General features: G+C 57.4%; 42 protein-coding genes and 1 pseudogene. 13 read left to right on the top strand and 30 right to left on the bottom strand.

Annotated features, from left to right (window positions below):
* The first annotated feature begins 17 nt into the window (after positions 1 to 17).
* The 4 genes from HPT29_RS25830 to HPT29_RS25845 all read left to right on the top strand — a co-directional run bounded on the left by HPT29_RS25830 (position 18) and on the right by HPT29_RS25845 (position 5217).
* Positions 18 to 817, top strand: a protein-coding gene (locus HPT29_RS25830) for an IS5 family transposase (RefSeq protein ID WP_259061044.1) whose coding sequence is annotated in 2 segments (ribosomal slippage) — positions 18 to 351 and positions 351 to 817 — 801 coding nt in all. Because the reading frame shifts where the segments join, the coding sequence is not laid out codon by codon here.
* A 479-nt stretch (positions 818 to 1296) separates the two neighbouring features.
* The gene (locus HPT29_RS25835) at positions 1297 to 2022 is read left to right on the top strand and encodes an alpha/beta hydrolase (protein WP_173945144.1); all 726 of its coding nucleotides are present in this window, start codon (positions 1297 to 1299) and stop codon (positions 2020 to 2022) included.
* Positions 2023 to 2306: 284 nt separating this feature from the next.
* A complete protein-coding gene (locus HPT29_RS25840) occupies positions 2307 to 3431 on the top strand; it encodes a branched-chain amino acid ABC transporter substrate-binding protein (RefSeq protein WP_173945143.1) in 1125 nt (374 codons plus the stop codon).
* A gap of 478 nt (positions 3432 to 3909) precedes the next feature.
* On the top strand, positions 3910 to 5217 hold the full coding sequence (locus HPT29_RS25845; protein WP_173945142.1) for an adenylate/guanylate cyclase domain-containing protein: 1308 nt from the start codon (positions 3910 to 3912) through the stop codon (positions 5215 to 5217).
* A 657-nt stretch (positions 5218 to 5874) separates the two neighbouring features.
* On the opposite strand, the gene HPT29_RS25850 is transcribed toward HPT29_RS25845, so the two are convergent.
* The 13 genes and pseudogenes from HPT29_RS25850 to HPT29_RS25915 form a co-directional block, all read right to left on the bottom strand.
* On the bottom strand, positions 5875 to 6249 hold the full coding sequence (locus HPT29_RS25850; protein WP_259061047.1) for a hypothetical protein: 375 nt from the start codon (positions 6247 to 6249) through the stop codon (positions 5875 to 5877).
* 794 nt (positions 6250 to 7043) lie between these two features.
* Complete coding sequence (locus HPT29_RS25860) at positions 7044 to 8468, bottom strand: multicopper oxidase family protein (protein ID WP_173945140.1); 1425 nt, start codon at positions 8466 to 8468, stop codon at positions 7044 to 7046.
* Positions 8469 to 9224: 756 nt separating this feature from the next.
* Positions 9225 to 10232, bottom strand: a complete 1008-nt coding sequence (gene cydB / locus HPT29_RS25865; protein ID WP_173945139.1) for a cytochrome d ubiquinol oxidase subunit II — start codon at positions 10230 to 10232, stop codon at positions 9225 to 9227.
* A gap of 3 nt (positions 10233 to 10235) precedes the next feature.
* Entirely contained in the window at positions 10236 to 11660 is a 1425-nt protein-coding gene (locus HPT29_RS25870) for a cytochrome ubiquinol oxidase subunit I (RefSeq protein ID WP_173945138.1), read from the bottom strand.
* A 971-nt stretch (positions 11661 to 12631) separates the two neighbouring features.
* Entirely contained in the window at positions 12632 to 13696 is a 1065-nt protein-coding gene (locus HPT29_RS25875) for a GlxA family transcriptional regulator (protein ID WP_259061049.1), read from the bottom strand.
* A 707-nt stretch (positions 13697 to 14403) separates the two neighbouring features.
* The gene (locus HPT29_RS25880; RefSeq protein ID WP_173944987.1) at positions 14404 to 14733 is read right to left on the bottom strand and encodes a hypothetical protein; all 330 of its coding nucleotides are present in this window, start codon (positions 14731 to 14733) and stop codon (positions 14404 to 14406) included.
* 298 nt (positions 14734 to 15031) lie between these two features.
* Positions 15032 to 15747 (bottom strand): annotated as a pseudogene (locus HPT29_RS25885) (IS5 family transposase); the annotation flags it as partial.
* A gap of 175 nt (positions 15748 to 15922) precedes the next feature.
* Positions 15923 to 16516 (bottom strand): response regulator, encoded by a 594-nt coding sequence (locus tag HPT29_RS25890; RefSeq protein ID WP_432807332.1) that lies wholly within the window; start codon positions 16514 to 16516, stop codon positions 15923 to 15925.
* Positions 16431 to 18098, bottom strand: coding sequence for a sensor histidine kinase (locus HPT29_RS25895; protein WP_173945114.1), 1668 nt, complete (start codon positions 18096 to 18098; stop codon positions 16431 to 16433). The genes HPT29_RS25890 and HPT29_RS25895 overlap by 86 nt, the downstream gene beginning before the upstream one ends.
* Before the next feature lie 1014 nt (positions 18099 to 19112).
* The gene (locus HPT29_RS25900) at positions 19113 to 19559 is read right to left on the bottom strand and encodes a CBS domain-containing protein (RefSeq protein ID WP_173945113.1); all 447 of its coding nucleotides are present in this window, start codon (positions 19557 to 19559) and stop codon (positions 19113 to 19115) included.
* Between the two features lie 770 nt (positions 19560 to 20329).
* Positions 20330 to 21517 carry an MFS transporter gene (locus tag HPT29_RS25905; RefSeq protein WP_173945111.1) on the bottom strand — a complete coding sequence of 396 codons (1188 nt, stop codon included), beginning with the start codon at positions 21515 to 21517 and terminating at the stop codon, positions 20330 to 20332.
* 139 nt (positions 21518 to 21656) lie between these two features.
* The gene (locus HPT29_RS25910; RefSeq protein WP_173945110.1) at positions 21657 to 22313 is read right to left on the bottom strand and encodes an HD domain-containing protein; all 657 of its coding nucleotides are present in this window, start codon (positions 22311 to 22313) and stop codon (positions 21657 to 21659) included.
* Between the two features lie 1730 nt (positions 22314 to 24043).
* Positions 24044 to 24277 carry a hypothetical protein gene (locus tag HPT29_RS25915; RefSeq protein ID WP_173945107.1) on the bottom strand — a complete coding sequence of 78 codons (234 nt, stop codon included), beginning with the start codon at positions 24275 to 24277 and terminating at the stop codon, positions 24044 to 24046.
* On the opposite strand from HPT29_RS25915, the gene HPT29_RS28995 reads away from it, so the two are divergent.
* Positions 24242 to 24427 carry a transglutaminase-like cysteine peptidase gene (locus HPT29_RS28995; protein ID WP_432807337.1) on the top strand — a complete coding sequence of 62 codons (186 nt, stop codon included), beginning with the start codon at positions 24242 to 24244 and terminating at the stop codon, positions 24425 to 24427. The genes HPT29_RS25915 and HPT29_RS28995 overlap by 36 nt on opposite strands.
* A 480-nt stretch (positions 24428 to 24907) precedes the next feature.
* Here the strand turns inward: HPT29_RS28995 and HPT29_RS25920 are convergent, their stop codons facing one another.
* From HPT29_RS25920 to HPT29_RS25945, 7 genes are all read right to left on the bottom strand, one after another.
* Entirely contained in the window at positions 24908 to 25327 is a 420-nt protein-coding gene (locus tag HPT29_RS25920) for a serine/threonine-protein kinase (RefSeq protein ID WP_173945108.1), read from the bottom strand.
* 569 nt (positions 25328 to 25896) lie between these two features.
* Positions 25897 to 26361, bottom strand: a complete 465-nt coding sequence (locus tag HPT29_RS25925; protein ID WP_259061055.1) for a cupin domain-containing protein — start codon at positions 26359 to 26361, stop codon at positions 25897 to 25899.
* A gap of 220 nt (positions 26362 to 26581) precedes the next feature.
* Positions 26582 to 27223, bottom strand: a complete 642-nt coding sequence (locus HPT29_RS25930; protein WP_173945049.1) for an HD domain-containing protein — start codon at positions 27221 to 27223, stop codon at positions 26582 to 26584.
* Positions 27224 to 27467: 244 nt separating this feature from the next.
* The gene (locus HPT29_RS25935; protein WP_173945051.1) at positions 27468 to 28034 is read right to left on the bottom strand and encodes a hypothetical protein; all 567 of its coding nucleotides are present in this window, start codon (positions 28032 to 28034) and stop codon (positions 27468 to 27470) included.
* Positions 28035 to 28157: 123 nt separating this feature from the next.
* Positions 28158 to 28457 (bottom strand): helix-turn-helix domain-containing protein, encoded by a 300-nt coding sequence (locus HPT29_RS29000; RefSeq protein WP_432807333.1) that lies wholly within the window; start codon positions 28455 to 28457, stop codon positions 28158 to 28160.
* Positions 28458 to 29033: 576 nt separating this feature from the next.
* Positions 29034 to 29189 (bottom strand): DUF1127 domain-containing protein, encoded by a 156-nt coding sequence (locus HPT29_RS25940; RefSeq protein ID WP_173945047.1) that lies wholly within the window; start codon positions 29187 to 29189, stop codon positions 29034 to 29036.
* 333 nt (positions 29190 to 29522) lie between these two features.
* On the bottom strand, positions 29523 to 30551 hold the full coding sequence (locus tag HPT29_RS25945) for a ketopantoate reductase family protein (RefSeq protein WP_173945046.1): 1029 nt from the start codon (positions 30549 to 30551) through the stop codon (positions 29523 to 29525).
* A gap of 311 nt (positions 30552 to 30862) precedes the next feature.
* On the opposite strand from HPT29_RS25945, the gene HPT29_RS25950 reads away from it, so the two are divergent.
* The gene (locus HPT29_RS25950) at positions 30863 to 31117 is read left to right on the top strand and encodes a type 1 glutamine amidotransferase family protein (RefSeq protein ID WP_349774734.1); all 255 of its coding nucleotides are present in this window, start codon (positions 30863 to 30865) and stop codon (positions 31115 to 31117) included.
* Positions 31118 to 31679: 562 nt separating this feature from the next.
* On the opposite strand, the gene trpC is transcribed toward HPT29_RS25950, so the two are convergent.
* Positions 31680 to 32489 (bottom strand): indole-3-glycerol phosphate synthase TrpC, encoded by an 810-nt coding sequence (trpC, locus tag HPT29_RS25955; protein ID WP_173945024.1) that lies wholly within the window; start codon positions 32487 to 32489, stop codon positions 31680 to 31682.
* A gap of 551 nt (positions 32490 to 33040) precedes the next feature.
* Here trpC and HPT29_RS25960 point away from each other — a divergent pair.
* The 4 genes from HPT29_RS25960 to moaA all read left to right on the top strand — a co-directional run bounded on the left by HPT29_RS25960 (position 33041) and on the right by moaA (position 36873).
* Positions 33041 to 34123 carry a type III polyketide synthase gene (locus tag HPT29_RS25960; protein WP_173945023.1) on the top strand — a complete coding sequence of 361 codons (1083 nt, stop codon included), beginning with the start codon at positions 33041 to 33043 and terminating at the stop codon, positions 34121 to 34123.
* 8 nt (positions 34124 to 34131) lie between these two features.
* Positions 34132 to 34845 (top strand): methyltransferase domain-containing protein, encoded by a 714-nt coding sequence (locus HPT29_RS25965; protein WP_173945022.1) that lies wholly within the window; start codon positions 34132 to 34134, stop codon positions 34843 to 34845.
* On the top strand, positions 34842 to 35531 hold the full coding sequence (locus tag HPT29_RS25970; protein WP_259061060.1) for an NAD(P)/FAD-dependent oxidoreductase: 690 nt from the start codon (positions 34842 to 34844) through the stop codon (positions 35529 to 35531). Before HPT29_RS25965 ends, HPT29_RS25970 begins: the two co-directional genes overlap by 4 nt.
* 307 nt (positions 35532 to 35838) lie before the next feature.
* Positions 35839 to 36873 carry a GTP 3',8-cyclase MoaA gene (moaA, locus tag HPT29_RS25975; RefSeq protein WP_259061061.1) on the top strand — a complete coding sequence of 345 codons (1035 nt, stop codon included), beginning with the start codon at positions 35839 to 35841 and terminating at the stop codon, positions 36871 to 36873.
* Between the two features lie 120 nt (positions 36874 to 36993).
* Here moaA and HPT29_RS25980 read toward each other — a convergent pair.
* Positions 36994 to 38129, bottom strand: a protein-coding gene (locus HPT29_RS25980; RefSeq protein ID WP_173944985.1) for an IS3 family transposase whose coding sequence is annotated in 2 segments (ribosomal slippage) — positions 36994 to 37865 and positions 37865 to 38129 — 1137 coding nt in all. Because the reading frame shifts where the segments join, the coding sequence is not laid out codon by codon here.
* Positions 38130 to 40162: 2033 nt separating this feature from the next.
* Between HPT29_RS25980 and HPT29_RS29005 the strand changes: the two genes are divergently transcribed.
* Positions 40163 to 40612 carry a helix-turn-helix transcriptional regulator gene (locus HPT29_RS29005; RefSeq protein WP_432807338.1) on the top strand — a complete coding sequence of 150 codons (450 nt, stop codon included), beginning with the start codon at positions 40163 to 40165 and terminating at the stop codon, positions 40610 to 40612.
* A gap of 395 nt (positions 40613 to 41007) precedes the next feature.
* Here HPT29_RS29005 and HPT29_RS25985 read toward each other — a convergent pair whose 3' ends face one another.
* Positions 41008 to 42036 carry a molybdopterin-binding protein gene (locus HPT29_RS25985; RefSeq protein WP_173945436.1) on the bottom strand — a complete coding sequence of 343 codons (1029 nt, stop codon included), beginning with the start codon at positions 42034 to 42036 and terminating at the stop codon, positions 41008 to 41010.
* A gap of 2729 nt (positions 42037 to 44765) precedes the next feature.
* Here HPT29_RS25985 and HPT29_RS25990 point away from each other — a divergent pair.
* Both HPT29_RS25990 and HPT29_RS25995 read left to right on the top strand, forming a co-directional pair.
* Positions 44766 to 45578: a response regulator gene (locus tag HPT29_RS25990; RefSeq protein ID WP_173945435.1), complete on the top strand. Its 813-nt coding sequence runs from the start codon at positions 44766 to 44768 to the stop codon at positions 45576 to 45578.
* Between the two features lie 507 nt (positions 45579 to 46085).
* Positions 46086 to 47696, top strand: a complete 1611-nt coding sequence (locus HPT29_RS25995; protein ID WP_173945434.1) for a Na+/H+ antiporter — start codon at positions 46086 to 46088, stop codon at positions 47694 to 47696.
* A gap of 355 nt (positions 47697 to 48051) precedes the next feature.
* Here the strand turns inward: HPT29_RS25995 and HPT29_RS26000 are convergent, their stop codons facing one another.
* From HPT29_RS26000 to HPT29_RS26030, 7 genes are all read right to left on the bottom strand, one after another.
* Positions 48052 to 48519, bottom strand: coding sequence for a nuclear transport factor 2 family protein (locus HPT29_RS26000; protein ID WP_173945433.1), 468 nt, complete (start codon positions 48517 to 48519; stop codon positions 48052 to 48054).
* 333 nt (positions 48520 to 48852) lie between these two features.
* On the bottom strand, positions 48853 to 49332 hold the full coding sequence (locus tag HPT29_RS26005; protein WP_173945432.1) for a hypothetical protein: 480 nt from the start codon (positions 49330 to 49332) through the stop codon (positions 48853 to 48855).
* A 605-nt stretch (positions 49333 to 49937) separates the two neighbouring features.
* A complete protein-coding gene (locus tag HPT29_RS26010; RefSeq protein WP_173945431.1) occupies positions 49938 to 51701 on the bottom strand; it encodes a GMC family oxidoreductase in 1764 nt (587 codons plus the stop codon).
* Between the two features lie 13 nt (positions 51702 to 51714).
* A complete protein-coding gene (locus tag HPT29_RS26015; protein ID WP_173945430.1) occupies positions 51715 to 52473 on the bottom strand; it encodes a gluconate 2-dehydrogenase subunit 3 family protein in 759 nt (252 codons plus the stop codon).
* Positions 52470 to 53594: a PRC-barrel domain-containing protein gene (locus tag HPT29_RS26020; protein WP_173945429.1), complete on the bottom strand. Its 1125-nt coding sequence runs from the start codon at positions 53592 to 53594 to the stop codon at positions 52470 to 52472. The genes HPT29_RS26015 and HPT29_RS26020 overlap by 4 nt, the downstream gene beginning before the upstream one ends.
* A 2681-nt stretch (positions 53595 to 56275) precedes the next feature.
* Positions 56276 to 56425 carry a hypothetical protein gene (locus tag HPT29_RS26025; protein WP_210271913.1) on the bottom strand — a complete coding sequence of 50 codons (150 nt, stop codon included), beginning with the start codon at positions 56423 to 56425 and terminating at the stop codon, positions 56276 to 56278.
* A 524-nt stretch (positions 56426 to 56949) separates the two neighbouring features.
* A complete protein-coding gene (locus tag HPT29_RS26030) occupies positions 56950 to 57585 on the bottom strand; it encodes a GlcG/HbpS family heme-binding protein (RefSeq protein ID WP_259060835.1) in 636 nt (211 codons plus the stop codon).
* Positions 57586 to 57671: the final 86 nt, after the last annotated feature.

The following is a 57671-nucleotide window of genomic DNA, read 5'->3' on the forward strand; positions in this document are numbered from 1 at the left end:
GAGTGCGTTGGTTTAGCATGGCCAAACCTCTTGTCTCAAAAGCCCTGTGGGCGGCCATTGAGCCGCTCCTGCCGCCGGAGCCAGCCAAGCCCAGAGGTGGAAGACCACGGGTCGATAACCGAGCGGCCCTGGCTGGCATCCTCTTTGTCCTGCGCTCCGGCATCCCGTGGGAGATGCTGCCTTCTGAGATCGGCTGCTCGGGCATGACGTGCTGGCGCCGATTGCGTGACTGGCATGCTGCCGGCGTGTGGATGCGCCTGCATCGCACCCTGCTCGAGCGCCTAGCCGATGCCGATAAGCTCGACTGGAGCAGGGCCGCGCTCGACTCCTCGTCCATCGCAGCTAAAAAGGGGGCGCTGCCACCGGCCCGAACCCGACGGATCGCGGCAAACCGGGCACGAAGCGCCATGTTGTGGTCGACCGGGAGGGCACGCCACTCGGCCTGAGCCTGAGTGGGGCTAACCGGCACGACAGCCTGATGCTCGCCCCCACGCTTGATGCCGTGCCGCCGGTGCGCCATGGGCGTGGTCGTCCCAGGTGCAGGCCTGACAAACTGCATGCCGACAAAGCCTATGATCATCGCCGCTGCCGCTCCGAGTGCCGCCAGCGCTCCATCACGCCTCGGATTGCCCGCCGCGGTGTGGACGTCAGCGAACGATTGGGACGCTACCGGTGGGTAGTGGAGCGCACATTGGCGTGGCTCAACCGCTTCTGGCGGCTTACCATTCGCTATGAGCGTCGCGAGGACATCCATCTCGCCTTCACCACGCTTGGATGTGCTCTCATCTGCTTCAACCAATGCAGACGGTTTTGTTAGGCGCTCTTAGTCCAGCGTCGGGTCACATCCCTTGCGAGACGCCAGCTAAGATGATGGGCTCAGCCCATGTTGTCACGAATCGACGTTCCGTTGTCCTGAATGACACCTTCTCCGGCATTGCCAGATCAAGCCGATGACGTCAGAAAGGCTTCAAGTTTCGAGGCGGATGACCTTCTGCTCGCTTATTGCCGGCTTGGCTGAACGCCCTCCGTTCCCAAACGAAGTCCTGAGGCGCAGTCTGCGACGTGACAGCTAGAGTCCGAGAGCAGCAGGAAGGGAGCGATTATCATAGGACCGCCATACGGTCTCGGCACGCGTATCCCCAAACAGCTGGCGGTGGAACGACGTTAATGAGTTCACCTACCAGGCGATGGGAGTAAGAGTAACATTGATCTCTGACCCTTCATTTTTACCGCCTGGATCGCAATTGGACTAATTTGGCGGGCAACAACCATCAATCATGAACAAAGGTGAAGTGCATGGCAAACTACGTGCTTGTACACGGGGCTTGGCACGCAGGTGCTGACCTCCAAGGTGTGGCCTCTCATATTCAGGCTATCGGACATGATGTCCACACCCCTACAGTCAAAGGCAATGGTCCTCATGACTCTAAAATGGTTGGCTTGTCTGAAGCGATAGAGTCGATTGTCCAGTACCTTGAGGAGACTGCCAGTGAGGACATAATACTCGTTGGGCACAGCTCCGGCGGAATGATAATTACGGGAGTGGCTGATCGTTCACCGCATCGAATAAGGCGTCTTGCTTATTGGAACGCTTACGTTCCCAATGATGGCGAGTCCATCCAGGATATGACTTCGCCACAGGTAGTCGCCGCCATCGAGGCTTTGGCGGCGGAACGGGTTGATGGATCCGTCATGCTGCCGTTTCCACTCTTTCGTGAAGCCTTCATTAACGATGGCGACCTTGAGACAGCGCAGAAGGCCTACAAAATGCTCAATCCGCAGCCGATGCAGACCTTTAGAGACAAGATCCGGCTATCGACGAATCCGGCCGATATGAATGTTGGGAAGTCCTATATTAACTGCACAGAGGATACTGTAGCCTCACATAGCTACCCATGGCATCCGAGGCTCTCCGAAAAGCTCGGGCTTTTTCGCCTCGTCCAGATACCAGGTTCGCATGAAATAGGCTTCACACATCCGGACAGGATTGCCAGAGCAATTATCGAGGCTGGACGCGACTAGACTAGACGTCTGTGTCGGCATTCAACTAGATACTTCAGGAAAGGTTGGACGATGGCCAAGCTGTGACATCTTGGCGAGCCCCGCACACGAGCGGAGGAACTCCGGAGTGGCGAGCAAAGCCCATGCAAGGCCTTCGATAGGTCGCTTGAGTACTAGCTGTTGTTGGATGGGGTGTGCTGCCCCCGCGATCTATGCGTCATCCGATTGAGGTCACACAGCAGACCTCCGAATTTCCTCGGATTGAGCGCCAGATTACCTCGTTACTGCATATAAAAGGAAATCAAATGCAAATGCTTATCAAGGCGGGAATACTCGCGTTTGGGCTTCTGATGCCTGCACTTGCTCAGGCCCAGGTCAAACTCGGCGTCGCGGTTCCAATCACCGGATCAAGCGCCTCCTTCGGTACCCAAATCCGCAATGGTGCCGAACTAGCCATTGAGGATATTAATTCCTCCGGTGGTATAAACGGACAGAAGCTGGAGTTGATCGCTGCGGATGATGGATCAGATCCGAAGCAAGGTGTCTCTGTTGCTAACAAGCTTGTCACAGAAGGTGTCAAAGCCGTCATCGGTCATTTTAACTCAGGCGTGTCAATCCCCGCTTCCACGATATACGAGGAGGCGGAAGTACTGCAGATTACACCGGGATCCACGAATCCCCAATTCACAGAAAGGAAGCTTTGGAACACATTCCGGACCTGCGGACGTGATGACCAGCAGGGTTCTGTTGCAGGGAAGTATCTGGCCTATCGCTACAGTCACAGGCGTGTCGCTGTTGTGCACGACAAATCACCGTACGGCAAAGGCATTGCAGATGAGACGAAAAAGGCGATGAACTCGAACGGTCTCACTGAAGTCCTCTATGAGGGGATCAATCCTGGCGAGAAGGACTACTCGGCCTTGGTATCAAAATTAAAGCAGGCCTCGATTGATGTTATATACTTTGGAGGTCTTTACACGGAGGCTGGTCTCATCATACGGCAGATGCGCGATCAGGTTCTTAACGCGCGGCTGATGGGCGGAGACGGCATCATCTCAGCTGAGTTTGTGTCCATTGCAGGCCCAGGGGCAGAGGGTACGCTGATGACGTTCTCGCCAGATCCGAGGCGGTACCCGTCGGCGGCAGAGGTAGTGCGCCGGTTTAAGGCGCGTCAGTTCGAGCCAGAAGCGTACACCTTGTATGCATACGCTGCGGTTCAGGTCTATGCAGCGGCTGCAAGACGGGCCGCAACGTTTGAGGGAAAGAGGGTCGCAGATGTTATGCGATCCGGAGAATCGTTCCCCACCGTTATAGGTGATCTGTCTTTTGACAGGAAAGGCGACATCACTCGCCCGGACTACATCGTTTATGAGTGGAAGAAGGGCTCAGACGGGCGCGTGGACTACACCGGTAACGAGATCACCTTCTGATACGGTGTATACTCAGTACCTCGAAAGCTGGTCGGCGAGCTCCACATGCTGAGGTTACAGGTGTCGTACCTGCGGTATAGATGCTTCGGTGCGCTCCTGTCGTCATAAGAGTGAGTGGACCAGTTCTGGGCCCGCTGCCCAGCCTATGTACGTTACGAGATCCGTTATCAAGCAGGCTGAGCCGCATTTGGTAACCTGCGGCTCAGGCAGCACAATGGGTTGGGCTTGCTCATTCCGTTAACGCTCGTAGCAGTGTGTCAAAACGATTGTCGGTTGAGGGCCGTGGTCTAAGCCTTGTGGCTCTCAGCCTGCCGATGAGCTGCTTCATGTAACCCTGGGCGTCCTTGCGCATCGCATACTGGTCCGCTCTAGCGGAGTCTCTGCATATATGAAACGGCTCCTTCCAACGTGTTGGCTTCGTTGCCTATCACGGATCACACTGCCTCCCGGCCGTGCCGCGCAGGGCCCATCCATACACATGCACACGAGCGACGATGCTGCGGATCGATTGATCTACCAAGCGGAGATCCGCGCTGAGTGGGCCATTGCCGCGCTTCGGCTCACCGTCGCTGTCATGCTCCTGCTTCTGATCGTCATTAGCAGCACGATAGTTCCTATTCGGCTAGCAGATCCGGGTGGCCGCCCCCACGTGACCTCCTTCATTGCTATTAGCGGGTTCACCTTCACGTCGGTAAGCGCGCTGCTCCTTATTAGATTCAATCTTTATTGGCCGCCGCTCGGTTGGTTGTTCGCGCTCCTCGATCTGAGCGTGGTGGTTGCGTCCCTCGTGGAGGGCGTTCACAGAAGCGAACTTCCTGGGAACTATCTGTTCCTTGTCACATCAGCCTGGGCGGGCCCACTCATACTTGCATTTAACGCATTGCGCTATCGTGCGTCGATTGTTGCGACGGCTTCGATTCTGTATGTCACTGGAGGGCTGGCAGTCGCGTTTTGGGCTGGCACAGCGGTCTACGCACCACCACCCCTACCCGAGGTTGGGCGGCTTGCAGACATGGAGCCCAACCTAGTCCGCCTCGGTTTCATTACCTTGGTTGGCTTCTGCTTGGCCCTGGTCGTCTTCCGGGGGCGACGCTTGCTGGTGCGGGCTCTCAAGGAACAACGCGAGCGGATGATGCTGACGCGCTTCCTGCCGGCTCAGATCGTAGCGGAGCTGACCCGCCCAGAGTCACGCCTGCGCCAAGGCACTACCTGCGATTGCTCAGTGCTCTTCGTAGATCTGCGTGACTCAACGGGCATCACCGAGCGTATGTCCCCGGATGGGATAGGAGATTTCCTTACACGCTTCCGCACGCGGATTACCCGAGCGGTCGAGCAATATGGTGGACTGATTGAGAAGTTCGCCGGCGACGGCGCTTTGGTCGTCTTCGGGGTGCCCGACCCGAGACCAGACGACGGCCAGAGAGCGCTAGCTTGCGCGAAACGCCTCGTGCGGTCGATAGACGAGTGGAACCATGACGGGGATGCTCCGTCTCCGCTGTCTGTGGTTGTTGGTGTCCACGCAGGCAGATGTTTCAGCGGTGTGGTCGGGGATGAGTCTCGCCTAGAGTTCACGGTCGTGGGCGACGCGGTCAACGTGGCCGCCCGTTTAGAGGCTCTTGCGAAGCAGCACGACGAATCGCTGATAGCGTCTCACGAAGCATTAGAGCGTGCGGGCGAGGAAATGGCGGTTGAGTGGCATGCGCTTGGCGCCAAGCGCCTGCGAGGGCGTGACGCCCTTGTTGGGGTCTTCGCCTACCGTGGGCGAGCAGAGTTGGGACACACGTAGAGGCCACTTGCCACAAACGAAATTAGGCGTGTCCAACCCTGTGGGCCGCGTGACGAACCGTGGCCTCCGCGTGCTTGAGATTCTGTTCGATGGTTCCGCCGAGCAGGGACGCATGTGAGAAACGTTTTGTATCAAAGTGGCGGAGATGATTGCCAATGCTCTTCGAAGTTGGCTAGCTCAGCTTTCGGTCAGGACAGTCTGTATGGCTGGAAATTATATAATACCTTAAAGGGGATCGGCTCGTTGTGGCACACAGCGACAGGTCTCCAGCTGGTGTTCTTGGGCGCTTTCACCTCAGTAGGAGTATGAGCTAATGCCTACATTGGCGGTATGCAGCTATCCTAGGGCTTTCGGAAGATCCGCTGGACGACAGCTGCATGGCGAGCACGGTCCTCCCGAGGAGAATTAAGATCAAGGTGATTTTTATGAACGGCGCGATTTTCGATTTAATAGCCTGGATACTGCTCTCTTCTAAACTTTCCTTCAACGCCACGACACTGCCTGATAGCAGGACCGAGAGTCGCCAGGATACCAGAACGGGCTTCATAGATCCTCGGTTCAAGCGGTGATGAGCATCGAGAGCGACGATCAGGATTGGATCGCGATCGTTCCTACTCTGAATCCGAGCAACCTCTACGGCAAATGGAGTGTCTTGTATCACTTGTCCATTCGGGGCTCTGCAGCTTTCCTATTGGTTGCGCCTGTTGATTGGGATGACGTCGTGTTTGGGATGTCGCCTTTTGAGTTTACGTGCGATGCCCAATTTGCCATCTCGCTACACTCGAACAGATCCACGTAACTCGGATTGCCGCCATTCGTAGCTTCTTCCGTGCAACGTTCGCGAATTTCGCGCGAGTAGCTATTCCAATTCTTGACGAGCTGATCTCGCGTTTTTAGCTCATCTTGCATGCAGCTGTCGTAGTTCTCGCCATCGCTCAACTGGAGGTTAGAAGCAGCATGGCACGTCGAGGAGATATCGAGCTTCGGCACGCCCAGCTCCCTTCGGTTGCGGCCTGCTACAGGTATGATCATGGTCCGTTCCCTGCCATCGCCTAACCCAGAGTGGCGCCTAACGTCCTGAGCGGTAACTGGTGGTATGGGCCGCGGCGAGACGCCACTTGCCGCTGTAATAGTTGGGACAACGACCGAGGATACGATCACAACAGACACCGATGCAATGAATGTACTGTGCACGGCCATGAGACCTCTCCGTGAACAGAGGGTTGTCTCAGCGCAGAGAGCCACCCCTCGTGGTTCAATACGTGTCAAAGATAATTGCGTTGCGAGGACTTGCGCCACCTGTGACAAATCACAGGTCCTGATCGAAGGCGTACCCTTTCCCAAGCAAGCTCGCAGTAAATAACTCTGTTTTGAGCTATCAAGGTGGCGAGGGCCTCGTACGCGTAGGATTTGAAGAGGGTGCCGTCGCGAGGACGGCGCAGGTCAGGTCTTAGAGATGGTTAGTCACTGTGCGCCGGGATGGGTTGGAAGCGAGGACGCTCGCGAAATGAGCATGCCGGGAGCGACGGGCAGCACACCGCACTGGACGGCAACAGGAGACCGACGGACAAGCGCCAGACGGAGCCTAGTCCCGCATGTGAGGCTGACCCAGACTCGGGTTTTGCGACGCCCGCAAGCCCGTCTGCCCGGACTGGAGTTACAACAACCACAATGTCGTCGAGCGGCTCTGGGCCGGGCGCAAGGAGTGGAGAACCGTTGCTACCCGTTACGAAAGGACCTTCCAATGCTTCCTCGGCGTGCTTTGCCCCGCCGCTACTTTCGACTGCATTAAGCGCTAACAGGCCGTAGTCCTGTCCAGCATCCCTTCATAGATACGTAATCAATCCGGCAAAACCCTCGTCCATATGGTCCTGGTGATGGCAATGGAAGAATGTTGGACCGGGATTATCGGCGATAAAATCGATTTCTGCTTGAGAGAAGCGTGGCATGCTGATCGTATCCTTCATCAGACCTGACACGGCTGCGCCGCCAACCTTCGTCACCTCGAATGTGTGCCTGTGCAAATGCACCGGATGTTCGTCGCCGCTGTAATTGTCTAGGACGAGACGGTAGCGTTGATCCTCTTTGACGGTGAACAGCGGATCGGTGTAAGGCCATGACTTGCCATTGATCAACCAACGGTTGTAGCCACCGCGTCCGCCGGGAATCTTCTCGAACCTCAAGCTAATCGTTTCGTTCGGAGACGGTGCTGTGTCATCGCGCGCGAAAGCGGCGTAGTTCCACGCTGCGTTTTGAGGGCTGATCCATTGCGGCTCGCCACGTCGATCTGCGTACTCGACAATGATTCCCATTCCCATGTTGCGGTCGTCATCATGGGTTGATCCGAGCACCCAAACGCCGGGATTGTTCATCACAACGACGGCGTCGGCCCGCTCGCCAACGTCGAGTTTGAGCACTTCGACAGAAGCTCGTGTTGGCACCGGATTTCCATCAAGTGCAATGACTTGGAAGCGGTGGCCGGGCAGCGCGAGTGATAAGCTCATGCTGGCATTTGCATTAAGAATGCGAAAGAGGACACGCTCGCCCTGCCTTACACGGACAGGCTCGCCGTGTCCGAGCATCCGCTCACCGAGCGTCGCGGCGTGGTACATCACCTCTAGGCCGTTGTCCGGCGGCGGACCATAGTGCATGTCCTGAATGCTGACCCACTCACCTGACCATGTGTGAGAAGCCAGCATGACCTCTAGATCGTAGCGGCCGGGGTCGCCTGCGGCAGGATCCACGATCAGGAAGCCGTACTCACCGGAATAGGTGCTCTTGGACAGGTCCGTCATGGCCATGGCATGACTGTGATACCATCGGGTACCCGCAGGCTTAGGCGTGAAGGCATAGGTCAGCGACTTCCCAGGTTGGATGATCGGTGATCCTTCCTCAGCCGTGCCGTCTTGCTCAGGCGGCAGGTGAAGCCCATGCCAGTGGATTAGGTTGGGATAGCCGGACTCGTTGACGACTTTAATCCTCGCCGGCTGGCCCTCCTGCAGCCTAAGCACCGCACCGGGCACGGACCCGTTATAGGCCGTCGTCCTTATGACCTTCCCAGGCGCAATCTCATGCGAAATGGGCGCAATCCGGATGGTATGTTCCGCCTCTTGCGGTATTTTCGTCCTTGCATTTGCGCGACTCGCGGGACCGAGGGCCGCAGGAGTCATAGCGCCTCCCGCTAAGGCGAGCCCTGCCTTACCTGCCGATTCAAGGAACCTCCGTCTACCAGGAATGAAGTCGTGCACCATGGTTCCCGTCTTTCCATTCGATCGCGCGCCTTGCAGACGTACCGTCGGGGTGGAGGCAAGGATAACTTGACGGCTCTCCTGATAATCCCGCTGGGACTAGGGACCGTCCTATATCTCGATGGTATCCCATGAGCCCTGCGCACGCCGCTGCCAAATTTCACAGAGTTGGGGTTGTCTGGTCTGCTGGTTCGAAGCACCTTGATCACCACTCCCTCACGACGCTCAGAGTCACGAACCGTCATGGCTGTGCTCGTCACAAGAAAAGCGGCGGGAGCGCACCGGCTGCGACAGCTCGGTTCGTGTGTTGGCATACGCGACCAACCACAGTGCCAAACGGAGGGCCGCGGCCTCAAACGCAGTTGGCCCGCTGGAGATCACCTTGTGGCCAAACCCTCAGACCAAGCCTGAGGCGGGGAAGCTGGTGTACGCTTGCATTATCGACAGGCACGCTCAGCACCCACCTGTTCTGCACTCACGCTATGGCTTTACAGTCTCATCGGCTAGACTAATCCCTTAATCAGCGCCCGTGCCAACTAGCTATGGGATCTGTGGAGATTATACAGCCTCTATGAAGCGTGTGGACCTTCCGAGCAGCGCAATGTGCCGCCTCACAAGATTGGAGCCGATCCGAGTGTCAGGTCAGCCAGACCTTGATGGCGAGGCTGACAGCTCCCGTCGTGCCAACGCCTGTGGCCCAGAGCCCGACTAACCACAGCCACCGCCTAAGGACTGAATCGTGTTCGAGTTCGTTGGTCATCAGTGATATCCCTCGTGTCCTGTCTTGCCGCGGAACACCCAGTATGCATATCCGCTATAGGCGAGAATGATCGGGATCAGCACACTTGCGCCGACCAGCATGAACAGAAGGCTGGCATGAGGGGCCGCGGCCTCGTGGATGGTGACGGCATTTGGCACCACGTGCGGAAACATGCTGATACCTAACCCGACAAGGCAGAGGGCGAAGAGCCCTAACGTCAGCAGGAACGGCCAGTATTCCCAGCGGCGTACCAAACTCACCAGCAGCGCTCCGGCGCAGAGGCCGACGAGCAGCGGCACCTGGGCGGTGACCAGGACCTGCGGCCAAGCGAACCAGCGTTCGTAGTAGGCCCCGCTCAGGAACGGCGTTGCCGCGCTGACGAGCCCGATGCACGCGATCAGCCCGATGGCGAGCTTGCCGGCGAGGCGGTAGCTGTGGATCTGGACCATGCCCTCGGTCTTCATGATGAGCCAGGTCGCGCCGAGCAGGGCATAGCCGATGACGAGGCTGACGCCGACCAACAGGCTGAACGGCGTGAGCCAGTCCCACCAGCCGCCGGCATAGGAGCGTCCCTCAACCGCGATTCCTTGGAGCAGGGCACCGAGCGTGATGCCCTGCGCCAGCGTCGCCACGACCGAGCCCGTGGTGAAGGCGAAGTCCCAGTAGCGGCGGTGGCCGGGATCGCGCCATCGGAACTCGAAGGCGACGCCGCGGAAGATCAGCGCCAGCACCATGGCAATGATCGGGGCATAAAGGGCCGGCAGGATGATGGCGTAGGCCAGCGGGAAGGCCGCCATCAGGCCGCCGCCGCCGAGCACGAGCCAGGTCTCGTTGCCGTCCCAGACCGGCGCGACCGAATTCATGGCGCTGTCCCGCTCCGGCCCGGGGGCGAAGAACGGGAAGAGAATGCCGATGCCGAGATCGAAGCCGTCCATCACCACATAGGCGAAGACCGCGAATGCGATGACGAAGGCCCAGAGGGTGGGGAGATCGAGGACGGGAAGCATGGCTCAGGCCTCCACGCCGAGGGTGCGGGCGGGGTCGACTGCCGGAGCCGGGGTGATGCCGGCGGTGCGGATGGGATGGTCCGGGCCGGCCTCGGGTCCGGTCTCGCCCGGATGCGGGGGCTTGCCCATAAGCTTGAGGATGTAGCCGGTGCCCGCCCCGAACACGATGAAGTAGACGATGATGAAGGTCAGCAGCGAGGCGGCCACGGCAGGGGCCTCCAGCGGCGAAGCCGACGCCGCCGTCTTGAGCAGGCCGTAGACGGTGAAGGGCTGCCGACCCACTTCCGTCGTCACCCAGCCGGCGATCACGGCGACGAAGCCCGCGGGACCCATGGCCAACGCCATCCCGTGCAGCGGGCGCCACTCGTAGAGCTTGCCGCGCCACCGGGCCAGGAGGCTGAGCAATCCAAGAGCGAGCATCGCGAAGCCGAGACCCACCATGATGCGGAACGACCAGAACACCACGGGCACATAGGGCCAGTTGGCGCGGTCGACCGTGTCGAGGCCATTCAGAGGCGCGTTCAGGTCGTGCTTGAGGATCAGCGACGAGGCCTTCGGGATCTGGATGGCGTTGCGGACCGTGCCGGCCTCCTGGTCGGGAATGCCGAACAGGATCAGGGGAGCGCCGTCCGGGTGGCTCTCGAAGTGACCTTCCATCGCCATGACCTTGGCGGGCTGATGCTCGAGGGTGTTGAGGCCATGCATGTCGCCCACGAGGATCTGAAGCGGAGCGACCAACGCCACCATGCCCATCGCCATCGAGAACATCACCCGGGCGCCCTTGTTGGTGCGCTCGCGCAAGAGATGCCAGGCGCCGACGGCGCCGACCACGAGGGCCGTCGTGAGGTAGGCGGCGAGCACCGTGTGAACGAGGCGGTAGGGAAAGGATGGGTTGAAGACGATCGCCCACCAATCCTGCGGCACGAACTGGCCGGCCTCGTTGATGCCGTAGCCGACGGGCGTCTGCATCCAGGAATTGGCGGAGAGAATCCAGAACGCGGAGATAAACGTGCCGATGGCGACCGCAAGTGTCGCAGCGAAATGCAGCTTTCGGCCAACGCGACCCATGCCGAACAGCATGATGCCGAGGAAGCCCGCCTCCAGGAAGAAGGCGGTCATGACCTCATAGGCCATGAGCGGACCGATGACAGGCCCGGCCTTGTCGGAGAACACCGACCAGTTGGTGCCGAACTGATAGGACATGACGATGCCCGACACCACGCCCATGGCAAAGGCGAGGGCGAAGATCTTGAGCCAGTACTTGAACAGATTGAGGTAGACCTCGCGCCCGGTCCACAGCCACAGCCCCTCCAGCACGGCGAGGTAGCTCGCCAGCCCGATGGAGAAGGAGGGAAAAATGAAGTGGAAGGAGACTGTGAAGGCAAACTGGAAGCGCGCCAGCAGCAGCGCGTCGAACGGGTCGAACATTTTCACTTGTCCTTGCGGGCTTCGCGGCGGTCCTACTTTCAATCAGTGAAAGAACACCACCCAGCTCACCACCCCAAGCGGAGCGATGATCCCAAGAATGAAAGCGATCGCCTTTACCGTCATGATAGCTCTCTCTGGCAGGCCGCTTTAGGGAGGGCAGCAAACATCCAGCTGTGGATAAGTGTCTGACCATCACGTTCAGCGGCACTCGTTCCATACCGATAAACCGCAGAGCCTCGCTGCTCAGAAACTCCATGGGATCAGGAAGACAACAATTTACAAGTTCATTCATTGTGCTTGTTGTGAAGGTAACAGTCTGTGCAAAACGTGCTCCGGATTGAACAATCGTGCGGTGCTCTTTGAACGAGTTAGAGTGGGGATGGCTGGGCGTCTGCATCTCACGGCAGATAAATCCCATCTCGTCCACAAGGCAGATTGCGGTCCCTTTGAGAGCCGTCCGGTCCAGCGTAGTGCTTCACACTGTGCGCCCTATCCTGATGTTTGTGAGGGACCACCCTCACGCTATCATCAGCTCGAAGCTCTGCCTTCACACCATTGTCGTTGCAGATAGGTTTTATGCTGAATAACCTACCTAAATTTCAAGCTTGGGTAACGCCCCGGCGCCAAGTGGCTTCGAGATTCCCATCTGCCATGGCTGCCCTGCTAATGATCTTCACCGAAGTGGAGTAACATAAGGTGGTGTTGATCATCGCGGTTTCTTTAGGGGCCCAAGTCTATCTGTCACGGGGCTCCCGTGAAGAACATTACGACGCCTTGCCGGGGCGCCACCGCTCTCCCATATCGGTCTCGCTGCTATAATGCGCGATTCCTCCGCAGAATCGATGGAAACCGCGCCTGTGAGTTCTCGCAGGCTGACATTGCGACGAAGCGGCTGCATTATTCGCACGGATCATTCCTCCCATTCCCCCAGGAGATGATCCATGCTTGTGAAGGGATCCTCCGCAAAGATCTCATCCCGATCGCAGGCGAGGCCCCGGACGTCGCGCTGACTCCGGGGCCTCCACGTCCTCGATAGGTCCTTTGTACCTTGACGCTGCGGTGCCATTCGCGTCGGAGTGGCGGAAGCTGGCGCGGTACTGGGCCGGCGACACGCCCAGCCGCTGCTGGAAAACGAGCCGCATCCGGTCGGCCGTACCGAAGCCGCAGTCATGCGCCACTGCCTTGAGCGGGCGGTCACTGCCCTCGAGCAGCATCCGGGCGGCATCGATCCGGGCGCGCTCGACGAACTCGTGCGGTGTAACCCCGGTTTCCTGCACAAAGTGACGGGCCAGGTTGCGGGCGCTCATCCCGACAACAGCCGCCAAGGACGCAAGCGAGTGACGGCTGCCGATGTGCGTCATCACATAATCCTGGATCCGGGCAATCGGCGAGGCCGGGTCAGCCGGCGCCGTGAGATACGGGCTGAACTGTGACTGCCCGCCCTGGCGCTGCGCCACCACCACCAGCCGTTTGGCGACCGCCACGGCCACACCCGGCCCGTGCTGCTGGCTGACCAGCGCAAGAGCCAGGTCAATCCCCGCAGTGACGCCGGCCGACGTGACAAGCCGACCGTCACGGACATAAATGAGGTCCGGCTCGACGATCGCAGCTGGGAACTGCGCGGCGAGCTTTTGGGCCACCTGCCAATGGGTGGTCACCCGGTGCCCATCGAGCAGCCCGGCATGGCCGAGCGCGAAGGCTCCCGTACAGATCGAGCCATAGAGACCTGCCTGCTCCGGGGCTTGACGCAGCCAGGCGACCAGCTGTGGATCCGGCGCTACATAGGGCAGTGCGTGGCTTCCGGCGACCAGCAGAACATCAAAGGGTCCGGTGGCCTCCTCAAGGCCCACATCGGCAACGATCTGAATGTTGTTGGACGCCCGCAGCGGTGCACGACGCGGGCCGATCAGAACGGTCTCGTAGCGATCGGCGGCCGGGATATAGGCGTTGGTCTCGGCAAACACGTCGACCGGGCCGGCCACGTCCAGCGCCTGAACGCCCTCCTGGATCACGATTCCAAGTCTCTGAACCGACATTGATGCTCTCAACGGTTGTTGTCACTAAATGCTGGGGTGTTGTCCTGATGAGCCGGCTCGGCGGTGTTGCTCGCACAACCGGCAATCGCCATAAAGAAGACCCGACTCACTTTGCCCCTGCAAGCCTAACCTCCTTCCTTAGGTTCCGACAAAGTGGCGGAATACACCAACGGATCAAAGTGATTCAATAGCGGAAGCATATCCGCGCAAATGACATAGTCATGAACACACCATTGCTTGAGATGCTACGATGCAGGCCAGGCGATTCAAAGCTCGCAGCGGTCTGTTTTGTTGGAAGGAGCTGACACCTCTACTTTGCCACTGGACGAGCTCAAAAGCACTCGACCGGAGATCGCAGGTCCGCCGCGGATTGATCCTTTCAACTCATTATGAGGCTAAGCAGTCAAAAGGCCAAAAGTACGGATCGCGCAGGCTCAAAGACTTATAACGATCACATTCAAGGGCACTAGCGGTACATGGAATAAGCATGATTACTGATAAGGCTACCGTCGGTCACAGCCCAGTTGGCACAAGGCTGGATGTGGCACAGCAATCGCCGAAGTACGGATTCGCGTCATGGAAAATAAGAGCGATCCGCGCTACCTGCCTAATCCTTTGGAGGTCCCATGTGTCAGGTGGACGGAGCACCTCACGCCGAGCATGTCGGGCAGGGAGACCGCATCCTGTGTGCATGATGGATAGTCCGTTCAAAAATCACTCTCGGCATACCGCTGCGCGTCGCTGATCATTTCAACTGCTGCAGCGAGTTCCTTCTCACCAAGGACAAAGCATCCATAACTGTCAATAGGACCTCCATCGTAACACGAAAAGACTTCGAGCCACAAAGGTGGTACCGACGGAGTTCTGCGGTTGCGAGGTAAATCCATGAGTCGGACCTCAATCCTACCAAATTGCCCTACTGCTACGGCCCGACAGTCGTTGTCATCCGGTGCCATGAGCTCCAGCTTCATATATGCCCGGATGAGTTCGCGCTCGATCCATTCGTTATCGTTCTTAGCGCGATGCCAGCGATCCACGGTTTTCCTACCATATTGGGACATTCGCCTTACCTACCTACTACGACGGTGCTCTCAAACTGTTGATCGACTAGATATCCGCGGAGATGGTTCTTACTCAGTCGTATGTCAGCCTGTAAGATCTGACAGCCAAGTATATGCGTATCGAAATGGCAACAACTGGCAACAATTTCACGTCTCTCAGAAGACGTCTCCGGCGAAGGACTTAGAGCGCCTAACAAAACCGTCTGCATTGGTTGAAGCAGATGAGAGCACATCCAAGCGTGGTGAAGGCGAGATGGATGTCCTCGCGACGCTCATAGCGAATGGTAAGCCGCCAGAAGCGGTTGAGCCACGCCAGTGTGCGCTCCACTACCCACCGGTAGCGTCCCAATCGTTCGCTGACGTCCACACCGCGGCGGGCAATCCGAGGCGTGATGGAGCGCTGGCGGCACTCGGAGCGGCAGCGGCGATGATCATAGGCTTTGTCGGCATGCAGTTTGTCAGGCCTGCACCTGGGACGACCACGCCCATGGCGCACCGGCGGCACGGCATCAAGCGTGGGGGCGAGCATCAGGCTGTCGTGCCGGTTAGCCCCACTCAGGCTCAAGCCGAGTGGCGTGCCCTCCCGGTCGACCACAACATGGCGCTTCGTGCCCGGTTTGCCGCGATCCGTCGGGTTCGGGCCGGTGGCAGCGCCCCCTTTTTAGCTGCGATGGACGAGGAGTCGAGCGCGGCCCTGCTCCAGTCGAGCTTATCGGCATCGGCTAGGCGCTCGAGCAGGGTGCGATGCAGGCGCGTCCACACGCCGGCAGCATGCCAGTCACGCAATCGGCGCCAGCACGTCATGCCCGAGCAGCCGATCTCAGAAGGCAGCATCTCCCACGGGATGCCGGAGCGCAGGACAAAGAGGATGCCAGCCAGGGCCGCTCGGTTATCGACCCGTGGTCTTCCACCTCTGGGCTTGGCTGGCTCCGGCGGCAGGAGCGGCTCAATGGCCGCCCACAGGGCTTTTGAGACAAGAGGTTTGGCCATGCTAAACCAACGCACTCACGCCAGTTTTGTTAGGCGCTCTTAGTGTCCTTGCCGAAAAGCAATGCCAAGTCTGCTTCGCATTCACGCAATCGTATGCGTGCCCGTAATCTCGCGGATGATCGGGATCGCCTCAGCGGACGACAAAGCGTGCCCGGTGGGCGTATACAGTCCTTGCTCATAAAGTGATCAGGTTACGGTCAACAGCCTTGGCAACAGCCTGCGTCCGGTTCATGACGTTGAGCCGCTTAATGGCTTGGTCGCAATGAAAATTGACCGTTCTCTCGCGGATCCCAAGGATGATCGCGATCTCCGACGAGGTTTTGCCGCGTCCAACCCAGGCCAAGATCTCCCGCTCGCGATCAGTTAGATGAATGTCGGAGGCTAGCCCGAAGCGATCATGTCGACGCCGAAGCCTGTTGTCGATTACAGCGCCGAGAATCTCGAAGTCGACGGGTTTGGTTAGGTAGTCGTCCGCGCCGAGTTTGCGCCCGATCAACTCACTGTCCCGGTCCCCAAGAGCGGACAGGAAAACAAATGGGATCTCGGCGAAGGTAGATCCAGCTGCCGCTACCCGCTCCAACACCTCAAATCCATTCATGCGCGGCATGCGTACATCACAAACCACCAAGTCCGGCCGTGTTGATAAAATTGCGGAAAGACCCTGCTCGCCATCCTGCGCACGATCAACCGTGTAGCCGAGTTCGCTCAGTGCTTCCGCCAGGAGGTTCGCAGTCTCGTCGTCGTCCTCTATACACAAGATCCTGCTCACTTGCATCCTCCAAAGTTAATGCGCCGGCACAGTCAATCGGCAGAGACACCGTCATTCGGGTCCCCTTCCCGATCTGACTCTCGATCCGAAGGCTGCCTCCGTGTTGGCGGATAATGATATCAACTAGGTACAACCCTACTCCCGTGCCCGGACGAGAGCCGACATTGCTGCCGCGGAAGAAGCGCTCACGCACTCGGTCAATCTCCTCCGGTGGTATGCCCAAACCCTGATCCTCGATCGTAACTTCAACGCACGCCCCAACGACTTTTACCTCTAGTTTAACAATGCTGCTGTCCCGGGAGTACTTGAATGCGTTTGAGACCAAGTTGCTGAACGCGTAATAGAGAAGCTCGGGGTCGCCGGTGACTGTGCCAGGAATATCGCCAATCCCCTCTTCGCGGATGTCGCCCATCCCAATCTCGCGGTAGTATCCTTGGAGATCGCGCAACATACGTTGGAGGTCGAAAGGGCGTACGCGAGGGTGCATCTGTCCGTCAGCCATCTCCATTGCACCGGTGAAGCTGGCTACGAGACTTATAATCTGGAAAACCGCTGCTCTAATCCTGTGTGCGCGCTCGGCAATCTGGCTTGGGTTAGCTTGAGCCTTCGTGGCAAGCAGTCGCTGTGCGTTACCATCAATGCTAGTCAGCGGAGTACGGAGTTCGTGCGATACCGTTCTGATGAAATTTCGCTGCTCGGCCGCCAGTGCTCTCTCTCTTTCAAGCGAATCCGCCAGAACATTGGCCTGGTTGACGAGACTCTTGCGGGACTCCAGAAGCTCGATGGTGTTTCGACGGAAGATTTCGAGTGATCGGGCGACATCTCCAATTTCATCTCGTCGGCCTCCAAATAGAATTGAGAATCCTGTATCGTTGGACGCAAGGAGGCGCATAGACTGCGCAAGGCTGAAAAGCGGTCGCGAGAAGGAATACCAAAGATAGCTTGTTAGAGCGATAAACATGGTGAGCATAGAGAGGATTAGATCGGATACAAAGCGTTGCGCTCTTCGCATCGCTTCACCTGCGGCGATACGAGCTGCGTTGGACTTCGTCTCGGTAAGATCGACCAGGCTGCGGAGAGCATCTTCTGCTGCTTGAAAGCTTGCCTTTGCGTCCGTCTCAAAGACGGTAGTGGCTTCGTCTCTCTGTCCACTCTGAACCAATGCTATAATGGCTTTGACGCTTCGAACATGATCAGACCAGATCTTTGAGAAACGATCAAACGTGCGTGCTTCGTCGCTATCGTGCGGTATCGTCCGATATAGATCGATGTCCGAGGCGATTGTACTAAGGGTGCGTTGCAGATTGCTGATGCTGGTCAGGACTGCGGGCGAGTCTCTTTGGAGCAGCGTCTCCGCTTCCTCTGCCCGGGCGGTAGTAATTCCTTGACTGACCCTACCAATAGTCCGGATCGACCCCGACCAGTGGCTTTGAACCGCACCCGATACTGCGTGAATATACGATAGCCGATCAAGGCTTAAGCTACGCACCGCAATGATAGCGAGCAAAAATAGGACCGCTATAAAGGCAAGCTTGCAGGGTAGAGAGCTGCATAGCAGGAACAAGGTGCGCGTCTGATGCATGATCCGCTTTGCGTGGGTCCTTACATCATGGGACAACCTCATTAAGCCATTCTAGCCGGATGGCCGCTCAGTTACATCCTGTCAGATCTTACAGTCTTACTTCGCGACTTGTGAATTCACATTCCGCTTAAGGTTCTGGCGCAAGATATGGCGTCGGCAAAGGATGATTGCTCGGCAGAACGGGATGTTAGTCTCTCCACTGCATCCCGTGGTAGCCGGGACTAGGGTTGGCGGCGTTCGGGCTCGCTCGAATCTTGACGCATGCTGGAGCGCCCGCGTCTGCGTTCGCGCAGCACGCAGTTCCGGCAATTCTTACCCATGTGGCAGTTGCTCACTTGACGCACTGTGCCTTCGATGCAGTCTTGTGAACCAGGCCAAGAAAGGTTGCATCTGCACCAATCCCCTTGTCTGGGATGCTAATCCCTACTGATAGAGTACAGTATTCATCGCCACAACAAAGCGTCGAGACCTCCAGGCTATTTCTATCTTCTGGAGTTCTGCATTTGTCAAAATAATGATAGCTGAAACGCTTTCGGCACTCTCGTTGCCGACAAGCGGCAGGATCAACGTAGCCGATATTCTTTCCCACATGCCGAGCGCAGTCTTATCATCATGCTGAGCCTTGCCTGTATCGCCCTAGCATTAGCGAACAGTGCGCCAATTGTCTGAACCTGGGTGTTAGCGGAGTGAGTTAGCCGTAAGTCCGATCATTTTTGAGCGACTGCATTATAGCCCGGCAGGATCGCAGTTGCGCTCCGCCTAGCGCTGGTGAAGCTGTGCGTGATCCAGCTTACGTCGATGACGCATTCGCTTAAAAGCGCCGTGATGCAGCATGCCGGCACTGAGTGTAGTTGCGCCGATCCGTTTTCCGGGCTGGTTCCAATACGAGATAACACCATCTCACAACAATAGTGGGGCATGGATGTGCGGGTGAAATAACTGCGCAATGGGAGGTCGCCCGATCAATAACTCGGCCTACCAAGGAGCATTAATTCTGGTAGATCTCGTTGATCCTCAGTGATAACCATATCCTGCTACATAGTCTATGATCATCTGTTCCTCAAGTTCGAATTCAGACATGAGCAACTCCAACGCGTCTCGAGCATCCAGTAAGCCAAGCGGATGGTGGGAAGCATCAACGATCGGTACGTTGTTGAGGCCAAGCTCTTTCATCGTCTCCCAGACACTCGAAACAGGATCGGAAGGGTAGCAGAATACGACGTCAGCAGTCATCGCTGTCGCACATGTAGCAGCGTCGGGGCGCTCGAAGCTCAACCTAAACTGGCGCACTATGTCTGTTCGCGTTACCACACCGACCATCCTCCCACTTTCGTCACATATGACAATCATGCGCTTCCCGAGGCCGGATAGGAGGTCAGCCGCTTCAACAAGACGCGCACGCTGGCCAATAGTGTTCAATCGCGCGGTTGATTTGGGTAGCAACTCTTCAACAAATCGCATGCCTCTTACCCTCCGGCGCGGCGCTGCATTGACGATTTCCGGAAAGGCCAGCTACCGGGTCGCTTAGGCTTTGGAACTGACCCGCAACTAGCTTAGATCTTTGTCTGCCTGACCCAAATAGGCGAAATGGGGTCGCTTGCAGGGAACGTCTCCTCGATCGCTTCATCGAGCACTGCTTCTTGGTGTGCCCTGAGTGCTAGCTGCTCTGTCACATCAGGTAGCACAGGTAATCGCTCCTCGGCTTCAGCGGGATGCGGATTTGTGGGTGTGTGATCCTGCCGCTTCGACGAACGAGAGTTGTTCTTGTCTGCCGACATCATGTGATCCTTCCTCGCGGAGGAAGCCAGTGATGGCCGAATAGCAACGGGCCTCATACCTTCTGAGCTACTAGCAACGACATCGTTGCTGCTGGTCTAAACCGCGAAATTCGGGCCTGACAGCTGCTCTGACATCGCTCAGGAGAAAGCACCGCTTACAAAGATGGGCGTGCCTCATCGGCGCGTCACGCTGTGAGATCTGACAGCTGCTTCGATGTGTTGAAAGTGGGCTGGCAGGCAACGCCTTATATGAGTGCTTGCCACCTCTGACCACACTTTGACCAGGGTGCGTATAAGGAAACTCCATAGTAATTGATCATCAAAGTTTTTTATCTATTAAGGAGGCGGTTTTTATTTGCATTATTAAGGTACGCCCCTAACCGTTTATCGTGGTTACTGAGCGAAATTGAGTTCCTGTGAGGAGACGGGCCGCGTACTCCCGTGGCTCCCGCCTCAGTATTCTGAAGCAAGCTTAGCGGCTGGGCCGTCTTTGTGGCTCTTGCGCATAATGCGGGAGTGCGCAGCCTCGGCAAGGATCAGAGCGAATGCAATCAATCCGGCGCCGGCTAAACTGAGATAGTGGGGATCGATGATGAGGATTGCGACACCGCCGAGAACTCCTGAGCAGGCAAGTCCGAAGTACGTGGCGGTGTTGTTGAGGGCAAGTAACAATGGAGCAACATGAGGTGCAATATGAACCAATCGGTGCTGCTGGGGGACAATCAGGCCCCAGCCGCACAGTCCCCAGGTCACCAGTGCGATTGCGGCGGTCACCGTATGGGCTGACACCCACGGCAGTATACAAAAATTTATGAGACCCACGACTAGGCCGATATTGATGATTCTGCGGCTCTCATAACGATCCACGAGGTACCCAGCCACAATGTTGCCGACAATGCCGGCCACTCCCCAGAAGAGCAACATTCCCGCTAGCAACCTTTGATCGCCGTCCGTGACGCGATCGAGAACGAGGCCTGCATATGTATAAACCATCAGGAACCCGCCGAAGGCGAATAGCGTAGTGAGTAAGGTCAGTGCAACTCGCGCGTCACGGAGGGGAGCGAGCCTTTCACGTATTGTGACGGGCGCCGGTTGAGGGGGCGACTGAAGCATCGTCCATACACCGACCATTGAGGCGAACCCTAAGAACGCAACGAACCAGAGAGTACTTCTCCAAGTTCCGAATCCACCAATAAACGTCCCTACTGGTGCTCCCAACGCAGTCGCTCCGGCGAGACCAGCCGTTACCGTGGACAGCGCACGTCCCCTCTTTTGAGGGTCGGAGATCGACGTAGCGACCCCGAGTGCCGTTGGAGCGAACATGGCTGCACCGAGACCAGCGAGCGCGCGACTGACAAGTACCGTATTCAGATTCAATGCAAGTGCACTGATCACGTTGCCAGTGACGAAAATCCCAAGTGCCGATACTAAGAGAAGCTTCCTTGGCAATCTAGCCGCTATGGCTGCCATCACTGGCGCCATAACGGCAAACGAGAATGCATAGACGGTAACCATCTGGCCGGCGAGACTGATGGATGTGTGCAATGACTCAGCAACGCTACGTAGGATTCCGGCAACGACAAAGTTGTCGGTCCCCATCGCAAACATTCCTAGTGCGAGCACCAATAAGCGACGGTCCATATGGCGGCCTTTTGGAGGTTCGACAGATGCAGCGAAATTCTAGGGCCCTTCCAACTCGGAAGAGTTCGATGATCTCGCGTGACTGAAGGTCAGAAGCCGGCGGCGCAAGTACAGGCGTAGAGCCGTCCAACGCCTGTTCTCAACTGTCTTGATGATCTCTGTGCATGCAAAGTGAGGCAGAGATCATGCTGCAGAAGTTCCTGTGGTGAAAGTTCTTATCTTTGTACGCAATAACATCTTCGTTGACTGTCCCATAGGTACTGGCAGGCCGATGTTTCTGTCCCTGATAGAATGCGTCGATAATCCTGTGCTCGAAGTCTCTACCACGTGGGTAGGCAACAACTACCGTGTCACGTTGATTATCTGTGTATTTCTCGTAGCCAAGACCGACTACATCCATTCCGACGCCATCCTGCAGTAGAGCGATCTCCGGATCCATATGTTCAGGAATTCCGAGGGTTGTGTGGAGAGCTATGGCTGTCCAAACCTTGTCAATATCACGTTCAGCGATGCCGTGGCTTTGCAGGAAGTCACGGGCGGCATTAGCCCCGTCCACTTCGAAGCGAAGCTGGCTCTCTCGAAAGCTTTGCGTAAGTCCAATGTCGTGGAACATGGCGGCCGTATACAGCAGTTCCGGGTCGTATTTCAGCCCCTTCCGCTGCCCGGCGAGTGCGCCCCAAAAGTAGGCTCGGGTGGAATGATTGAAGAGCAGATCTGATTCCATGAGCCGGACGATCTGAGTGACTTCGCGTGCCATTTTGCTGTCAGGGATCTTGATACCATCTGTGATGATCATCGGCGTACCCAATTTCGTGTGGCCGACTTTAGAGAGAGACTGCTTTTCCTTCTATGCGCATCTTATAGCGGAAATGGACATCGGCGCATTAAAACAGGACATCGATTACGTGACTGGCTGAGCGGCGGCCTAGCGGTGAGATCTGAGGAGGCTATTCATCCCGTGTGGCGGCCTTAAGGTGGTCGTTGCCACACGATCCACCCCATGAACCTGAGGAATGAACAACCCGCACCAGAATGCCCGTACGACCTGATTGGGCGGAGCGGAAATGATCCGCCTCATCATCAAGGAGGGCTAGCCAACCCCAGAGGCGGCCCAAGGCTTCGGCATCAGCGAGCCGACTGCTGGCAAGTGGCTGGCCAGCTACAGGGGGAGGAGCCAAGTGCAGTGGAAAACCGCTCCTCCCGTCCCAGGAAAGTGGCCAATCGCGCGGTCGCGTACCGGGTTGACGTGATCGAGCACCTGCGGCAGGAGTATCTGCTGTGGTCGGAGGGCCAAGATGAGCGACCATAAGGACGCTCAGTTCCTTGTGGGAGCGCAGCTAGCGTGCGCAACCCTGATTGCCGACCGAGGCAACGAGAGCAACTGGCCCCGGGCAAATCTTGTCGAGAAGGACATCACGCCGTGCATTCCGCCAACTAGGAGCCACAAGGGCCTATCGCCTATGACAGGGTGCTGATCGGCGACGGCATAAGGTTGCGAACCTGTTCGCTAAGCTCAAGCTTTGGCGCCGGATCGCGACCCGCTATGGCGGTCGGCCTCATAGGCCTCGCCGGTCGACGGCCGCGTGGATCTTGGTCTACCGATAAAGCATGTACCAAGATCCGAGGGCAAGCTCCGCGATCCCGGATGCGCGACAGAATCGTACAGAGCCATGGGTGACGGATCGTGGGTCCAGCACTTTGCGCTGCAGTAACGGAATGCCTAATCATTACACCAAAGGATAGATGGGCCAAGCCGTTGGCAGGCTTCAGACCAACCTACATACGGCCTCGTCTAACCTGCGTATAGTAGAGCCTCGGGCGCTTACCGGCTTATTCTCGCTGTCAAATTCATGCCGCACCTGTGCGAACCCAGCTCAAAGGAGGTCAAGATGAAGTTGTCAATGTCACGTCGATCCAGGCGCTGGGTTCTCCGTGAGCTTGATCGCAGCGCCGCGGCGCAGTTCCTCCATGCTGACGATCCGGACTTGCAGGCCGATCGAGACCTCGCGTCATCTCCGAATGTCGAACACAGAGCGGTCACCTCACGGAGCCCTTTGTAAGGATGGACAACCTTGGCCCCGCGACACCATAGAGGGCCACATCCTGAAGGCCGGGACTCAGGTGTTGCTGGCGATGCCCATAGCGGCTTACATCCAGTCGATGGGGGCAGGTCAACGGACCGCTCCAGTGCAGCAGAGACTAAGCGGACGTGCAACCGACTCAGCCTGAGCTCGGTGGTCAACAGGCCGCGACATGCCAGCATTCGGAGGAGCGTCGCTCTGGCAACTCTCCTGGCTCACCGCATTATGACACCTCGGCTGTGCCCGGCCCGCGCAGATAGATTCGAAATCCCAAAACCGGTGCCTGCGGCGGTAATGCAACCAGATCTGACCTTCCGGCAGTCAAAGGGCCCAAACCCCGACCAAATGACTGGCCGGGTCGATTCACCTCATGCTTGGCAGGCCCTCTGCCGGAGGATACCCTCCGAGTGCGCCATTAATCTTTCCGACCCGGTCGAGGTGCCGCTTACGACGAAGGCTGGCTCTGCTGCGAGAGGTCACGGAGCAGGTCAACGCCACAATCAAGCCGATGACTGACATGGAGCATTGAGGCATCGAGGATCACTGGGACTTCTCCGAGGACGGCTACTGCGACTGCGAGGACTTCTAGCTTGTAAAACGCAAGCGCCTCATCGAGCAGGGTCTGGTGCGCCGCCCGCTGCGGATGGCGGTGGTTGTCGATCAGGACGGTATGGGGCATGCGGTCTTGCTCGTGCGGACCACATTGAGCGATCTCGTCTTCGACAATAGGACCCCGGCCGTTCTGGCTTGGAGTGACACGAGCTATTGGTTTATCAAACGCGAAGGTCAAGACGATCCCGCTTGGGCAAACCTATTGGAGACATCTTGACCAGCCGCCCCTTTGAGCCGCTGAGTATCATGTCTGCAGCGGGCGCTCCATCAACTTAAAGCATAGATCAGCTGGTGCATCATCAATCCCGAGGCAAGCTCCTCCGCACGTAAAGGACTCGATGTTGCGTGCTTGGCTTAGACAATCTCGGCTTCAAGGCCTCTGCCGGTGGTTACGACGCTCCTGTCTGCTGTGCTCCAGTGCCCTGCCACTGTTGGCGGCTCTGCCACTTCTTCAGCACATTCCGACGGCCCTGAGAGTCTCCGGCATCACTGCCCGGCCTTGCGGTAAGGTAAGTGCTATCCCGAGGTTTTAGAGCCAAGCCATCGAGTTCAGCGTGCGCAATGCGGAGCGGGCCTGCGTTGTCAAACGTGACCTTGACTCGCCAAAGGTCGAGCATTCCACCGTGCGCGTTCCTGCAGAAAGGCGGGAGGCGGAATTCGACGCGGACGGCTTCTGGATCCTGCTCGGTTGCGAAGTTCAATCCTTTCTGTTTGTAACGATCTGCTTGCGGATCAGGCCGCGCTGGTGAACCTGGCCGAGCGCTGCCGCGATGCCGATCGCCAGCGGCAGGAACTGCGCCACCGGCAGGGGAGCGCCGAGGATCCGGGCGAGCGGCTCGCCGCTGGAATCCTCCAGCACCAGCACGGTCCGGCCACGCTCGCGCTCGCGCTTAAGTGGGCGCAGCGCCCAGGTGGGGTCGAGCTCGTCCTTGAGGGCAAGCTCGTGCGCGAGGCGATCAACGCTGGCGGGGGACGGGTGCTCCGCGACGGGCACCACCGCCAGCACCGTGGTCTGATCGATTTGGCTCGGGCGTCGGCAGAGTGCGCGATCGCCGTCCTCCCACAGCACCTGGAGGTCCTGAACTCCCTTGCCGCCGGCCTGAAAGGATGGGTCCACCAGGGCTCCTCTGCCAAGCTGGGTGTGTTCGGTTGGTCTGGTCACAGATCAGCCACCATCAGCTTAACCCCGCGCCCCTGCCAGAGCTAGAGATCAGCATCGTCAGTTTCGTTTGGTGGATCCTGACCGCTGGCAAGCTGCATTATTCGAGCTGGTGCAATGGGGACCCGCGAACTCACAATAATGGTGCTACATCAGTTCTGTGAAGGAGGTTCTACTCTCATCTCGGAGTGTGATAGTGGGCTGCCCGCTCCGAACAAGATCAAGTAGTATACAAAAAAGCGCCCCGGCGCATAGCACGGCCGGGACGCAAAGTTGGGATCACGTACAGAGGGGATGCGGGAGGATGTGATCCACTTGAAGTATGGAACAGTCTCGTCACCACGTCAGTCTGTGACATCTGACAGGAGGTAGGTCACCAACGGCTCGCGCTGAATTGCTTCTAGGGCCGAACTTATGCACACACCAAGCCATGATGGATGCTTGACTTTGTCCCAACTGGATCTCTGGACGCAGCTGTCTCTTGTCAGTTTAAGTTACTTGCGAGAAGGGCTTAACCGCGGCGACGTCTATTGACGCTCCGGGACTGTCAGAGGACTCTCTTTGGGGTCGACGATAAAGACCGCCAGCATACTGGAGGGTTCACTGGCGCTCGCGTTCTCACTGACCCGGTGATGTGATCCCGGATCCTCATAGAAGCCTTCACCAGCTTGATATACTTTGGGCGCCCCTCCATTGATCTGGCTGCGAATGGAACCTGACAGCACGTAAGCGTAAATGAAGGCTGAGGGGGCGTGACGATGAGCCGGCGACTTCGCGCCCGGTGGGTAGGTCACCACGACGGCAACCATGCGTCGTCCTGAGATGTTGGGAATCAAGCGCTGGAAGACAGGTGTCACCGTCTCATGCAGGGTGGACCCTTCAACTTCCTGAGAAGCCGTGTTCGTTGCCTTCTGCTCCGACCCATATGCGCGCCCATCCGCAATCCCAAGTGTGATTGCGATGCCGATCGCACCGAAGATTTGTTTCAACATCGTAGTTTTCATTGTCTTGGCCTCGCGTTAGAGACATCACAGGCGAGCCAGTAGCCATGATGAAGGTCAGGCTCGAACTGTCGTCCACTGGAGAGAGCGGCTCGAACGATCTACGTCCGGTCACATCGCGTGGGGTCAGCGATAGAGTCCTTGGTGCTGCCTTTGCACACTGGCTTCGCCTTTAAGATAGGTTCCAGGAGTGATCTCTGCCACGTAGACGTTAGCTCGGCCAAGCGGAGCCAAGTATAATTGAGCAGAAATTCATCCGCTTGTAGTTGGGATCTTTCAGCGCCAGCACGTCCGCTTTTACATTGCCAAACGTGGTCTCTGGTTTCATTATGGCACCTTCCGCGAAGTGATCGATGATGCTTTCCTTGAAATTGGCTTCCCGTGGATGGTGCGTGCATACATGGTCACGCTGCTCATGCGTAAAGTCGTGATAACCAACACCGAGAACATCCATCTCGACACCGGCAGTTACGAGCGCAATGGTCGGACGCATGTGTTCGGGGATGCCAGGCGTCGTGTGAAGTGCGATCGCGGTCCAAACATCCTCGATATCTCGCTCGGGAACACCGTAGCCCTTCATGAACTCCCGCGCCGCATTAGCGCCATCGACCTCAAAGCGCAGGTTAGGGCTCGAATAGGCTTTGGTCAGCCCCATATCATGGAACATCGCGCCCAGATACAGCAACTCGGGATCATATTTGAGGCCGCGGCGCTCACCGGCGAGCGCGCCCCAAAAGAAAACGCGACGGCTATGATTGTAAAGCAAGTCGTCCTCTGTATCCCGGACGAGTTGGGTGGCAGCGCGTGCGATGGTACTGTCCGGAACAGTGATACCGGCGACAACATCATACATTGGATGAATTCCTTGTTCGGGCGAGCCTCCGCCAGGTCACGAACTGATAGGCGAACGCAATGCTGTTGCTACTAGTCGGCCCACACCAACTGCGGTCTCGAAGCGGTGCAGTTGCGTGACCTGGGTGCTATCTTCGGTGATCTCAGCTTGAGCCAGCAACACGGCTTGGCTCACTTATCAGGACAGCAGCACGTCAATTCGTGCCAAGGTCGCGAGAAGTAGAGTTGGCGGTTATGGCAATGTCCTAATGATCTTCACGGGATGAGGTAACGGAGAGGTCTGCATGGCGGAGGCAGCGGACGATCATCTGGTGTGACGTTTGAGGCGGCCGAACTCGCGCCGGGCAAGCCGGTGCAGGTCGTTGACTGAGCTGGGCCGCAAAGTAGGCCGTGGTTGCTCGGTAGCGGTGGGCAACAAGCCGATCCCACACCACCAGCAGCGGCGTGCCGATCCTGCGGCGGAAGAAGCGCAGGACCGAGATCACGGTCTCACTTGAGACGCTGGTGCGAAACTGGCGGGTAACCAGCCGTCCGTCTGGCGTGACCGCCACGATGCTCAATACCCCGCGCCGCTTGTCCACCCGCTGCAGCACCGGGTCAGCCCGCGCCGCGCCCAGGTCGTGCCCGACCGGATGCGGAAGCTGTGCCCGGTCTCGTCCCAGAGGACCAGAGTCCGATGCTCCCGGTATGCCCTTTCTCAATGCCACCCAGTCCCGCTTGGGCCAGACCACGATCACGAGTCTATCCCGCTCTTTGGCCCTTGTGGCAGGACGCTGCACGCTGAAGCCATGCGCCTTCAGGAGTCGCTCCAGATCGCGCGGGGGTAGTGGACCCGAACTCGCGCTCGATCATGGCTGCCATGCGCTTAAGGGTCCAGCGCTCTGTGGCAAAGTCCGCCGCTATGGCACCCCACTCCAGTAGCCCGCCGAGCCGCGTCAAGGCCTTGTCATCGACGCGGGGGATGGTCTCGGGATGGATCGCGCTGTCAGACCGCGCGGGTCCTCCTGGGCCACGGTATCGGCCCAGCGGCAGACACTGGCGCGACTGCCCCCCACATGCCGCGCGATCTTGGCATGCGAAAGCTGTCCCTGGCGCAACAGCGTCGCGGCCACTAGGCGACGCTCCTCCATCTGCTCGGTTGTCAAATGCGTCAGTCGCCACACGTCGCCGACCATCGCACACCTCCTTACGGTGACGGACACTGCCCTATGTTCCACTACCTGCGTGAAGATCATTAGGGCTGATCAGTAACCAGTCCTCCAACCCTGCACCGGTGGCGTGCGGCCACTCCGTTTGGCTCAGTCGTACCGCCCTCGCCCGCACTCAGCCGTCCCCCGTCTCGGGTCGGCATGGGCTCCGGCCAATCGTCCATCTGCTTCAGCCTGGGTCGCTGAGCGGAGGTGCCGTCAGAACATAGCCGCGCCCATGGTCCTCGATCAGTTGCTCGGTTTGATGGTTAGCGTCGCACTCGCAGTCACCATCACCCGCAGGCATGACACGCCGGTTGCACTTCTCATAGAACCTGTTCACGACGGTTCGTTTCCAAAGGCGACATTATCCGAGCGAAAGAGCGCTTCTAGAATTGGACGGAAACAGGCAGTATAGGGCTTGAGTGGCAAGCAAGCGAACTCCGTCCATCTACACCTCCCGCGATATGGTTGTCAGGATTTAGTCTGCAGGTTTCAGGACGAAATCAACCTTTTGCGTCTATCGGATTCCATAGGTAGTTCATGGGCGAATAACTCTCACAATAACGCCAGGACTTGGCTCACACCCATTGCGGGCAAGTCAGCAAGCAGTATCGCACGCACTCAATCTCGAGCATTCTTGTGAGAAAAGTTATAAACTTGGGAGCGGGAAAGGCCCACGTCATCAAGCTCTCGGTCAGAGAAGTGAGATAGCTCGAAGATGGTGCGGCGGTACTGTCGGTAGTTAGCGATCCTAGAAAGGAAAAATGCTACCAGCATAAGAGTCTCCGGAATTTCCGATTCGGGTTAGTATTTACATCAAGCCTGTTGCGGCGCGACGGCATACGGCAGCTCTGGTACTCCCTTATTCCGAATTTGCGTACCTTATGTACGAGTTAACAAAGGTCTCATAATGTGGATGCCCTGCAGCCATCACGAAGTTGTAAATCAATCATATGCTTGCCCATTGACCCACTGCGGGAGCCGACGTGAAGTTACCGATCGATCGAATTGGAAACCCTAGTGAACGGAGGAGCGACAACGGCATCGCTCGCCGTGTCTTCGTCATGGCAACTGATGTGACTGGCGTTCGGCACCATCGCATATGATGCATCACCCAGACCGCTGGCCGGTCGAAGTCAAGCTTCTATAGCGGGTTATTGTTGTGACGCTCTGGGTAAATGGCATCGGCAATCCCTGAAGGTCAGCGAACTCGAGTACAGCGTCAACAATTGCCGCAAGTTCTAGCGGACGCCCCATCTCGTAGTCCTGAAGCATTGAGGTTTTGGCGTCGCCCATGCTCTTGGTAAAATCGAGAAGTTGCCTTGGTGACATTTCAACGCGTGCTCCAAAAGAGGCTGCAACCAACAGCGCTTCATTGAGCAGTTGCCGGCTGACATGTGCTAGAGAAGAGTCGCCAGCGAGTTCCCGCAGCGTCGCTCCCGTTGCGACAGACAGCGGATTGAATACAAGGTTGCCAATTACTTTTGTCCAAAGCGGATCTCGAACTCGCTCACTCACGCGCGTTTCGATTCCACTTCTGATCAGTATCTTTGCGAGCGCTTCCGTACGAACTCGGGGTTCGTTATCGATTTCTCCGATAATCAATCGTAAAGGATTTAAGCTACGAGCTGTGCCTGGTGCGGGCCGGTCTGCTGTGAACATCGCGACGCAACCAATTACATGAGCCGAAGGTAGAAGCCGCTTTAGACAGCCGTCAGGATCGACGGATTTGACATTCCTGCCGCTGTATTGACCTGCCTCACCCTCGAAATACCACCAAGGAATTCCGTTTATCACGGGAACGATGATTGTATCCGGCCCAATGAGATTCTGAGTCCAGGACGCTATTGAGGCTAGATCTTGGGCCTTCGAGCTAAGAAAAACGACATCTTGCGGAGGTATATCTGGCCCTTCTGCAACCGGAACCCGAACCGTGTGTTTGCCGTACACATCCGTTAACTGCAAGCCATTCTCTTGAATAACATTGAGGCTCTGACCGCGCGCCGCAATGGTCACTTGAAGTCCATTCAACGCCATCCGGGTTGCTAGCGTAATGCCGATAGCGCCAGGCCCGGCGACGCAAATTCGTTGCAATGGTGGAAGCTCTGCTCGGATGCGTTCGGAAAATTCTCGTAACACGATTCGCTCCTTTAGATCCTTGGTCGCGATACTGTTTTAGAAAGTCGGAACAACCCGAATTGTGGTAGAGGAGCCAGTATCAATGTTTGGTCACCACATCACTTGAGTGTAGCTTTTGAAGCTGACTGCTCTTCTTGAGCAGCCGTGCATGTAGCCTGCAGCGGGATTCCGCCGGCAGGGAGTTGAGACTGGCGCGGCGGAGCGATCATGGTGTTCTTTATGGCGATTGCCGGTTGTGCGAGCAACACCGCCGAGCCGGCTCATCAGGACAACACCCCAGCATTTAGTGACAACAACCGTTGAGAGCATCAATGTCGGTTCAGAGACTTGGAATCGTGATCCAGGAGGGCGTTCAGGCGCTGGACGTGGCCGGCCCGGTCGACGTGTTTGCCGAGACCAACGCCTATATCCCGGCCGCCGATCGCTACGAGACCGTTCTGATCGGCCCGCGTCGTGCACCGCTGCGGGCGTCCAACAACATTCAGATCGTTGCCGATGTGGGCCTTGAGGAGGCCACCGGACCCTTTGATGTTCTGCTGGTCGCCGGAAGGCACGCGCTGCCCTAATTTGAACGGTTGCAGCCGTCCAGCGAGCGAACGGTTCTGATACCAGTGTCGCTGCTCGAGCCGTAGAATGGACCGCTCCTAAGCCGCCAGCAGCTGGCGCACCTGATCCAGGTACCCAAAGTACTGGTTCGCGGTGCGACGCAGCAACCTAGGTTGAGCGTGGTGGTATCGGCGGTAGGCTCGCTGTTTCAGCTTTGCCGGTCCAGGTTCGGGATGTGTCTCAACGAGAGCAGCGCTGCGCGGTGTTTGTAATCGCAATCCCCCTGCCCTCGGCAACGTTAAGTTGCTCATGCTCAATCCCTGCGACATTGGGTGGAGTCTCCTGCTTTGGGCTCACGATCTTGTCCTTCAGATGGAAAGGCACAGCGAGTGTATCTGTAGGACACCCCCCGAGTTGGGCGCCCAGGCTCCCGATCCTAACGAGCTTCCCTTCGTCAGGCTAAAGTTTATAGAATCGTGAACTATCTCTCCGGCTAGCGATTGCTGTTCTAGATTGGATTCAGTGTCTGGCGACTCTGCCGGTATGCCGACGCGGCTGAGTAGCGACCAGAGAAAACGGAAACTAGCGTGCTCGTGCCGCCTCGCCGAACAGGAGCTTTCGCGTGGCGCTCGCCACATCCGCCTGACGCATGAGGCTCTCGCCCACAAGAAACGTGCGGATATCGACCCTCGACAGACGCTCGATGTCGGAGAGCGTGAAGATCCCGCTTTCTCCGACGACAATGCGGTCCGCCAGGATCAGAGGAGCCAACTCCTCGCTGACGCCGAGCGATACCTCGAAGGTGCGTAGATTCCGATTGTTGATGCCGACTAGCCTGGTGCCAAGGGGCAGGGCACGGTCGAGTTCCGCCCGATCGTGCACTTCCACCAGCACGTCCATGCCGAGATCATGGGCGGTATCGATCAAGACGCGAGCTTCGTCGTCGGTGACGCTCGCCATGATCACAAGAATGCAGTCTGCCCCCCAGGTCCGGGCCTCATAGACCTGGTAGGGTTCGAACAGGAAGTCCTTGCGCAGGGCCGGCAGGCCCGATGCGTCGCGGGCCTGAGCCAAGTACTCGGGCTTGCCCTGGAAGGACGGCTCGTCGGTCAGGACCGACAGGCAGGTGGCGCCGCCCTCGGCATAGGCCCGGGCGAGGCTCGGCGGGTCGAAGTCGGCGCGGATCAGTCCCTTCGATGGGCTTGCCTTTTTGACCTCGGCGATGAGGGCCGGGCGCCCCTCGGCAAGATGGCGCTCGATGGCACCAGCAAATCCGCGAGCCGGAGCAGCCGAGCGGGCGCGCCGCTCCATCTCGGGCGGCGAAACCGCCGCTTTCGCGGCAGCGATCTCCCGGCGTTTGTAGGCTTCGATTTTGCTGAGAATGTTGTTCATGGCAGGGTAGTCATTTGGCAGAGAGTGCACAAGCAATAGGACGCTAGCTTAAGTTCAGGGTAGCATGATGATGAGTATAGACATACTCGAGCGCCTAACTCCGTATTTTCTCAGTTGCCTCGGGGGCCGGCTTAAGTACTTGGTCTGTCATAATTCAATATGGACCGACGTTGGCCACTTAAGATGTTCCTAGTCGCTGGGAACACCAATTTCGGATGAACATCATGGCTGCCACGTCGTGCTACAGCGCGCTATATAAACTTGTACAAGCGACGCAGTGGGGCACAGTTACGAACCAGGAGCGAACTGCGCGCGATTCACATTTAATATGCGGCGGTTCCATCGCTATGTCAGCCTGCAAGATCTTACAGGATGCAGATCATTGCAGCACCATATATCCAACTCGACAATCGGTTATTTCGGGAATGCATGTTTGAAACGGCGACTACCGCAGTCATTTGCCAGCGGAGCTGTCGATACTCGCGGCATGAATATGAAGCGGCTGACACGTGTTCTAGGCGTCAATGGATCTGACGAATTTCGAGTGGATCATGACAACCGCGTATATCAACCGGATCGGCACTGCCGTCCCGCAGCATGACGTCCATCAGACCTTCATCGGCTTCGTGGAACAGTTTCTCCCCGATCGAAAAAACAAGCTGATCTTCCGCCGCATGGTTCAGCGGTCGGGCATCGAACATCGCTACTCCACCCTGTCTCCGAGCGAGAACCTCGAGGCGGCAGCCGACCGGGAGGGCTTTTTCCGGCCCGGCGCGTTTGCCGGGACCGGCGCCCGGATGCAGCGTTTCGAGACCCATGCCGTCGATCTCGCCCAGCAGGCCGTCGAGGCGCTCGAGCTGAACGACGACCTATCCTCTCTCACCCACATGGTGGTGGCATCCTGCACCGGCTTCACCGCACCGGGGCTCGATCAGCAGATCATGGAGCGCTTGGGGCTCAACCCCTCGATCGAGCGGACCATGGTGGGATTCATGGGCTGCGCGGCTGCCGTGAATGCCCTGAAGGTGGCCCATCACATCGTCCGGTCCGAGCCGGAGGCAAGGGTCCTGGTGGTCAATCTGGAGCTCTGCACGCTCCACCTTCAGGAGACCTCCGACCTCGAGGTGATCCTCAGCGCCCTGCTCTTCGGCGATGGGTGCGCGGCCAGCCTCGTGTCGGCGGATCCGCAAGGCATCGCGCTCAAGGATTTCCGCGTCGCGACGATCCCCGACACCCGCGACCTGATCACCTGGCGGATCGGCGATGCCGGGTTCGAGATGAGCCTGTCCGGAGAGGTCCCGCAGCAGATTGCCAAGGCGCTGCGCCACGAGGCCACCCGCAACGACGAGGGCGGCATCCTGCGCGGTCAGCGCAAGGACGAATTCGATCTTTGGGCCGTCCACGCCGGCGGGCGAACGATCCTCGACGCGGTCGAACAGGGCCTCGATCTCTCCCCGGACGCCCTGCGCTGGTCCCGCGGCGTGCTGCGGGACTTCGGCAACATGTCCTCGGCCACGCTGATGTTCGTCCTGGGCCGGATCATGCAGGGTGCTCCCCCGAGCTCGAACGGTTTCGGCATGGCCTTCGGACCGGGACTGGCGGCCGAGACGTTCCGCTTCACCCTCGCCGGATAGAGGCCTCCATGAGCCGGAGTTTCGCCCAGCGCAGTCCCGAGACGGAATGGATGGACACCGAGTCCGTCAGCCTCGACGATTACCGCGCCTGCCTGAAGGATCTGGCGACGGTCAATGTCGTCACCATGACCCATGGACCCGTCCTGAAATGGCTCGATCACGCCACCCGTCACCTGAAACCCGGCGACCGCGTGACGATCCTGGACGTCGGCTATGGATACGGGGACCTGCTGCGGCGGATCCGTTCCTGGAGCCGGCGCCGCGGGCGCCCCGTGGACCTGATCGGGGTCGATCTCAACCCCATGAGCGAGCCGATTGCGCGCGCAGCGACCCCTGCCGATGTCCCCATCGACTTCCGGACCGGCAATGTGTTCGATTTTCGCCCTGAGCAACCCATCGACTTCATCATCTGCTCGCAGACGACACATCACATGTCGGACCACGAGGTCGTGGGCTTCGTGCGCTGGATGGAGCGGACCGCCGCACGCGGCTGGTTCATCGCCGACCTCTACCGCCATCCGATTCCGTTCCATTTCTTCCGCGCTCTCTCCTGGGCGGCGCGTTGGCACCGCTTCGTCCGGCACGACGGGCCGATCTCGATCGCCCGCAGCTTCCGCCGGAAGGACTGGGAGCAGATCCTGGCCGCAGCCGGGCTCGAACCCGGGGCGGCCCGGATCCGCTGGTACCCCTCCTTCCGCCTCTGCGTGAGCCGGTTGAAATGAACGGCGGAGGCGTCGAGGAGATCGTGATCGTCGGCAGCGGACTGGCTGGCGCGTCGGCAGCCTGCATCCTGACCGAGGCTGGACGTCCGGTCCTTCTGCTGGAACGCGATGCGGAGCCCCGGCACAAGGTCTGCGGCGAGTTTCTGAGCATCGAGGCACAGACGTATCTGGCCCGCCTCGGCGTCGACCTCGACGGCCTCGGAGCAAGCCGGATCTCGCACCTGCGCCTCGTCCGCAAGCGCGGCGCGACGGAGGTCCCCCTGCCGTTCGTGGCCAGAGGATTGTCCCGAAAGATCCTGGACGAGGCCCTGCTGTTTCAGGCCCGCTCCCGAGGGGCTCGGATCGTCCGAGGCGAGCCTGTCAGGTCCATCTCGGTCGATCGATCGGCGGCTCGGATCGAGGTTCCGGAAGGCGTCTCAGTCCCCGCTAATACCGTCTTCCCCGCCGCGGGGAAACATGATGTCAGGGGTGTGCAGCGGGTAGGGCGAGCTCTCTGCCGGACCTGGCCGGCTGCCATGTGGCATGTCACGACCCTGATCAGCGTGCAGGCAGCCTCCATGATCAGAGCGGCTCGTCGCCTCCGTAACCGTCCCTGGAGAGCCTCAATCATCGGCTGCCGTTGCCGAACACAACGACAAGCTCAACCCATCTTTCGCAAGCAAAAGGCCTTAATCCCACCCAGGTGAACCGCTCTTTCAAGAACACCCAATATTTCAGCAAAATGTAAGTTTTAAGCTCAACAACTATGTGTCGTTATTGAATGATCTCGCGAACGGTAGTGCGATCGTTAATTTCCAAGCAGAGCCAAGGAACCGGGACGTCTCAGAATGGTGTCCGGCACCACATTAGGAAGCATATCTTCAGTTGTGTTCTAGCATCGTCTCAATATTGTCGCCCACACTGTACCAGGATAGCCTTTGTGTGCAGATGCCTAGCTCTAACTATCGAGGCGGTCCCGTTTTTTTGGAGATACATAAAACAGAGGCGATATCCATGCGCAATCAAGGTAACGTAGTCGAGAGCCTTTTTAGCTCTGGGCTGATGGACCCGTTTGCCCGGGCAATCACCTATCTGCGCGTTTCGGTGACGGATCGTTGCGATTTCCGCTGCGTCTATTGCATGTCCGAGGACATGGCCTTCCTGCCCAAGCGCGACCTGCTGACCCTGGAAGAGCTCGACCGGATCTGCTCGGCCTTCGTCGACAGGGGCGTGCGCAAGCTGCGGATCACCGGAGGCGAGCCCCTGGTGCGGCGGGACATCATGACCCTGTTCGGATCCCTGTCGCGCCATCTGGACTCGGGCGCGCTCGACGAACTCACGGTCACCACCAACGGCTCGCAGCTCGCCCGCCATGCGAGGGACCTCGCCGCCTGCGGGGTCAAGCGGGTCAACGTGTCAATCGACACCCTCGACCCCGACAAGTTTCGCGCCATCACCCGCTGGGGCGACCTCACCAAGGTGCTCCAGGGGCTCGATGCCGCGCAGAACGCCGGCCTGAAGGTGAAGATCAACACCGTCGCGCTCAAGGGCGTGAACGAGGACGAGATCGAATCCCTGCTCGCATGGGCCCACGGGCGCGGCATGGACCTGACCCTGATCGAGGTGATGCCGCTGGGCGAGATCGACGGGCAGCGCATCGACCAGTTCCTGCCCCTCTCCCAGGTGCGCGCGCGCCTCGCCGCGCGCTACGAGCTGGAGGATCTCGCCGACCGCACCGGCGGACCGGCGCGCTATGTGCGGGTGAAGGAGACGGGCGGACGGCTCGGCTTCATCACGCCGCTGACCCACAATTTCTGCGAGAGCTGCAACCGGGTGCGCCTGACCTGCACGGGCCAGCTCTTCATGTGCCTCGGCCAGGAGGACGCGGCCGACCTGCGGGCGCCGGTTCGCGCCTCCGAGAGCAACGAGCTGCTCGATCGGGCCATCGTCGAGGCCATCGCCCGCAAGCCGAAGGGGCACGATTTCATCATCGACCGGCGCCACGCCCGCCCGGCCCTCTCCCGCCACATGAGCGTGACAGGGGGCTGAGCGCGTTTCCATGGTTAAGAGAATCGGGATGTTCGGGCGGCGACTGGCGGTTCTCGCCGGCATGCTCGTCGCCATCGGGAGTCAGGTGGCCTGCCCCATGTGGGTGATCCGTATGTGATGTTAATTCAGCGTCGGTCTGGGCGCCAGCTTGGAAGCCGAGACCAAGACCTCAGGTGCAGGTGGCCGGTAGCCCAGGGATGAGTGCGGGCGCACCGTGTTGTAATGCCGGCGCCAACTCTCGATGATCACCTTTGCCTCTTCCAGAGTGTAGAAGATCTCTCCTTTCAGCAACTCGTCCCGCAGCTTCGAGTTGAAGCTCTCGCAATAGCCGTTCTCCCAGGGACTGCCCGGCTCGATGTAAGCCGTCCTGGCGCCCACAGCCGCGATCCACTCGCGCACCGCTTTGGCCACGAACTCGCTGCCGTTGTCGGAACGAATATGGCCTGGAATACCACGCAGGATGAACAGGTCCGAGAGCACGTCGATCACATCGACGGCTTTCAGCTTCCGGTTCACCCGGATCGCAAGGCACTCGCGCGTGAACTCGTCGATGACGTTGAGCATGCGGAACTTGCGCCCGTCATGGGTGCGATCTTCGACGAAGTCATACGACCAGACATGGTTGGGGTACTCCGGCCGCAGCCGGATGCAGGATCCGTCGTTGAGCCAGAGCCGGCCTCTCTTGGGTTGCTTTTGTGGCACTTTGAGCCCCTCCCGCCGCCAAATCCGCTCGACCCGCTTCTTGTTCACGAGCCAGCCAGCGTCTCGCAGCAGGGCTGTGATGCGCCGGTAGCCATAGCGGCCGTACTGAGTGGCCAGAGCGATGATGTCGGCCGTCAAAGCCGCTTCATCCACCGGCTGTTGGGGGACCTTGCGCTGGGTAGAGCGATGCTGGCCCAGAACCCGACAGGCCAACCGTTCCGAGACACCATATTTGGCGATCACATGCTCTACACAGGCGCGACGGCGGGCGGGGCCTACCAGTTTCCCGACGCAGCTTCCTTGAGGATGAGCTTCTCCAGGGTGAGATCCGAGACCGCCCGGCGCAGCCGGGCGTTCTCCAGCTCGAGCTCCTTCATCCGTTTGACTTGATCGGATTTGAGTCCGCCGTACTCATTGCGCCACCGGTAGTACGTGACCTCCGTCACACCGATCTGGCGGATGGCCTCGGCCATCGTCCGGCCTTGTGCCGTCAGCACGTCTACCTGTCGTAACTTGGAAACGATTTCTTCGGCCGTGTGCCTCTTCTTGCCCATCTTCAGTCCTCCTTCGGCTCAAAAGCCATACTTCAGGGAGGATCACTTTTCAGGGGGCAGACCACAGGCCTGTCTGGCGCAGGACGCTGCCCCGGCGCCGAAGCTCCTGGAGCGCCGCGGTCACGCAAGCATTGGTGCATCGCCCTTTTCGAAACGACCGCCGTACAGCTCATATCTGGTGAACTTGTTCCTGCGTTTCAAGCGTATGGTAGGATAGCGACATCTTGAGGCAACATCGCAGCCCACGAACGATGAGAGGGTCGTGGCTAACTTAGCACCAATGCATGGGGCCGTCCTTTGATAGTTCCAGGGATGCGTGGGTGCTTCCTGCGTTGGGCAATCAAAACCGGCGGCGACTTCCAGTACTATCGGCAGCAGAGTACAAACAGCAAGGGCGCGTCTGTCAATGTCGCCAATATACATCCTCGCCTGACATGCCCCCCGGAACGCAAATCTTCACTCATGCCAAAGGTAAGAGTATGATTGCACAAGCAAAAATCAATACCGCGATAACAGCGACAATCTCGTCGACGTTTTGTCGAAGCATGTAGGACTCCATACTTTTATCGCAATCGTCTCATTTTAACAGCAAAGGGTGCATACGCGCTGACTGCTCGACGTGGTCTCTGACAAGAGAATGGAGCAGGCACTCAGATTGCAATCGCATTACTGATTGTAGCGATCCATTTGAATAGCAAGTTTGCATGGCATTGTACTCGATTTCTAGTGAGGATCTGTGAAAACCTGTGAGACAAGCAACATCCTTTTACCTTGCCTCGTGGAGGTGCCGGTAACAGTGACAACATAATCCTGTCAGGGTGCCTAAAGGTATGCAGGTGCAGCCGCTTGAAAGTGAGCTAAGCATTGCCCCGAGGTCGACTGCGATTTCTCGTTATGTTGGGCCAGATATAGAACCGCCAGCGCCAGCGACCTTGCCGCCCAGGATAGCCCATGAGCTCGGCAGTCATTTCTGACTAGACATCGCTTAGCTTGGATCGCGGCACGGCAGGTTTCCGTCTTGATTGAAACCGCCAGAATAACAGCAGCCTCCCAGGAAAGACTCTCAGACGCCCGGACAGGATCTCTCACTACAATGCTCAGGAGGGTAGTTACCATAGGTGAGTTTACATTCGCCTAGTCCGAGTTAATTTCGATGATGGTGGGTTTCTGATCTCTACAAGCATCGGCTCAGTTCCACTCTAAGCTTACAGCTTGTGCCGCCATCGACCTACTCAAGTCAGATGACATGCGAAGGCCGGCGAATTGAGATATTGGCCTCACCGGTCACGATGATGCTTTGAAAATGTAAGTGGGGCACCCTCCCTGAGGCAGGGTACCAGTCTGCCATCCGGGATCGGGGCGACTGCTTCCGACGCGCACCGCTATGAATAAGTTCGATCACCTCTGACAGAAGATTGTATCGGAAACATCTCTTACGTTTATTCACAAAGCTTAATGCTCGTTCCACCATGTGGCGCGGTATCATCGAGTGCAATTTGGAGGACGTAACAGTGCAGGTCACCATCGACAGCTCGAGTGATCTCAGTCGTCGAACCGTCGCACGCCCTCACCCTTCCATACTCCTCGCATCTTCATGCACGTTCGGAAGCCAGCCCCGGCTCGGCCATTGGCCACACTATACTGACGGGAAAGTGGTATATTACCTCGAACAGTCATCGTGCCATATGATTGCTGCTGTAACCGCCGTTCGGTCCGACGGTGACATCCAGGCCCTCATGCAGGCTGACGCTACTCAAATCTGCATATCTTTGGAGGAGGTTGGCGGTATACTCGAGATCAGTAGCAAGGCATACCAGTGCACGGCGACTTCTAAGGTGCGCGGCGCAATAAGTATAATTCCACCTGGCATGGACGCGCACGTCAAGGGTCACAAACTCCGTTTCCTTCGGCAACTTGTGCTTCGGGTGAGCGATGAGGCTTTGGTATCTCTGGCTAACCATGGGATTGATACGGAGAGGGCACTGGCACCCCGTCTGATGTTCTGTCAGCCGCGGCTCCTTCAACTCGGCCAGATGATTGCAGGGGAACTCGAGTCTGGTAAGCCCATTGACCAAGTATATGTTGACAGTCTCTGTGTTGCTCTAATTGCAGGCCTCGCATGTTCAACGAGGAACGGCTCCGCGTCCTATGCTGCCCTTCCTCCGTGGAAGCTCCGGCGCGTCCTCGATTTTGTCGAAGATAACCTATCAGAAGTGATTACCATAGAAGACCAGGCCAGCGTAGCTGGGATGTCGAGATCATGGTTCTGCCGTGCGTTCAAGGCATCGACAGGTGTGTCGCCGCATCAATGGATCTTGGTCGCTCGTATTGAGCGAGCGAAACTTCATCTTCTAAGGCGCGAACAAACACTTGCAGAGATTGCTCTCACCGTTGGCTTCGCTGATCAAGCGCATTTCACACGAGCGTTCCATAGAATGGTGGGCGAGAGCCCTGGCGCCTGGCAAAGGGCTCGAGAGAGATAAACAACATAGCCGTCACCTGAGAAGCCGATCGCAAAGTAACCATAAGCGGGCCGTCGATCAATGAACCCTTCAGTTCTTGTCACGTACTGGTGCTGACATTCTATTCAGTCACCTCCAAGCGAGAGAGAAACACCCTCAAGACCCACTCTCGAAAACCAAGTGTCACCCGGCGAGCTGCCGTCGAGTCTACAGGGACCCGGAAGCGTCCAACAACTCAACTTACCACACGTACGCAGGAATCAGAGCGACTACCATTCGAATATTGATTACGCGTGTGACCTCTTTATCGCTAAGGGCTAACGACAAACTGGACGGATCGCGCATAGCAGGTGTCATTCACCCCGCAATCGGTTTAACTAACTTGGCACATGGAGTCCAATCAACGGGAGTCGGTATCAGTGGTCCTTGGACCGCTTGATATCGCTCCGTGACACCACGTCCCGCATGGCAGCGTTCCTCAGTAATCCCCCGACGCCAAGGGTAGTGATATCGGATCGAGTGACTGGCACATCCGCTAGAATCCGGTGGAGAACCCAGTCAAATCCATTCTCGCTTGGTGATCGCGCACAGCCAGGCGCGCCAATGACCGGCTTCCCTGCAATAGATCCAATCAAAAGGAGACTTCCGGGTTCAACAGGCATCCCAAAATGCTCGATGTGACCACCGGCAGTTACGAGCGCCGCTGGCACGACATCCCGCCGATCAACTATGGAAGATGCGCCGAAGACGATAATAAGTTCTGCTGTACTTCTTCCTTGACGGACAAGTTCGTCCGCCAGCGCCGTCGGATCATGGGCAACCTGTGCGGCGATCGAAATCGTAGCCTGCGAAGGCTGCAAGCGTCCGGACAGCACCCTCAGAGTCTTATCTACTGTATTAGATTCAGCCTTGGGAAGTAGCGTCGAGATCACCCCAACGTTGTGTATGATGTAAGGAGCTACACGAACCGCAGATGGGCCGGTGTTTGCTAAGTGGATGCAATCCGAAAGCCGTGCCTCCGGAACGCTGTAAGGTATGATCTTGATAGTGCCGACCATCTCTCCCTTGGAAACCGGCTTGAATGCATGTAGCGTTGCAACGGTCAACCCTTCATCTACCGCGTTGACAGCATCGATAATATGCCGAGCGAGGACCAGAACGCCTGGTGTGTTGGCAATGAGGTTAGAGCGTCCTCTGAAGGGTGGGGCCGCGGAGACATTCTCACCCGCAACCACGTCTGCGAGACGCAGAGCTGCTTCATTCTCGTCGATGTCTCCCGGTTCGAGGCGGACCGCTACGACTTTTTGGATCCCAGCACATTTCAATTGCCTGATCGCGTGGGCTGAGAATCGATTACCTTTTTTGAGCACAAAGCCATTGGTTCGTATTGTATATGCTGATCGGGCATCGAGCGCATCGTCGACTGGGACAGAATCGAATTCCATGTAGTTTCCCTGGAAATGCCTGGAATAGCAGCTAAATCAGCTAGGATCGAAGGACGAGATCCTGCGCACCGGTCAAGCTAACGAAGTGGCTACAGAGAACTGGGCCGCTCTCAACGCGTTTGTTTGCGATTGTGCGGTTCTCACCCACCTTTGAATCTTTCTAGAAGAGCTTGAATGGGCGTGTATCATGGCCCTCAGCGCTGTTGATTGGTATGAGGAAGGGCACTCAGTACTCGATAGCGGGTGCTTGACTCCATTAGGGCTCCGGATGGGCATTGAAGGTCTGGACACCACTTATCGGAAGGATCACCAAGCAGATGACATTAGACCAATAGGTCTCACGGACCGTGATGGGATGCCTGCTAATGGAGATGGTGGGCTGCTCGACCGAGGTCGACTCCTAAATTCAAGGAATCTATGCTGTTGTAGATGATGCATCCGATCCAAAGGCCCATGCTCCAGATCGTTCTGTAAGCCATACGATGTCATAGCGGCCTCATCGGGCAAGCACGAATTGAACTCGAGTACGCCAGTTAATGCAACAGAGCCGCTTGGCAATGCAACCTGGGAAATCACACAGGGTGGCATGCCGAAGGAGGGAAAGCTGGGACCGCGCATCTGGACGACCTATTTTACGGACAGTGCGTATCGGCCGAACCATGATCGCCAAGTGGCCTTGCGCTCTCCGACACCTGATTTACTGTTTCGTTTTTGTCTCCTACTTCCTGCTATCATTGCGTTCGAGTAGTTCATTTGCCGTTGCTGTCAGACCTGGCATTCTGCTGGTACCGGTGATCTCGGCCGATGAGGCGGTTAGCCTGTGCACGCTCCCGAGCAACCAACGTGATGGATCTGCTCGATTGCACGGCGCCGGCGTTTGCCATGCCAGACAAACGGCGTTGGCTGCGCCTTCCAACCGCAGGCCGTCTGTTCAAACCTCCGGTCAATTTCGCTACGACTGCGCGGATCCTTTCCCGCGAGGGCGCGGCGATCGAGCACGGGCGGGATCGACCCGAGCATGTTGAGCCAGCTGCCACCCGTGGGCGTGTACAACGGCATGATGCCGTTCGCCCAACCACAGCACCAGGTCGGGCTTCTTGTGGCCGGTGAGATTGTCCCACACCAGTCGCAGTCGCGGCAACTCCTCGAGCACGGTGAAGGGTGGGCTCAGGCCTGCCTGCCGGACCTCTCACGCCGCGCGTAGCGGCGGGATATTGTTCAGGAGCTCCGCGAGAACTGCGTTCAGGTGCTCCCGCAACCGCGGACGCAGCACCGCATTCGTGTAGCGCTCGGCGGAGGACAATCGCGCTTGGCCGGCAACGGGATGGAACAGGGTCAGGATCCTGGTCGTGCCGCCACGGGTGTACTCGTGCGGGGTGAGCTTGCGGCGGCCACGAAGGACCCGGATGCGGTACGGCTTGGAACGGACCCGCCTCGTCCTCGCACCAGACGGACAGCCCCAAAGGGGCGCCCACGGTGTAGGCCTGCGGAATCAAGTTTACCGGGCCTTTGCAACAGGCTCAACGACAGGGTTGCCGCGCCATCGTGCTCCCGTTCGGGCGGTCGCGCCCACTCGGCCAGGATGCGCTACTGCGCCTCAGCCCCATAGCAGAGGCGTGGTACGGCGCCATGGCGGGGGCGCACGGCGGCCAGGCCCTCGCGGTTGAAGCTGCTGACCCAGGCCGAGACTGTCTCATTGTGGCAGCGTCAGAGCCGGCGGGTGGCGGCGCTGTAGCTGGCACCCTCGGAAACCGCCATCAGGGCACCGGCCCGGTCGACTTCAGCGGCAGGTGGCTCGGGCGGGTGAGTTCGCGGCGCTTGTCGCGAGTGAAAGAGCGCAAGGGATCTTTCTGGTGGCGCGACATGGCACATCTCGCAACACGAGGCTAATTACGCTGCTATACCAAATCCGACGCCGACCGACACACAAGTTCTTTCACATGGCGACCACAGCTTGGCGGGCGCTGGCTCGGACGACAACGCCGTCTGTGTTGACCACTACCACCGTTTCCCCTCTCTGGCGGAGTTACCCGCCTGTTTGACCGGGGCGAACCTGTTCTTTTGCTAAGATGCCAAAGGGTATACTTAGGTCTAGCCGACACGCTACCTTGCGCTAACCAAAACCCACTCGCGTTCAATTGAATCAGCGTACCGATGTGTCCTAGTTTGGGATATCTCGGGAGTCGCTGAGTGACTCGCAGAAAAGCTATCATAATTTCACGTCTGCGTCAGATGCCTATTTCGCCGATCATCGATCGTGGAGTTGCCGTGAGTAGCAAATGTCTCAATTCCAGAATCCGCGGTTAGAAAGTTGGGAAGGCTGATCAATAATCAATGGGTGTTGACCACATAGAATTATGATCGCTTATATTAGATACGCGATTGACTCTGATTTAATTGAACTAATGTTCGGAGCTAAAGCGCGACACAGGTCTTTCTGGTAGTCGAAAGTCACGACTTTACGGCACATGTCAAAAGCGATTGCCGATGTTCCTAAGGTGCCGCCGGCGTCGGGTCGACCGAGGCTCAACGTTAGGGTCGCATTTTTGGTAGGACGATTGTGATCAATATCCGATGGTCCCAGAGCCAGAATCTCTACGTAAACTAACATCAAACCAAAAGTCGGACGGAGGCTCAGCATGATTGCTCGACAATCAATTGCGGCGTACTCAACAGGTGCGTTAAAGTCATGTGAGAGGCGACCAGACCCGGAGAAACGGTCCGGCACCATGAGCATTGGAGAGACTTACGCTGACGGCGCTGTCATCCAGTTCAGAAACTATCGCGTTCTACCGCAGGCTCGGAAGCTTCTTTGTGAGGGACAACCTGTCGCTCTCAGTGGACCGGCATTCGATCTTCTGACTGTGCTCTTGCGAGCGCGCGGGACCATCGTACCCAAGGATCATCTTCTAAGCTACGTGTGGCCTTCGAGGGTCGTGGAGGAGAGCAATCTACGCGTCCAGATCCTCACACTTAGGAAGGCCTTAGGCATGGATCGTGATCTCATTAAAACTATTCCTGGGCGTGGATACTTGTTCATCGCCGAGCCGAATTCAGGAATGTTCGTAACGTCGCCCCTGATTAATGATGCTTCAAACGCCACATCGATCGTTCGGTGCAACACAGTATGGATCGCATCTAAGACTAGCGAGGCACGCAGGACTGATGTTGTAGTCATCGATCGTGATCACGCTGTAAGAGAAGCTATACACAGCCTGCTGCGATCAACTGGTCTGCGGGTTGAGCGCTTTGCGTCGGTTCAGGAATTTCTAGCTGCCGGTTGGGCGGAACCTCCAAGATGTCTTGTGCTCGATGCCTGGATGCCGGGAAAAAGCGGCTTAGACTTTCAGGCCGATCTCGCATCTGCGAACCTTCACATTCCGATCGTTTTTGTCAGCAACCAGGTCGATATCCATATGTGCGTTCGGGCCATGAAGGCTGGTGCAATCGAGTTCTTGACCAAGCCCGTTCAGTACCGAGACTTGCTGGGCGCCATTGAGCAGGCGTTCGCGACTACAATGACCGCTAAAGGACGCTGCTAAACGACTGCCGTGGATGTTCATTGCGGACCTGCCCTAGAGGTTTTCGAGCGCCGAAGAGACATAATGTTAATCGCCCGCAGGCATGTAAATCTTGTATGTAGCCAGACGGATTGCTTTTTGATTGATCCTGAGGATCTGAAAGTCCGAAAGATGGAGCACTCCCACTACCGCGATAGTTAGGCGCCCCAGCAGTCTTGCTGTGCTGCAACGCGACTAATCCCTACAAGACGGCGCCGTGAGACAATGGTGATAGATCGGCATCGTTTCGTGCCGCTAGAATGGGCCTCACTTTGAAACGATAAAAAGCCCAACGGCAAAGACGGCCACACCAGAGTACTTCCACAGATGCCCTCCGGACTCAGAGGATCACAAGGAGATCTGTAGCCCAAGCCGAGAAAGTTGGATCTTCTGAGCTTCATGGAAAATTTTGACGCGATAGGAACCCGATTCGAGTAACAGGCAGGGTATGCCATCCGCTGCCTAATGCTAAGGGTACGAAGGTGATCTATGACGGCAGCGATCCAGATGGCATTTCTGATGCTGGCGGTGCTGGTCGGCGTGGACATTCTGGCGCGGCGGTTGAGCACCGCTTCATCAATCATCCTTTTGATTGCCGGTGGCGGGCTCGCGTTCGTTCCGGGCCTTCCGAGGGTAGAGTTATCACCTGACTTAGTGTTACTTGGCATGCTGCCGCCACTGATCTACTCGGCTGCGGTCGCTATGAGTTGGCGGGAGTTTCGCTTCAACCTACGCCCGATCGTTCTCCTAGCGCTCGGCTGCGTTGTCTTCACCACGGGTGTGGTAGCTGCTACTGCGCATTGGCTGCTTGGGGTACCACCTGCAGTCGCCATGACAATCGGCGCCATTGTAGCACCCCCAGATGCGGTAGCGCCCATTGCTATTGCGAAACGGGTGGGGTTGCCACACCGACTTGCGGTCGTGCTCGAAGGAGAGGGTCTCGCCAATGACGCCACCGCACTTATCCTTTATCACCTTGCGATCTCCGCCGTGAGCACCGGCGTTTTTGCATTAAGCCAAGCTATTGAGACGCTTGCACTCGTTCTTATCATCGAGAGTGCCTATGGCGTTGCCATCGGCTGGTTGAGCCTGCACGTCCGGCGCTGGGCCCACAATCCGCGCGTCGAGATCACGCTATCGCTGATCACCCCTTATGTGGCGTTCTGGCCTCCTGCGTATTTCGACGGCTCCGGCGTCTTAGCAACAGTCGCCGCCGGCTTGTACATAAGTTGGAATGGCCCTCTCCTGATTTCGTCAGCGACCCGCCTACAAGGGATCTTCTTCTGGGATCTGGTCATCTACTACCTTGAGGGCGTCATCTTTCTGATTACAGGGCTGCAAACCCAAATCCTACTTCAGCAATTGAGCACACTCGCTTTGTGGGAGATAGTAGCAGCGGTCTTCGGTACTACGGGAGTGGTGATCATTGCGCGCTTCGTTTGGGTATTTTCGGCAACTTATTTACCCCGCTGGATAAGTCCCGCAGTCGCACGCAGAGATCCCTCCCCGCCGTGGCGCTACGCTTTTATACTTGCATTCATCGGTGTACGTGGTGTTGTCTCGCTGGCAGCGGCGCTTGCAATCCCACTGACCATCGCAAGCGGCGCCCCATTTCCCCACCGCGACCTCGTTCTGGTGATCACGTTCGGCGTCATAATTTTTACTCTTGTTGGTCAGGGATTACTGCTGCCGAGTGTTGTCCGCTGGCTTAAGCTGCCGCGTGACCGGGCCGCCGAGCACCGGCGGGAGCATGAAGCGTGGCTCGCCGCCCAGTCAGAAGCGCTGGCGCTGGCGAAACGCCACCTTGATCGGATCGCAGATCAGGGGAGAATTCAGCCGGAGGTCTTGGCAACACTTCGGGCGCGTCACGACTACCGCACTGGAGGTTGGGTGACACGCGCGGCGGGCCACCTTGATGCTGATGATAACGCCAATAAGCTCAGAGAGGAATTGATCACCGCTGAGCGCGAATACATATATCGCCTACTGCGGGATGGAAAGATTACAGACGAAGTGCGCCGGCGCATGGAGCGCGATCTTGACTTGGAGGAGGCCGGAATCGGTCGCAGATACGAAGGAAAGCCGGAGCTGCCACTTTAATCTTTGGATTGCAGGGCACGGTCTTTCAATCGAGGCTCCGAGCGACGTGCCGAGTAAGATTAGTATAGGCGCTTCGCCGGACGGAGACGGAGGATCGAAAGTTGCCCTGGCGCAAGATTGACGGATTTCATGACAATAGAGGACAATCTGGACGTTCTATATGATCAGTATTTCTCAACGCGATCGGCGAAGTAGTCGGAAGATCACCTCGAATTGGTTGGTGCGATCATCATTGTTAGATTTGAAGTTCCTATTGTTTCTTCTAATCGCGGCTCGACCGCCACTTATACGAGCAGTCTGTATGGTCCTTGATGTGGCGTCTTAGAGCTATCAGAGACTGTCGGTTAAACATAGTTCAAAGCCCGAGCTCGCTCAGCCCCGGGTAATCGTCTGGTCGACGTCCAAGAGACCAGCGAAACCTCCGATCTGGCTCCCCTATCGGTTGATCATTGATACAGGCATAGCGCTTGCGCATGAGCCCTCTCCTATCAAACTCCCAGTTCTCATTGCCATATGACCGATACCACTTGCCGTCGCCATCATGCCATTCATAAGCGTAGCGGACTGCTATACGGTCTCCCCTATAGGCCCAAAGCTCCTTTATCAGCCGGTAATTAAGCTCACTTGCCCACTTGCGGCGGAGAAAATCAACCACTTGGTGACGCCCGACGATGAACTCGGACCGGTTACGCCAAAATGTGTCCTCCGTATAGGCAAGTGCCACTCTTTCAGGGTCACGACTGTTCCAGCTGTCTTCTGCTAGGCGAACCTTTTGAATAGCGCTCAGGGCGGTAAACGGGGGAAGGGGTGCACGGCCTGTCATCGGAGCTATCCAGCGATTAATCCTTCATTGGCGCGCGGACCGGCATGAACCCGACACAAGGAGCCGTAGGTGTGGGTCGCGATGCATATATCTGTGTGGTATCTGTTGGTCGAACCAGCACTTCACACTGGCTGCGCGCTTGCTCGTTCTGACTACCTTTTCGCCGCGGAGCCTGCCGCATTCCTATAGTGCAGCATCTGTCGCCAAGTACGGGTATCGCACTCATGAAAACTTGCTGCGAAAAGTGCTGAATTATCACAAGACCGGGCTAAGGCTTCGCGCGGGCTACTAGGCTTCGCAGAACGATGACGACCAGGAGTCTGTCGTGAGCTCTTACTGAGTGACATTGTTTCGAACGCTTCTTGCGTTCTGCCAATAGTCAGTCCATACGTTCAACATGAAGCGGTCATCCCCACGGAAGACAGCTGCAACCGTTTCTGCAACTGCCTCTTCGGCATCTGACAACACAGCTCGCTTTGCCTCTAGGAGACAAATCGGGCTGGATGAACTTGGGTGTGTCAGCAGAGAGCGCCAAGTAAATCTGTCAGCGAGATAGTGTCTGAAAAACTCTTCCGGATCCTTGCCGTCGAAATGCCCTGGTGGGTAACCCTTGGCTAAGTGCGTCCACATAGAGATGAGAACTTCGATCAGGCGATCTACTGTATCGCTGTCTTGATTGGCATAAAGCGTATGAACTTGGGTGCGTTCTCGAGCATAGGTGGCAGCAAGTTGTGCAGGAAGCCCACTTGCGAATTCTGCTAGCTCGGCCCGACTGGCGTACCGCTGAGTGCAAGGGTCAGAGTGGTTCGGCATCAGGTCGCCCTTCTATCCAATGTGAAACTTTGAGCGGGTTTGCTTGGGATACCGCGTACATAATGCTCCGTCCTGTCAGAGAGCTACCCGAAGTTTCCGCCTTTCGAAATTTGTAAGACATCGCTGCAAAGGCCGTTCCGGTACTCGTGACGAGCGTGAACTAAACTCCTTGCAGCAAAAGAGATCCTGGTTCATCTGCCATGTTCCATTGCCGTGCTCTCAAATCAGACCTTCGAGGCTTTTGGGTACGCTGACAAAATTCGCGCGCGTATGGAGTCGCCCATACTTGTCTCTCGGTTTTGAGGTAGCTCTGGATTAATACCTGCAAGGTATAAACACTCACAATATTTTGTTTCTACCTTCCATTTTAGGCATGCAGCAGCGTTGGTCACTGCACAGCCGTGATGTAGGTGTTAGACTCCAGTCGATCATAGAGTAGTTCCGTGGCGTCGCACCGGCTAGCACATCCCTAAGATCTCTATGCCGGTTAATACTCTCAGCCTCTAGGTTATTCGTCGCAGTTTCTCGGCGGCGTACCCGTTGGCTCGGGCGCTTGCAACTTATGGAGCCGCTGGCGCCGTTGCTGAACGAACTTTCTAACGATCTTACACTAGCGGCCCCGGATTTTTAAGGTATCGGCTTTTCATGGCTTCCACCGAACGGTACGTCATGGCCGCAATTGTATTGGTGGGATTGTAGCCTGCGTTCTGTGGGAAGCAGCTTGCGCCATGCACAAAAACGTTAGCCACATCCCAGCTCTGGAGATAGGTGTTCACCGCCGATTGATCTCGGCTGATGCCCGTGATTGCTCCACCTGTGATGTGGGTTGTTTGATACGGAACAATGCTAAATGGAACGGGCGGGAGTGAGATCTTAATTTGGTCTGGATTCATAGCACGCGCAATTTCTGTGACCTTTTCGGTCAGGAAACGGCGCATCTTGAGATCGTTTTGAGGGAAGTCGAATGTGAGACGTGCCAGTGGCACCCCATAGGCGTCGCGGTAGGTAGGATCAAGATCGATGTAATTATTGCGCCTTGCAGTGCTACCGCCATGCGCCTGAAGCGTAAACGAGCGATCATACCAATCGTGAAGGGCTCTTTTCCATCCGGAGCCCCAGCTCGGTGTCCCGTCAGGAAGAACTGTTTGCTGTATTGGACGGGCACCAGTAGTCTGCGCAAGAATGTAGCCGCCGCCGATGAAACCATGGGGCCGATGGTCAAAGTTGTCGGCGTTGAACTCATCGACGGTCATTCCCATGGCGCCGGCGCCGGCATAGGAGTTCATGCGCTTGTCCGCAAAGAACGGGTAGACATAGGCCATTGTTTGATAGGCAAAATTCTTTCCAACCGACCCCTTCGCCGTAGCCGGATCGTACGGTTGGCCAATGCCTGATACGAGCATCAGACGGACGTTGTGCACTTGGAATGCGCAGAGCAGAACAAGGTCTGCAGGCTGGAACGTTTCCTGGCCAGCAAGATCGAAGTAAGTCACTCCCCGAGCAGACTTCCGATCAGGGGTAAGTTCGACACGTGTCACATGGCTGTTGCAGCGCAGTTCAAAGTTAGGATTTCTAAGAGCGACTGGTAATACAGTATTAAAGGGACTTGCCTTTGACCAGTTGTAGCATCCGTAACGTTCGCAAAACCCGCAGTACGTACATGGTCCCATCTGGACGCCGTCTGGGGTGGTGTAAGCATCCTGACTCATGTTCGATGCGGGCTGCGGAAACGGCTGGTAGCCAAGTGACCGGGCTGCATCTGCAAAGCGCCGTGGGCCATAGCCCTGCTTTAGAGGCGGCGTAGGATACTCTCGCGATCGTGGCCCCTCAAACGGATTGCCGCCGCTTTGAAGTGCACCTTTTAGATTGCCAGCCTTGCCCGAGGTGCCGCAGATATACTCGAACTTGTCATAGTAAGGCTCCAGTTCATCATAGGTAACTCCCCAATCTTGAATTGTGAGTTCAGGATCGATGAAGTCCTTGCCATAGCGAGCCTCATTGTGACTGCGCATTTGGAAATCAGCGGGCTGGAAACGCCAGTGCTGACCATTCCAATGTATTCCAGCGCCACCCAGTCCGTCACCTAGCAGGAAGGCTCCAAGTCTTCGCATCGGCAACGCGTTCTCGTCCAATCTGTTGCGGAATGTGAGTGTTTCTCGTGAAAGATTCTGGAACATCTCACCGCGGGAGTTCCATTTAATCTCATCCAGTGCATTGGGGGCGCTGAAATCCGGGATAGTGTCACGGAAATGCCCCCGCTCCAATCCGACGATCCGCAAACCCGTATCGGCAAGCTCGCGTGCCGCGATGCTGCCGGTCCAGCCCATTCCGACGATAACGACATCCACATGGGGCATTACCCTTGGCATACCGTGGTTCTCCTCACGATCCAATAGCAATCGGCTCGATCTCGTAGAGCTCGCCATTGAGATCAACCGCAGGTGTTAGGACGGGATTAGCGCCGGGGAAGTTGATCGCCTTCCAAGCGGCCATGTTTCGATTCCCGCCGTAAAGTGGGTCTCCGAGATAGCCTTCAACCGTGTTCTGCCACAAGATCTGGAAGAAGACTGCGGACGAAAAGCCTTCGAGGTGGATCTTTCCTGCCTCCATAAGCGTCATCACCGCGTCTTGTTCACTCATGGCAAGTTCGGTGAATCGCTTTCCCTTGCGTCCCAAGCACCATCGGTCCAGAGCCAGAAGACCAGTGCGATAGATCTGGGCCGGGGTCAGAGCGACTTGCCACCCTTGCGACGGGGAGCCCGCGGGCCAAGGGCCCTGCATATACCAGCGCGCGGCCGCGCCAAACTGCCCGCCAAGTTCCCGATCAATGAAGGTCAGAACACCAGCCTCTACTCCTCCGGGTCCTAGACTGTCCGAAGGGATGAGACGATCAATCATTGCGGTGAGCGTTTCGACCTCAGTGCTCGTCAGAAAGCGATAACCTTGTGGCCCGGGTGTTGCGGTCTCTCCAGTGCGCGGCACCTGATCGGTGGAACTGCCGGGGATAGGTTGTGACAGCCCGGACGGCGCGGACGTCTGGGCGTTCCCACTACCAGTGGCCAGCGCCGTCGCTGCAACTCCTGCGGCAAGGAAGCGACGCCTTGATGGCGTCAAGGGCCGATCGTCCTTTGGGTCTGTCATTGCGCGGCCCCAGCGTTCAAGCCTTCGAGAAAGGAAATCAAATCCTGTCGGTCCTGATCCGAGTTGATCCCTGCAAATGTCATGTAGGTTCCTGGGGCGTAGCCGCGTGGGCTCTTGAGAAACGCATTGAGACTGGCTCCGTCCCAGTTCCCTCGGTGGCCCTTCAGGGCTGGCGAGTAATTATAACCAGGCACGCTCGCAACTGGTCTGCGCGCAACCCCGAAGAGGTTCGGCCCCACTCGAGTGGGGCCGCCTTGGTTGAAGGTGTGGCAGGCTGCACAGGAGTGTTTGGCAATCGCCTGCCCATGTTGAGGGTCCGGGGCACCACCGGCACTGGCGGACGAGGCCGACTCGACAAGTGAGCCAGATGGCGCGGTGCTCGTTGATCCCGAGGTTGGGCCTGTACTTCCCTGACCCTGCTCGGATTTGGCGGCAAGCTCGGTGGCCGTCGACTTGGATACGCCAGCAAGACCGCGGATTACGTTGATATCCGAGCGCTGAGGGCCGCCCTGCTCTGACTGGGGCAGACTTGTTTCCTCTCTACGACCTTGCTCAACCCGAACATCCGCATTCGCGGTCGTCCCAGTCCCGGGCTCTGCTACTCCGAAATATTGAGCAACCGCGCGGCGCCATTCGGGATCACGCAGGACATCGTCCAGGTCTCCTTCGTGAAATTGAGGAGCATTCTCGACTTTACTGGCAGGGACTCGAAGTGTCGGGCGATCCCATTGCCCGCTAAACGAGACAATCTCGAAGGGGAGAAGAATCCGGTTCTTATCCCAACCGAGGAAGCCACCCCACTCGAGGGTTAAGTAGACGGCCCGGTCTGTGGCTTGATCGATGATGATGCTGGCAACACGGCCAAGGGTATGCCCGGAGTTATCTCGATCAACCACATCAGTACCGATAAGATCTCGAGAGGAGAGAAAGAACAGTTTGTCTGCTGCCGCGGCAATTCGCTGATCTTTTGAAGTCGTGGTCGATTGATTCGATATCTGATTTTCATCAGCAGACGCCACTGCCGCTGCGGTATGAGGCGCTCTTTCAGCGGATCCCGGTTGATCGGGCTGACCGGCTGGCAGCCCTCCACCAGGAACCAATACCGAGGATTGTTCGTGCATACTGCGATCTCCAGGAGATGCAGCACCAGAGGACGAAAGATCCTCTGACGAAGGCAGTAGAGCTTTCGCGGACGTTCCAGCCCTCGTATCAGGGGACGACTGTTCGGGAGGGACCGCTAGGTCGGATCGTCGATTGTCCGGGGTTGACCCGCCAGCTCCCTCAGTGGGTGTTGAGAGTTGAAGAGGTGGCAAAGGGGTAAAGCCAAGAACTTGCAGCGCCTGTGCGGTTAACGCGTTACAGCCAGCCGTGTCACGCGCTTTCGCCCTCGCTTGTGCCTCCGCTATAAGACCCGCCAATCGTGACTGTGTGTCGGGCGCCGACTGCGACTGGCCGGTTTGGATGCGCGTTAGATCTTCCGCGCAGGCCGCCTGGGCCTTGCCAGATGCGAGGCCTGCCAACGATAGGCAGAGAAGCATGGCCGTGGCTCCGCGGCCCCTGTAAACGCGTCGCCCTGTAAGGCTTGTACGTGTATGTTCTCCACCCGAAAAATCGAGTGGAAGGTTGGGATCTTCCACTTCACCTCTCCTTCGGTTTAGAATTCGTTCACTCGATGATCGGGCGTAGTCCGTCGATGATTGCCCGACCAGCATGTTTGCTCATTGCGAGCGCTCGCCGCCGGAACGTCGATAAAACCATACTCAGTTCATAATGATCTTGTGACCTGAGAAAGGAGGCGAACTTCGAACTTCCGTACAAACTATGCCTGATAAACACCGCACAGTATTCTAAAATGCCACGACAGCGTTTCCGCTCGTGACTGAGGTGGTAGTTCAGCTGCACAACATTCTACCGTCCGTGCTGCATCAGGCGATCGCGCCTACCTCTGGTTTCAACCCTGCTTCCCTGTGAGATGGTACCGCGCAGAAGACGCGGACTGGCGAGATCGCGGGGATATAACGATGATGTCGGGTGACCGGCAGGGACTTCGATATCTTGAGAAGTAGTGTGTCCAGGATCTACAAACTGCCAGTTCTGAATATCCTATCCCGAGCAAAGTTCTATTCAGGTTCGACTGTCGGTCGCGACCTGTCTTGTGACTGGCAGACCCTTCCGACAGGACAATGTGCGACATCAGCCGATCTTACATAGGCAAGCGGGGCCGCTTCGCTTTCATTGCAAAAAGTGCCGTCCCGAACGAACCGGTCGTAGGTTGACGGTCCAGTGTGCAGGACGACTGAACCGCGAGCCGATACAATCTCCTTGGCCTGGGCACACGTTAGGCTTAAGACCGATGGCTCTGGTTGGGTGCGAGTTTCAGCAGAGAAAGTCAAAGCAGCAAGGCATGCGAGAGCGACTTTGATATTCAACATCTGGCGATCCCTAAAGTCAGTACCTGTTTAACGAAGGTGCGGGTCGAGTATGCACCAGCCTGCTTGCTTTCAAGAGTGACACATCGAAATGCCGATCCACAGGATGTGCGTTATTCTCGAATGGAGCGGGGTGTACAGTCTCCAAGAATAATGCATTAGCCGCGAGAGGTCAGGCTGTGACACCCAGCAGTCGTGCCCATAGAGGGTGGCCCTGGAGATGCAGCCATAGGCTGTACTATTTGTCACCCTTGTTAGGGCCGTTGTTGTTACATACGTAACCAATGAAACACCGCGGTTTGTCGCTCGACTGAACAGTGGCGGCTGACAAGCTGTCAGGACGAAAACAAAGATTCGAGCCACTGACAAATCGGTCGAAGCGATTAGGGCTTGTACTCAGTAGGACGGAGCCACGAGCAGCGACGGTGGCGGCTATCGCGTTACAGTTCGTACTTCCCGAGGTCGGACTTTCCAGAGCCCAAGTCGCAGTCGGGAAGACACTAAGCCATGAAGCTACCAAAGCCGGCGAGAATTTCATCACCGATACTCCTTTCACAACGTATCCATTTCGTTTGTCACCGCAACAGTTCTGTATGACAGCCAGACTGATTGCTGGTCATAGTCCTACGAGGAGATTACCTATGAGGTACATAGAGCATAAATGAATGAACCCTCGCCCCACTTATACATCCGGCGGGCACCAAGGGGAGTATGAACCCGAGAGTTTGATCGGGTTTTCAAGAATAACCGATCTTGGTCAGCTTGCACTGTCAGCCATCGAAGTTGACGGGTATGTTGCCCGCGGTCCGATGCCTGTATGCCTGGCCAATGAATATGTCTAATCGCAAGCGCTAATCTGCCCTCACAAGTTCGCTGAGCGACTGCTCGATGGAGGAGGAGGTAATAAAGAACGAAACTAGATGAATTAGAACGGACGGGTATTGGGTCAGACAATAGCCATATAACTGAGCACTAGCTGCTGTGAGCGAGATTGATAAGGATGAAACTGACTGCTAGTGCCATGACTAAGCCGTAGTTCTAGTCAATCTTCGCCCATCGAAAAAGAATATGCTCGCAGCGCGCGAGCTCCCCCATAGCCTGCTGGGGGAAAGCGTACCGGCGGTTGAGAACGTTGGCAGACAACCTTGGTTTGTCGTTGGTGGTCGCACGATACGGACTAGCGAGACGGATACCCAAGGCGCGGGCGGCCCGGTGGTTAGCGTCGAGGCATAGCCCTTGATCGCTTGTACAATTCGCGGTGAGAACTCAGAACCAAGGTCGAGCAGCTCCCGAAATGCGGGCTGTCGTTGACCTCACCAGCGGTCACGCAAAAGCTCAACGGGTCACCATTCCAGTCGGACTGAGGTGGATCATTAGGTGAGAAGCCCCCACGCGAGCGGCCCAGGGCCTGCCTGCTCTGCCCCTTCTCCGCCCAGCGACGAGACATGGGCCCGCACGATGGTGGAGTCGACCATCTGCACCAGATGAGCGGTCTCGCCCAGGGCCGCAAAGGTCTTGAACACGCGCGCCCGGCTCAAGCGCCACAAACATTTCCAGACTGACATCCAGTGGCCGAAACACTCCGACGGAGCTCTCCAGGTGATGTTGTGGATCGTGAGGTAGTGCAGCGCTCCGAGGAAACGGTGGTCATTGCGGCGCTTCAGACCACGCCGGAAGCAGGAGGCGCCAAACACCCGCAGCACACTTGCTTCGCCGTCTCCCATTACTCAGATCAGCATTTTCGAGCCTCCTGAAGGTGACCCACAACGGTTCCGTGACTGACTGATTTGGGAGTCTGCTCACCCAATGTTCAATCCAATCTGTTCACACGGTCTAGACCGTCGCGCACGGCGCCGACCATTTACTACTGGCAGATACAGCAAGTCCGCGCGCAACGCGCATCATACCATCGGAAGGCTCAGCCCGTTGCAGCGAACTTCGCTCCCGAGTTTATGCATCCTTACTATCCGCGGCGATCGACGTGCTCATCGATACAATCAATCTGATAGGTGATGAGAATTAGCCACAAAGCGCCCTCGATTATCTATCAAGGCATCAGCGCCCGAACCCCAGCTTCCGCAATCTGCTGGTCGTGGTCTGGCGTATCTGCCGATACACCGATTGCGCCGACAAGGTCGCTGCCTACCTTGAGCGGCATCCCGCCCTGCATTTGCACGAAGCCAGGCGCAGTCACAGCCGCGATGCGACCCTTATTGATCGTTTCCTCAAGCGTCCGCGTTGGCTTCCGGTAGATTGCCGCGGACCGAGCTTTGCCAGATGCTAATTCTATGCTGGCGAGCATCGGAGCGTTATCCATGCGCACCAGCAAGACCAGCCATCCGGCGTCATCTACAACAGCGATGACGCCAGGCGCGTTAACCCGGATGGCCTCCGATTCTGCTGCCCGAGCAATCTGACGTGCTATCTCTAGGGTCAATACCCTTTTTTGCGGAAGGTGAGCCTCGGATTGGCCCAATGCTGGCGTTGCGAGGCTTCCCGCAATCACCAGAGCGGCGGGTGCTAGAGTTAACCGTTGGCTTCGATACATATCCTCGTCCTTTCGACAGATGACTAACGCAATACAAAGCGGACAACATCGTGGGGCTAAGTCGTCCAATTTGAACTGACGTTGCTGTAGCCTCGAAAGCAAGCTGCGCGATCTTCTCGCGAAGAGCGTATTCATGGGGTGGTGTGCACCACCGCTCAGAGATTAACGCAGCTGCAACAAAAATCCAGCTTGTATCTGAGGGTGCCTCTGCGGCTCTGTTC

Source organism: Microvirga terrae, assembly GCF_013307435.2.
GTDB classification, from domain to species: Bacteria; Pseudomonadota; Alphaproteobacteria; order Rhizobiales; family Beijerinckiaceae; genus Microvirga; species Microvirga terrae.

Bases quoted from the DNA above. Each gene is read 5' to 3' on its own strand.
- HPT29_RS26015 (WP_173945430.1), bottom strand. From the start codon at position 52,473: ATGACAGACCCAAAGGACGATCGGCCCTTGACGCCATCAAGGCGTCGC.
- HPT29_RS25840 (WP_173945143.1), top strand. From the start codon at position 2,307: ATGCAAATGCTTATCAAGGCGGGAATACTCGCGTTTGGGCTTCTGATG.
- HPT29_RS25930 (WP_173945049.1), bottom strand. From the start codon at position 27,223: ATGTATGATGTTGTCGCCGGTATCACTGTTCCGGACAGTACCATCGCA.
- HPT29_RS25870 (WP_173945138.1), bottom strand. From the start codon at position 11,660: ATGTTCGACCCGTTCGACGCGCTGCTGCTGGCGCGCTTCCAGTTTGCC.
- HPT29_RS29005 (WP_432807338.1), top strand. From the start codon at position 40,163: ATGATTGCAGGGGAACTCGAGTCTGGTAAGCCCATTGACCAAGTATAT.
- HPT29_RS25875 (WP_259061049.1), bottom strand. From the start codon at position 13,696: ATGTCGGTTCAGAGACTTGGAATCGTGATCCAGGAGGGCGTTCAGGCG.
- cydB (WP_173945139.1), bottom strand. From the start codon at position 10,232: ATGCTTCCCGTCCTCGATCTCCCCACCCTCTGGGCCTTCGTCATCGCA.
- HPT29_RS25995 (WP_173945434.1), top strand. From the start codon at position 46,086: ATGACGGCAGCGATCCAGATGGCATTTCTGATGCTGGCGGTGCTGGTC.
- HPT29_RS25835 (WP_173945144.1), top strand. From the start codon at position 1,297: ATGGCAAACTACGTGCTTGTACACGGGGCTTGGCACGCAGGTGCTGAC.
- HPT29_RS25915 (WP_173945107.1), bottom strand. From the start codon at position 24,277: ATGCCCCATACCGTCCTGATCGACAACCACCGCCATCCGCAGCGGGCG.
- HPT29_RS26010 (WP_173945431.1), bottom strand. From the start codon at position 51,701: ATGCCAAGGGTAATGCCCCATGTGGATGTCGTTATCGTCGGAATGGGC.
- HPT29_RS26030 (WP_259060835.1), bottom strand. From the start codon at position 57,585: ATGAATACGCTCTTCGCGAGAAGATCGCGCAGCTTGCTTTCGAGGCTA.
- HPT29_RS26020 (WP_173945429.1), bottom strand. From the start codon at position 53,594: ATGCACGAACAATCCTCGGTATTGGTTCCTGGTGGAGGGCTGCCAGCC.
- HPT29_RS25850 (WP_259061047.1), bottom strand. From the start codon at position 6,249: ATGATCATACCTGTAGCAGGCCGCAACCGAAGGGAGCTGGGCGTGCCG.
- HPT29_RS25965 (WP_173945022.1), top strand. From the start codon at position 34,132: ATGAGCCGGAGTTTCGCCCAGCGCAGTCCCGAGACGGAATGGATGGAC.
- HPT29_RS25860 (WP_173945140.1), bottom strand. From the start codon at position 8,468: ATGGTGCACGACTTCATTCCTGGTAGACGGAGGTTCCTTGAATCGGCA.
- HPT29_RS25970 (WP_259061060.1), top strand. From the start codon at position 34,842: ATGAACGGCGGAGGCGTCGAGGAGATCGTGATCGTCGGCAGCGGACTG.
- HPT29_RS26005 (WP_173945432.1), bottom strand. From the start codon at position 49,332: ATGCCGAACCACTCTGACCCTTGCACTCAGCGGTACGCCAGTCGGGCC.
- HPT29_RS25900 (WP_173945113.1), bottom strand. From the start codon at position 19,559: ATGCGATTTGTTGAAGAGTTGCTACCCAAATCAACCGCGCGATTGAAC.
- HPT29_RS25985 (WP_173945436.1), bottom strand. From the start codon at position 42,036: ATGGAATTCGATTCTGTCCCAGTCGACGATGCGCTCGATGCCCGATCA.
- HPT29_RS25905 (WP_173945111.1), bottom strand. From the start codon at position 21,517: ATGGACCGTCGCTTATTGGTGCTCGCACTAGGAATGTTTGCGATGGGG.
- HPT29_RS25845 (WP_173945142.1), top strand. From the start codon at position 3,910: ATGCACACGAGCGACGATGCTGCGGATCGATTGATCTACCAAGCGGAG.
- HPT29_RS28995 (WP_432807337.1), top strand. From the start codon at position 24,242: ATGGCGGTGGTTGTCGATCAGGACGGTATGGGGCATGCGGTCTTGCTC.
- trpC (WP_173945024.1), bottom strand. From the start codon at position 32,489: ATGAACAACATTCTCAGCAAAATCGAAGCCTACAAACGCCGGGAGATC.
- HPT29_RS29000 (WP_432807333.1), bottom strand. From the start codon at position 28,457: ATGATCTTCACGCAGGTAGTGGAACATAGGGCAGTGTCCGTCACCGTA.
- HPT29_RS25990 (WP_173945435.1), top strand. From the start codon at position 44,766: ATGAGCATTGGAGAGACTTACGCTGACGGCGCTGTCATCCAGTTCAGA.
- HPT29_RS26000 (WP_173945433.1), bottom strand. From the start codon at position 48,519: ATGACAGGCCGTGCACCCCTTCCCCCGTTTACCGCCCTGAGCGCTATT.
- HPT29_RS25925 (WP_259061055.1), bottom strand. From the start codon at position 26,361: ATGTTGAAACAAATCTTCGGTGCGATCGGCATCGCAATCACACTTGGG.
- HPT29_RS25910 (WP_173945110.1), bottom strand. From the start codon at position 22,313: ATGATCATCACAGATGGTATCAAGATCCCTGACAGCAAAATGGCACGC.
- HPT29_RS25940 (WP_173945047.1), bottom strand. From the start codon at position 29,189: ATGCTGGTAGCATTTTTCCTTTCTAGGATCGCTAACTACCGACAGTAC.
- HPT29_RS25895 (WP_173945114.1), bottom strand. From the start codon at position 18,098: ATGCATCAGACGCGCACCTTGTTCCTGCTATGCAGCTCTCTACCCTGC.
- HPT29_RS25950 (WP_349774734.1), top strand. From the start codon at position 30,863: ATGTCGGTTCAGAGACTTGGAATCGTGATCCAGGAGGGCGTTCAGGCG.
- moaA (WP_259061061.1), top strand. From the start codon at position 35,839: ATGCGCAATCAAGGTAACGTAGTCGAGAGCCTTTTTAGCTCTGGGCTG.
- HPT29_RS25960 (WP_173945023.1), top strand. From the start codon at position 33,041: ATGACAACCGCGTATATCAACCGGATCGGCACTGCCGTCCCGCAGCAT.